Source organism: uncultured Porphyromonas sp., from assembly GCF_902489635.1.
In the GTDB taxonomy this organism is placed as follows: domain Bacteria; phylum Bacteroidota; class Bacteroidia; order Bacteroidales; family Porphyromonadaceae; genus Porphyromonas.
The window spans coordinates 1-57,671 of sequence record NZ_CABUAN010000009.1 but is presented as its reverse complement, the minus strand read 5'-3'; the positions used below and the strand labels follow the sequence as shown (position 1 = coordinate 57,671).

The following is a 57,671-nucleotide window of genomic DNA, read 5'->3' as shown; positions in this document are numbered from 1 at the left end:
GTAACGAGTCGGCGTTGAATTTACCCAGCCCTCTAACCTCTAATCTCTAACCTCTAATTTCTAAAGTCTAATCTCTCTCCTCACTAATTGCTATCTTTGTATGCATAACGACTGATGACACTATGGATACAAGAAGACAACAGAAGATAGCACGACTGATACAGAAGGAGATGGGAGAGATCTTTCGCCCACTGACGCAGCAGCTGCGGGGGGTGCTCGTGAGCGTCACCCTGGTGCGTGTCACCTCCGACCTGAGCAGAGCTCATATTTACCTGAGTATCTTCCCCTCGGAGCGTGCTGACGAACTTCTTAAGTACATACAGGACAACGCTGGTAGCTACCGCTACGAGCTGGGACAGCGCACGGGCAAGCAGCTACGAGTCATCCCCGAGATGGAGTACCATATAGATGACTCGCTAGACTATCTGGAGCGCATCGACAAGCTGCTTGAGCAATAGCTTACGCTCTCTAGCTCACTTTTTTCGCTAGCTCCACACGATGCGTCTGCCCTTCTTTATCGCTTGGCGATACCTCTTTGCCCACAAGAAGCTGGGTGCTATCAATATAGTCACCCGCGTGAGCGTGCTGGCCATCGCCGTGGTATCGATGACGATGATCTGCGTGCTATCCATCTACAATGGGTACGAGCAGATGATCCTCGACAAGGTGGTCGGACTAGATCCACAGCTACTGATCACGAAGGGGGACGAAGCGCCCCTGGACCAAGGCGTAGTGACCCAAGAGATTAGTTCGATAAAAGGGATCGAATCGATCGCTCCGCTGGTATGGGGTGAGGGTCTGGTAAGTCGTACGGAGGGCGAGAGCTTCTCCGCGGCGCATCTATATGGTGTAGATAGTGCCTATCTGCGCATCTCTAATATGGAGCGATACCTGTACAGTGGCGACATAGCGATACATCCTGGGCAATACAATCTGGGGGCCTCGATAGCCATCAACCTCAACGTGATAGCGCACGACACGGATCCGCTCGTCATCACGCTCCCCAAGCGCAAGGGATACATCAACCCGATCATGCCGATGACTTCGCTGAGACGCTCGCAGGGTGTACCCGTGTCGGTGCTTTTTACCGACAATGTGGTCTACGACAACTCGATCTTCATACCGCTCTCTGAGCTACGTTCGCTGCTGATGCTTGACGAAAACCAAGCGCACGGTCTAGCTCTAAAGCTGGATGAGGGAGCAGACGAGGGAGCTATCCAAAAAGCGATAGCGACGAAGCTAGGTGAGGAGTACCTCGTCCGCAACTGCGCTGAGCAGCAACCGCACTTGATGCGTCTCGTGGCTATCGAAAAGTGGATCACGTCGCTCATCTTTGCCTTTATCCTCTTACTAGCTGCTTACAATGTGATGGCTAGTATATCGATGCTTCTCATATCGAAGCAGGAGGATATAGCGATCCTGCACGCACTCGGCGAGACGCCACGGGAGATCAGACGCACCTTCCAGCTGGAGGGACTGATGGTGACACTCATCGGTGCCGTCGGTGGCATAGCTGTCGGGATTGTCCTCTGCTTGCTACAGATGCACTTTGGGTGGCTCACGATCGATCTAGCTTTGGAGTCGCAGCCTTATCCAGTAGCTGTACGACTGACGGATCTACTCGTGGTGCTTGTACTAGTCTTTGCCGTTGGGTACTTAGCGGCTGTCTATCCCGTACGCAAGTTGATCGCTCACCGCAACGCTTCACACTAATACTATGACAAACCAAGCTAATACTCCTGGGCTACTGCCTGACGTACCTGAGTACACGGCTCAGATCATACATCTATGGATCGCCGAGGAGAGCATACGCATCCTCACGCGACAGCAACAACCACTGGAGCTACTCCAGCAACATCTGATGCAGTCCGATCCTCTCAGACAAAGTCTGATGAAAGAGCTACTCAGCGAGGAGTCGGTCGCGCAGATCCTCAGCGGTCAGCACGCTCCCGTCACGAAGCAGCTGCTTGCGGAGTGCGAGGCGATACACAAGAAGGTGAGCCAAGATGAGCGCAACATCGTCTACCAAGGGTGCTACATACTAGTCCTACCGACGATCGTCGCCTTTAGAGCAAAAGATCCACACGCCAAGGAGATGGGCGAGATAGAGATCCTCTGCACGATCCTATACAACGCCACCATGCAGGGACTCATAGGGAGCAGCACGGCAGGAGCAGAGCACTCCCCTACCGACACGCGTGTCTACCAGCAGATCAGTGCCCTCTTTGCCCTACTTGATCAGGAGTACCATCGCAAGCATCACAAGGAGGAGTCGCAAGCGAAGCCACAGTCATGAGCAGAGGTCGTATCATCTTACTCGGTGCCTCGGGACAGCTAGGGCGCAGTATCACACGAGAGCTAGCAGAGCGGGGTAATCCCTACGAACTGGTCAGCTACACACATGAGCAGCTCGACTACACCGACACGGAGTCTCTATCCCGAGCGATCAAGCTCTGGGAAGAGCAATCTGTCGCTTACGACTGGACGATGGTGGTCAACTGCGCTGCTTTCACACAGGTAGACCTGGCCGAAGATCCGGTACACTATCGTGATCTCCTGGCACTCAATGCGCTACTGCCGGCACAGCTGGCAGAGAGCCGTCTGCCGATCATACAGATTAGCACAGACTATGTCTTCGATGGGAAGCAGGGTACACCCTATCACGAGGAGGATAGTACCAATCCACAGAGTCTCTACGGCCGCACCAAGCGTCAGGGAGAGCTGGCACTCCTGATGCACCCGACGCATCCCACTGAGCAGCATCTAGTCATTCGCACGCAGTGGCTCTGGGCTCCGTGGGGACACAACTTCGTTCGCACCATGCTACGGCTGGCTCGTGAGGGGAAGCCACTGCGTGTCGTCAACGATCAGATCGGTTCGCCCACGTCGGCTCCTTCGCTGGCACGAGCTATCTGCGAGATCGTCGCTTGCTACGATACGGAGCGCACCTTTCGCACGCCCCTACTCCACTATGCCGACCGAGGTATCTGCTCGTGGTACGACTTGGCCCATGAAGCGATTGCCACGCATCTGCCTGAGTACGACTTGTCACAACTGACTCCGATCCCTACGGCTGAGTACCCCACGGCTGCCGAGCGTCCCGCTTACAGCGTACTGGCGACCGATAGGATAACGGCTTGCTACGGCATCACGCCTCCTCAGTGGCAAGATGAACTACAGATAGCTATAGACTAAATGCGCGCTAAGGTAGAGGATCAACGGCTAAATCGTCACATTCTGCGGCTCACGATCCCCAACATCATCTCCAATATCACCGTCCCGCTGCTCTCGCTCATCGATGTAGGGCTGGCGGGGCACATGGCTCACCCCGAAGCTATCGGCTCAGTCACCGTAGCGGCTACCATCACCAACACGATCTACTGGCTCTTTGGCTTCATACGGCTAGGCACGACAGGACTCGTCGCTCAGGCTTATGGTCGGCAAGACAGCTCTGACATCAATCGTCAGCTGGCTCGCGGCATCACGATGGCACTCCTCTGCACGATCATCGTACTGATCATCTCCCCCTTTGCCACGCTCCTGAGCGGTGTCGTCACAGGCGGGGCTGCTGAGCGACTAGGCGCAGAAGCAGAGCAATATATCCAGATCATCTTCTCGGCAGCCCCTGCTGTCATGATGATCTATGCGCTGAATGGATGGTTCATAGGTATGCAAAACACCCGCATCCCCATGGTTGCCTCGATGAGCGCACTGGTGGTCAACTTCCTCGTCTCCTATACGCTCGTCGTCCACTATCAGATGGGTGTCAAGGGACTTGCTATCGGCACCTGTGTAGCGCAGTATAGCCAGGCACTCCTACTACTCACCACCCTACTCATTAGGTATCGCCATCTCGTGCGTCATCTGAGGCTCAGCCACTTCACCGATACGAAGGGTTACGGACGCTACCTCATCCTCGGACGCGATCTGATGCTCCGCTCCTTGCTACTCAGCAGTATCACGCTCTTCTTCACCTATGCCGGCGTCCGTGAGGGTGCGATCGCTGTGGGAGCGAATGCGCTACTGATGCAGTTCTTCAGTATCTTCAGTTACTTTATGGATGGCTTTGCTTATGCTGGTGAGTCGCTCTCAGGACGCTTCTACGGCGCGGGTCGTATAGACCTACTCAACGCAGTGATAAGTCGTCTCTTTGCCATAGGCATCGTCCTGTCACTCCTCGCTGCGCTCCTCTTTGCGCTCTATCCCGATGGCTTACTACGCTTCTTGAGTAGTCACGACGAGATCATCGCTTACGCCAGGCGGTACCATCTCTGGGCAGCACTGATCCCGCTGGTAGGCTTTGGTGCTTTCCTTTGGGATGGTATCTACGCAGGCACAACCCGATCGGCAGGTCTCAAGTGGTCTATGATCGGATCGAGTATTGTCTTCTTTGCGCTCTACTATCTGCTCTATACTTCACTCGGCATGACCGCCTTGTGGATCGCTTTCGACAGCTACCTACTGGTACGTACAGCGATCCTCACGGCGATCTGGTATAGGCGTCCGCTGAGGGTGTCAACAAGCTGTTCATAACCCCCACCATTCTGTTGAAAAAACTGTTCATAACTCATCAATAACTCAAGGCTAACTTATTTGCTTATCTCGGAAAGTTGTATAGCTACGAAAAGATTTCAATTATGCAAATAAGTTACCATTGAGTTATCAACCAGTTTTGATCAAGTTATCAACAGGTACAGATAGAGAGCGAGACGACCGTAACTGCTCACGATCGTCTCGCCTTTTTATACCCTCTAAGTAGCTACCAGAGCCGACTAGAGCGGATAGGATAGTAGTATCATTAGCTCCTGCACAGGGGGAGTTATGAACAGATTCGACGCACCATCATCATCATCATAAGTAGATATAGAAATAAGCTATACAGATATCATATATAGATGATGATGTATGAGCTGTCGGGAGCGTGACTAGAACTTGTACTGAGCTCCCACGGTCACCATGTGTAGCGGCTTGGCAGCGACGAATGCTTGCTGCTCGATCTGCTGACGCAGGAAGCAGTCGTACTGGAGTGACAGGCGCAGGTGATCCTGCTGGAAGAAGTAGTTGACCCCTGTCGAGAGCTGATGCGAGCGTCCCTCGGTCAGTGCGGTCAGATTGCTCAGCTTGAGATCTTGCTGAGCCTTCGGGTCGAAGTGCCTATTGCGATCATAGTATGCGTACCGACCGAAGAGCTCTAGATTAGCTGGTGTGATACGCTCCACGAGTTGTGCCATACCCGCAATGAAGTGACGCTGTACGAGGATATTGTTTTCAAAAGTAGCAGGCGCCTTGGGACCCACTGCTAGGTTAGCGTTTTGCCATCCAGGCTGCAAACCCATAATGCCCTCAGCTGTGAGCATCAGCTGTCCGCCTTGATGCTTGATCGTGCTGGTGAGGAAGGCACCGCCGTAAGCACGTAGCATGTGATCATTTTGGAGCGTAGCTGTCTCCTGGTCAAAGGCGTAGTAACCATCCGTCGCTGGTAGATATCCACCATATCCTGATAGTCCGAAGCTGACGTTGTGGTTACTACCTTGCTCGGTGAGAGCTAGGCGTAGAGCTAGGTCTGGGGTATTCTTCATCATTCCTTTGCCTCCATTGCCAGCTAGGATAGAGAGTGTCGACTCAAGCTGCCACCGCTTGCTCGGGTCTAGAGCTCCTTTGTATCCGACCATCAGTCCCATGTCGGTATCTCCAGGGAAGAGATCGGCCATATAGAGTGATCGCTCGAAGGCTGCTCGCTTGCTAGAGCTATAAGGTAGCTCATAGCCGAAATCTATCGTTGCTAGTCCTCCTTTGACGAAGGCACCCTCAGCCCAGTGGGGCTTGTACTCGGCATAGACGTTGAAGATAGAGAGCTTCTGGTCTGTAGCGTTGATCTCGATCTTGGCGCCCAGGTCACCATAAGTTGCTTGGGTAGCGAGTCGTCCACGACGTATTCCCATCCTCGTAGTGGAGTGGTCGTAGGGAGGTGTGACGTTGCCCACCTTGATGTAGTCGGCCTCAGATCCGTACTGTGCGATAGCCTGCACGTATCCGCTGAATGTGAAGCGTACCTGCTCCTGCGCATAACTTGATACGCTAAAGAGAAGTAAGAAGAGAGAGCTAATAGCGATGATTCGCATGTGCATCTTAGAAGTCATGAGTCTAGAGATTAGAAGTTTGAAGTTAAATCTTTATGCAAAGGTAGGGATATTCGGATGGACTGACCGCTACTTAACGAAAGCTTAATAGCTTGTTGGCGTTCAGGGCTGACGCATCATTAATAATGTATCACCCCTCTAATCTCTAACTTCTAACCCCTAATCTCCATTTACATATCTTTACGGGGAAATCAGTCCGATTCCCTCCTTTCTCGAATATCCACGTGGGGAATCTCAAATCTTCACGTGGATATTTTTTATCCCCCACGTGGGGACGAATCATTTCTTCCGAAGTTTCATTTCATTCCTCCGAAGTTTCATTTGATTCCTCCGAAGAATTTTTTATTCTCCACGTGGAGATTTTGAAATATCCACGTGGAAATCAGTTTTCCCCGACACAGCCCCATATCGATATGTAGCCTGTTCTAAATAATTGTAACGAGCTGACGTTGAATTTGCCCAGCCAGGGCCACTAGCACTACTAGCCAATAGCCAACAGCCAATAGCCAATAGCCAATCTCTAACCTCTAAATTCGTATCTTTGCATGAGGCTGATACAGGTCAGCCGAGGCTACGGATCTACAATGAAGACTCACTTTGACATTATCGTAATTGGTGCAGGGCATGCTGGCTGCGAGGCAGCGTGCGCTACTGCACGCATGGGTGCCTCGACGCTCCTCATCACGGGAGATATGAACAAAGTGGCGCAGCTGAGCTGCAATCCCGCCATGGGGGGAATCGCCAAGGGACAGATAGTGAGAGAGATAGATGCGCTCGGCGGCTACACGGGGCAACTGTCTGACGCCGCTACGATACAGTGGCGCATGCTCAACCGTAGCAAGGGACCAGCCATGTGGAGCCCACGAGCGCAGCTAGACCGTATGCGCTTTATGGAGCTATGGAGAGGCCAGCTAGATCGGACGGATCGCTTGGCACTCTGGCAAGACTTCGTCGTAGACATAAAGTTTGGCGCAGAGGGTGGCAAACATCTGGTAGTGACGCAGTTGGGCATGACCTTTACAGCGGCAAAGGTGATCCTCACTGCAGGGACTTTCCTCGGGGGGCTGATGCACTTCGGTAAGACGATGATCCCTGGCGGACGCATCTCAGAGCCGGCCAGCCACGGCATCACAGAGTGTCTCGTAGCGGCGGGGCATCACGCCGGTCGTATGAAGACGGGTACCCCTGCCCGCATTGATGGACGCTCCGTAGATTGGTCGCTCGTAGAGGAGCAACCAGGCGACGAGGAGGCGGGACAATTCAGCTTCCTCCCGATGCAGCGTAGTCATCTGCGACAGCGCTCCTGCTACATCCTCTATACCAACGAAGTTTGCCACGACATACTCCGCGCTTCGCTCAGCGACTCGCCACTTTACAACGGTCAGATACAGAGCATCGGCCCGCGCTACTGCCCCAGCATAGAGACGAAGATTGTCAACTTCGCCGACCGCACACGCCATCAGCTCTTCCTCGAGCCCGAGGGTGAGGAGACAAACGAGTATTACCTCAACGGCTTTAGTTCGTCGCTCCCTATCGATACGCAGATCCGAGCTTTACAGACGATCCCCGCACTGCGAGATGTACAGCTCTACCGCCCAGGCTATGCGATCGAGTACGACTTCTTTGACCCTCGCGATCTGCACCATACGCTGGAGAGTAAGCTGGTCCCTGGCCTTTACCTAGCTGGTCAGGTGAACGGCACCACCGGCTACGAAGAGGCGGCTGGACAAGGCCTCCTCGCAGGCATCAATGCTGCCCTAGCCCTACAAGAAAAGGCTCCGCTCATCCTAAGACGAGACGAAGCCTACATAGGCGTCCTCATTGACGATCTCGTAACCAAGGGGGTCGACGAGCCGTATCGCATGTTCACCTCACGCGCTGAGTACCGTATACTCCTGCGTCAAGACAATGCCGACCTGCGACTGACGCCCTATGCGGAGCAGCTAGGATTAGCGACCACAGAGCGACTGAACCGCCTCGAGCAGATCAAAAAGGGCATAGCAGCTCTAGACAATCTCTGTGCTAACTACTCAGTCAAGCCGGAGGAGGTCAACGGCTACCTCACCAGTCTAGGTGAGAAGCCGCTAGACTTCGGTACTAAGCTCACTACCCTACTCCTTCGCCCGCACGTTTCGCTCAGCGGCTTGATTGCCCAGCTAGACGATTTTGCCACGCAGGTGGCAACTTTGATCGGTGATGACAAGGAGGTCCTCACACGCACCGAGACCGCCATCAAGTATCGTGGCTACATCGAGCGGGAGGAGCAAGCCGCGCAGAAGCTTCACCGCCTGGAGTCGCTGACGCTAGGCGATAAGTTCGACTACCAGCAGATCACTGCACTCCCCATAGAGGCTCGTGAGAAGCTCTCTCGTATCCGCCCCGCCACTATCGCTCAGGCCGCCCGCATCCCAGGCATCTCCCCGAGCGATATCAATATACTCCTAGTTCTACTGGGACGATAGCTTACCGTTTCACGTGAAACAATCGAAATGAACCGAGACGAAATCAAAGCTATCCTTCCAACCATCCCGCAAGACCCAGGATGCTATCAGTACCGCAACAAGAACGGGACGATCATCTACGTGGGCAAAGCGAAGAATCTGCGCAATCGTGTCTCCTCTTACTTCAACAATTCGCCAAAAGATCCGAAGACAACAAGGCTGGTCAGTGAAATTCGCCAGCTAGAGTACTTCGTAGTTAATACCGAGGCGGAGGCTTTGGTCTTGGAGAACAATCTGATCAAGACCCACCTGCCGAAGTACAATATACTGCTCAAGGATGACAAGTCTTACCCACGCATTGTTATCACGAGCGAACCGTTTCCACGCATCTTCGCCACGAGAAAGGAGGAGGGCAAGGGAGACTATTATGGCCCCTACCCCAATGTGGCGATGGCGCACACCGTGATCGATCTAATTCATCGGGTGCTTCAGCTGCGTTCGTGTCGCTATGCTTTGACCCCCGAGGTGGTGCGTGAACGGCGGGTGGATCTTTGCCTGCAATACCATATTAAGAAGTGCGGCGGCCCTTGCCAAGGGTTGGTCTCGGCTGAGGAGTACGCCCATGCGGTGCAACTAGCCCGACGCATCCTCAAGGGAGAGATAAACGTCCTCATCGAGGAGGAGGTAGAAGAGATGAATCGTATGAGCGAGCGGCTGGAGTTCGAGCGAGCCGAGCAGCATCGTCAGAACATTGAGACGCTGCGTCGCTATTCGGGCAAGCATGTTGTCGCGCCCAACATTCGCGAGGCAGATGTCTTTGCATACGATGAGGACGACGTCAATGGTTTCGTCTGTATGATGCAGGTACGCCACGGGGCGGTCGTCTTAGCGCACAACTTAACCTTCAAGAAGACGGTCGACTCTTCGCGAAGTGACCTGCTCGCTTACCTGATAGAGGAACTAAGACAGCGCTTCGGCAGCACAGCTCGTGAGGTGATCCTAGCGGAGCCTGGCGAATGGGAAGGCGACAACTATCGAATTACGGTGCCACAGCGAGGTGAGAAGAAGCAGCTTCTCGAGCTGGCTCAGCTCAACGTGTCACGCTACCGCTGGGACTGCTACAAGCGTCAGGAGAAGCTCAACCCCGAGCAGCGAGCTACGCGTCTTCTCACTACGATGAAGAAGGATCTAGGCATCGATCGCCTACCCCGCCACATGGAGTGCTTTGACAATTCAAACATACAAGGTACCAATCCCGTGGCTGCGTGCGTGGTCTTTAAGAATGGTAAGCCGGCGAAGAGCGAGTACAGAAAGTTTCATGTGAAAACAGTCGTCGGGGCTGACGACTATCGGACGATGCGTGAGATCATCTACCGACGCTACCGGCGTATGCTGGACGAGGGACAGTCGCTCCCAGACCTGATCATCATAGATGGTGGCAAGGGGCAACTGCATGTCGCCTGCGAGACGCTCAAGGAGCTAGGCATTTACGACAAAGTGTGCGTCTTCGGTCTTGCGGAGCGTTTCGAAGAGCTCTATCGTCCTGGCGAGTCGGAGCCTTTGGTCTTGGATCGTCGGTCGGAAACGCTCAAAGTGGTCTGTCATATCCGTGACGAGGCGCACCGCTTTGGTATCACCTTCCATAGAGATAGTCGCTCGAAGCAGCAGACGAAGAGCATCCTCGACGAGATCCCGGGCATTGGAGCACGTAGTAAGGAGACTTTGCTGCAAGCTTTCAAGACACCCCAGCGAGTCGTCAAGGCTAGTCGTGCCGAACTGATCGCAACCCTCGGCACGAGTAAGGGCAACAAGCTGTACAATCACCTACACCCCGACGAATCTACAGAAACAACCTAGAGAAGAAACAGTATGAAAGCACTTTTACAGCGAGTCACCCACGCTTCTGTGTCGATCGACGGCAACTGCGTCGGGAGCATCCAGCAAGGCATCGTCCTACTCCTCGGCGTCGGCTACGAAGATGGCCCCGAGCAGATCGAGAAGCTCTGCCAGAAGGTGTGCAAGCTACGCATCTTCGACGATGAGGAGGGCGTGATGAATCGTTCACTGCTGGACATTGGTGGCGAAGCGCTTGTCGTGAGCCAGTTTACGCTCATGGCAAACTGCCGCAAAGGCAACCGTCCGAGCTATATCGAGGCTGCCAAGGGTGAGGTTTCGGAGCCGCTCTACGAGCAGTTTGTCGCTAAGATGCGTCTCATTATGGGCGTAGATTCAATTAAAACCGGTAAATTTGGAGCCGATATGCAGGTAGAGATACATAATGACGGACCTGTGACCATAATCTTAGACACCGACACGCTCTAATGGACGCTACAAACAAAGTAAAAGGGACGACGCTAGACGAGCTGCAGCAGCTGGTCGACAAGTGGATACGCACCTACGGTGTGCGCTACTTCGACCCGCTGACCAATATGGCGATCCTCACGGAGGAGACGGGCGAGGTGGCACGCGTTATGGCACGGCTCTATGGCGAGCAGAGTGCCAAAGCGTCCGATCATCTCGACCTTGCGGACGAGCTGGCAGACCTGCTCTGGGTACTCACCTGCATTGCCAACCAGTGCGAAGTCAACCTACAAGAGGCACTTGAAAAGAACCTCCAGAAGAAGACAAAGCGCGACGCAACCCGACATCTAAATAACGACAAGTTACGCTCTAAGCAAGCAGATACAACAGAATAATAAACCTTCAAACAATAGAAACTGATGCATCAGATAGACAAATACCATAAAGCAATCTCGCTCTACGAACCTATCGAGGGAGATGTTACCGCCAAGGTACAAGCGATCATCGACAAGCACTATAAGGAGTGCTACACACCAGAGGTCCTCAAGCTACTCTACAGCTGTATCGACCTAACCACACTGATGGGAGGTGATACAGATGAGAGCGTCACCAAGATGGTCGCTGGAGTCAACGACTTTGAGACAACCCATCCCGACATCCCCAACGTAGCCGCCATCTGCGTCTATCCCGCTCTGGTGCCTACTGTCAAGGCTACGCTCACCTGTCCCGATGTACGCATCGCATCGGTAGCTGCAGGCTTTCCCGCTAGCCAAACCTTCCCAGAGATCAAAGTCGCTGAGGTCTCTATGGCTGTCGCCGAGGGAGCCAACGAAGTAGACGTTGTCCTCAACCTAAACCGCTTCCTCTCAGAGGACTACGACGGCGTATGCACCGAGATCGAGGAGCTTAAGGATGCCGCTCGTGGAGCGCATCTCAAGGTGATCATCGAGTCCGGTCTGCTCGCTGATCCACGACAGATACAGATCGCATCGATCCTGTCGCTCTACTCAGGCGCAGACTTCATCAAGACCTCCACAGGCAAGGAGTATCCAGGCGCTTCACTCGAGGCCGCTTACGTTATGTGCCAGACGCTACGCAAGTATTACGAGCTACACGGCGAGCGTCGAGGCTTCAAGGCCAGCGGTGGTGTCCGCACGCCAGAGGACGTGGTCAAGTATTACTGCATCGTCAAGGAGATCCTTGGCGAGGAGTGGCTCACCCCTGAGCTCTTCCGTCTAGGTGCTAGCAGTCTTGGCAAAAATCTCCTCAAGGCGATCGAGGGATAAAGAGACAAATTAAAAAGCTATGCCCCGCCACACCGATGAAAGTGGAGAGGGGCATAGCTTTTTACCAAATCTCCTCAACGCAAAGCTAAAGAGAGCAACAAAAGAGCCAAACGGCCCGAAACTAGCCAAAACGAGAAACTATAGAAGATGCCTCCAATATCGACAGAACAGCTTAACTATCAGGGTGTTTACCCATCACAAGAGGCTATCAAAGCGCAAATTCCTGACGATTTTCTGACCGACTCGGGACTTTGTACGGGATTTGAGCAAGCATTGCGCCGTTTGTTGGGTGTCGAGCGCACCATCCATCTGACCTCTTCGCCACAAGTAGCACTTACCGCCGCACTCCGCATGTTACAGTTGCGAGAGGGCGAGTCTCTTTTTGTACCAGCTTACTGGCGCAAGGAGTATGTCGACTGTTTGCTCGCGATGCGGTTGCGTCCGATCTTTGTCGAGGTCACCTCCTTCAACATGGCGATGGATCCGCTCCTCCTCGGCAAGCATCTCGAGCGTATGACCAATGCGGGCACTCCCCTACCCCGTGCCATCATCGTGGCGCATGCTCACGGCATCCCCGCCAATATGGAGCTCCTCTGCGAAGTGGCGCAACGGTACAATATGACCATCATCGAGGACTGCTCGCAGGCGCTTGGGAGTTCTATCGATGAGCGAGCATGTGGTACCTGGGGGCAGCTCTCTTTCTTCTCCTTCTCCACGGGCGAGATCATACAGGCTGGCATGGCCGGCGCGCTTAGTTGGTCCGAAAACCGCAGTCTCTCCATCGATGCACCTTATCACAGTTGGAGTGCTCAGGAGAAGCTCTCGATCGAAGCTTGGTTACGCCCCTATCCGCTAGCCCCTCTGCAGGCGGCAGTCTTACTACCTCAGCTAGCACAACTTAAAGAGGCCATAGAGAAAAAGCGTCTCATGGCTAAGCTCTACCGCAAGTACCTCACGCAAGCCTTCGGCCTTCGCTATCTAAGCTGGCCAGATGACGCACCGCACAGCTATCGACCTAATTATAGTAGTCAGCCGATACATATCGAGCCCACGATGCTTCACTTCTCTCGTCACGAGCTCGGACGAGCGCTGCAGGAGGAGCAGTTCGTTCCGCTCCTACCGCCACTAGAGAGTCTCAGCGAGCTGCCCGCACTTCAGTCCTACAGCAGTGTAGTCAGCGGCGTAGCGCAGAGCATGGCACCCGATCTGCTCTACCTGCCCAACGATAGCACGCTGACAGGCGCCCGCACCCTAGAGGTTGTCGAGGTCATCCGTCAGCTCGTTTACAAGTACAATAGCTAATCATCTTACGATGTCCACCCCTTTAGAAAAAGAAATAAGCAGTCGTCGCACTTTTGCCGTCATAGCGCACCCAGATGCGGGTAAAACAACCCTCACCGAGAAGCTCCTCCTCTACGGAGGCGCCATCCACGTAGCTGGAGCCGTCAAGAGCAACAAGATCAAGAAGAGTGCTACTAGTGACTTTATGGAGATAGAGCGTCAGCGTGGTATCTCCGTGGCAACCAGTGTCATGGGCTTCAACTATAAGGACTACAAAGTCAACATCCTCGACACGCCAGGTCACCAAGACTTCGCCGAAGACACCTACCGCACACTCACCGCTGTGGATAGCGTCATCATCGTCATCGACCACGCCAAGGGTGTCGAGCAGCAGACGCGTCGCCTCATGGAGGTATGCCGTATGCGCCACACACCCGTCATCGTCTTCATCAACAAGCTCGACCGCGAGGGACTAGACCCCTTCGACCTGCTCGACGAGGTAGAGCGAGAGCTCGGCGTCGTGACTACACCGATGGTTTGGCCCATAGGCATGGGAGATCGCTTCAAGGGCGTGTACAACATCTTCGACCACGAGCTCAACCTCTTTACGCCCAATAAACAGCATGTTGTTGAGGACATCCACCATATCGAGAGTCTCGACTCGCCAGACCTCGTACAGCATATCGGCTCCGCAGCTGCCGAGCGGCTCGCCGAGGAGGTCGAGATGGTCGAGGGCGTCTACCCCACGTTCGACCACGACGCTTATCTTGCTGGTGAGCAGGCACCCGTCTTCTTCGGCTCAGCGCTCAATACCTTTGGCGTGCGTGAGCTACTAGACACCTTCGTACGTATCGCACCCTCACCCCAGCCCGTACAGGCCGAGGAGAGAGAGGTAAGTCCTTACGAAGAGAGCTTTACTGGCTTCGTCTTCAAGATCCACGCTAATATGGATCCTAACCACCGCAGCTGTATCGCCTTCGTCAAGGTCTGCTCAGGGCGCTTCGAGCGCAACGCTTACTACCGTCACACACGCCTCGACAAGCAGGTCCGCTTCTCCTCTCCTACCGCCTTTATGGCCAATAAGAAAGAGGTCATCGATGACGCTTATGCCGGCGACATCGTAGGACTCCCCGACACGGGTCTATTTCGCATCGGAGATACCCTCACGTCAGGCGAAATGCTCCACTTCAAGGGGCTTCCCAGCTTTAGTCCTGAGTTCTTTAAGTATATCGAAAATGCGGATCCAATGAAGCAGAAGCAGCTCATCAAGGGTACCGACCAACTGATGGGCGAAGGCGTAGCACAGCTCTTTGTCAATCAGTTCAACGGCAGACGCATCATCGGTACCGTCGGTCAACTTCAGTTCGAGGTGATCCAGTATCGACTGCTCCACGAGTATGGCGCCGAGTGTCGCTGGGAGCCGCTGCACCTCTACAAAGCATGCTGGATCGAGAGCGACGATGCTGAGGAGCTGGCCAACTTCAAGCGTCGCAAAGCTCAGTATATGGCTCTAGATAGTGCTGGTCGAGACGTCTACCTAGCGGAGAGCAGCTACATCCTGCAGATGGCTCAACAAGACTTCCCGCACATCCGCTTCCACTTCACCAGCGAGTTCTAATGCATCTCTGCTCGCGACCCGCTGCCTAATCAGGGTCAAAAAAAGGTCTCGTTCATAGACCAGGCAAAGATACTATCGCAGGCTACAGACTCATGTTGAGCTCGGCACTCTAGAGCTCCCGACATTAGTCTGTAGCCTGCAAACATTTCAGCGGGTCCTAGACTCCGCAAATCTCACGAGCGACCCTTTGTAAAAACGGACAGATCGCGACGATTACCCATCATTAGGTATTGGAAACGAGGAGAATAGCTAATACCTTTGCGTGTAGATAAAGTTTTGTTTACAACACGCATGAGTATCTATTCGCATCATCGCGTTTGGCTAGGTCGCACGGTATATAGCCTAATATTAGTCGCACTATCATCGACCTTCTGCACGCTCGTTGCTCAGAGCAATCCCGGGCGACGCACCTACAGCGGTGTGGTGCTAGACGCTACGTCACAGGAGCCACTCATCGGTGCCTCACTGTGGGTTGAGGAGCTACATCAAGGGGTAGCTACGGATACTACTGGTGCCTTCACCTTGTCTCTACCGACTAAGGGGGAATATCATATCAAGGTAAGCTATGTAGGTTACAAAGACTACATCCTCCGCTATAGTAGCAAGCGGGCGAGCCAAGCTCCTCAGCGTATCCTCCTCTCGAGCTCTACGGCGGAGCTAGGCACAGTCTTCGTTCACGGTAAGGGGGAGGCACAGCGACTGCGTGAGATCCCCTCGTCCATCACCGTCATCGACACACGAGAGCTGCACGGTACGGTCTCTTCGCTCAATGAGGTCCTCAACCGCTCTATGGGTGTCAAGGTGACCAGCACGGGCGGCATCGGTAGCACTTCCCGTATGATCATACAAGGTCTAGACGGCAAGCGCATTGCTATCTTTGTCAATGGGGTACCTATCGGGAGCTCTGATCAAACTAGTCTTGATGCCTTTGCTGTAGACCAGATAGATCATGTAGAGGTGTACAAGGGGATCATCCCCTCGTGGCTCGGTGGCGAGGGTCTAGGCGGAGCGATCAATATAATCTTGCGTCACGATGAGCAACAAGACCATCTGACCGCCTCCTATGAGGTAGGCTCCTTCCATACGCACAAGGGGAGCTTGCGCGCCAATAAGTACTTGCCCGCTCTCGGACTGAACCTTTCCCTTGCTCTCCAAGGGCTTTACACGGACAATGACTATACCTTTGACTCCCCCTTTGAGCAAGGACTGGTGGTACGACGAGATCATGACACCTATGCGAGCTATGGAGGCTCTCTGTCCCTGTCCCTGCACAAGCCGTGGATAGACCATCTGTCGCTCTCGCTAGGTGCTGATCGCACCTATCAGGAGATACAGGGAGGTGTCCTCAATCTGCAAAACAACATCCAGCATGCCCACACCCACACGACGAGCCTACAGGGTGCGCTATCAGTCGCAAAGAGCATACTAGACGACAAGCTCTATCTAAGCTCGACAAGTATCGTCGCGTACCAATTGCTGAACCACGTGGACACCTCGCACTACTGCTACGACTTCGCTGGGCGCATCTTCCCCAGTGGCTCCGGTCAAGGCGAGATAGGTAGCACACCCAATGACTCACATGACCAGCTCATCAACATACAGGAGCAGCTAAACCTGCGCTACCAGCTGTCGCCCGCTCATCGTCTCCTAGGCAATATCTCCTACCGCTTCGCCCGACGTGATCCCCACGATGAGCTAGCTAGCAAGTATACCAAGCTCGCTGTGAGTGGCTACCCTGGGTATATACACTCTCTCATATCAGGTTTGACACACGAGTGGAAGCTATGGGACGAGCGCATTACCAATGAGCTGGGCGCCAAGCATGTCTACTTCTACTCCTCAGTATCTCCCCTAGGCTTCACCATCTACGAGCAGGATCACGCTCCACTCACCAGCTCACGCTCCGTATGGGGCGGTAGCGAGGCTATCTCTGTCAAGGCTCTCCCCAATCTTACGCTCAAAGGCTCTACGCAATACACCATGCGTACCCCTCGTGCCGAGGAGATCATCGGTGACGGCGTACTCATCTACCCCTCGCCTAAGCTAGCCCCCGAGCGAAGCCTTAACTTCAACCTAGGCGTCAACTGGCTCTGCAACCCTGACGACTACCCCAACTGCCGCATTGACCTCAACGGATACTATATGAATGTGAGGGATATGATCAAGCTAGCCATGGAGAGCCTTATCATGAAGTACACAAACTTCGGCCAGGTTCGCATAGCTGGGGTAGAGGCGGAGCTCTATGCCAACCTCTTCCCCTGGCTGACCATTCGCTCCAACATCACCTATCAAGATGCACGTGACAAGATGAGGACAGCGATTGGGGGCGGTCAAAACTTCCACTACAACTATCGTGTACCCAACATGCCTTACCTCTTTGGCAATGCGGAGATCCGTCTACAGGGCGACCAGCTACTCCTTTCCGATGATCATGGCGAGGGCTTTATAGCGTGCGAGTACACGGCACCCTTTAGCTATGGGTGGGAGGCGAGCAAGGTGAGCCGACTACAGGTACCTCGCCGATGGAACTTCAACGTAGGAGTGCAGTACACGCTCTTCCAGCATTACCATCTAGCACTTGAGGTCAATAACCTCTTCAACACAAGACAATGGGCAGAGTATCAGTACCCGCTCCCGACACGCTCACTACGTGCCAAGCTCCAGGTCACATTCTAACTACTCAAGATGATTATAAACCTAATAAATAATAGAACGATGAAGCATCTTAGCTTACTAATCCTGACAGCCCTCTTAGGGCTAGTCACACTCAGCTCTTGCCAAAAGGAGGAAAACACTCCGCAGACGCAGGAAGCCAAGTTTATCTACGCCTCTCAGGTGGAGAATGCCTTCCAGATCACCCCCCTAGCAGACCTCGCAGAGGGCGTGCAGACCTCATTTGACAATTCGCAGACCCTCCCCGTGGGGCACCTCTTCCTAGAGAAGTACGGCGACTACATCTACGCCATGTCGGGTAGTATGTTCGGCTACGGTGGCGAGCAGACGCTGCGCAAGTATCAGATGAGCGAGGGCAAGCTCAAGGAGGTCGCCACACTCTCCTTCAAGGGCTCTCCCAACGTCATCGAGGTCATCTTCGCCAGCGATACGAAGGCTTACGGCGTGACCTGCGCTAGCCGTGGTCAGCTCATCATCTTTAACCCCTCCACCATGCAAGAGACGGGCGAGATAGACCTCTCTCCCTATGCTGCTACAGATCCCAAGGCTGAGGCTCCTGACAAAGATCCCGACGCTGGGACTGGTATCGTGCGAGATGGCAAGCTCTTCCTCTGTCTCAATCAGACAAAGTCTATGATGGAGCTATACGATGAGCCTGCCACAGTCGCCGTCATAGACGTTGCCACGGACAAGGTCGAGAAGGTCATCAAGGACGCTCGCGTACAGAGCCTTGGTATGGTCGGACACACCAGTGCCATTCTCGACGAAGCAGGTAACATATACTTCTATTCAGGACCTCGCAGTGCCATGTTTGGCAAGCCTGAGGGTATCTTACGGATCAAAAAGGGCGAGACCGACTTTGACAAGGAGTACTACGTCTCCGTGACCAAAGCTGATGGCGCAGAGCCCACCTCTTACGGTATGAAGATGACTTACTATCAGGGCAAGGTCTACTTCTTCCTGGAGAAGCCTTCGCTCGTTGTCGATCCCAACGACAAGACCTTTACCAAAAACAAAGACTTCGTCCCCTACGAGCTAGACCTCAAGAGTGGCAAGGGCAAGATACTCCCACTGCCTGGATCTAGTGGCTGGAGTGCTCTTGCCTCCATCGCCTACAACGGCAAGATCTACTTCGGCATACACGCTAAAGACGGTCTGGGCTTCTACAGCTACGACCCAGCTACAGGGCAGGGTAGTAGCAAGCCCGTAGTGACTACACCTGCTGGCATCTATAAAATCATAAAGCTCTAAACGACCTATGAATAGACAGACTCGTACCGCCCTCCTATGGGCTTTCATCCCGATGGGATACATCTTCCACACGCTCTGTGAGCTGATGCCACTCTTTGCTGGTCTCAGCATAGCAACGGAGGAGATGACCACAGAGATGCTTCCTGCCATGACCGCCTTTACGGGGTGGATGCTTTACCTAGTACCACTCGTCGGACTGCTCTGTAGCTGCTACGGCAAGCGACGCTGGAGCACTATCGTCAGTTTCGTACTCGCTTGTCTCACCCTGCTGCTCAATGTAGGGCACCTCTGCTCGGATCTCCTACCCCACTTCTCGTGGGGACAGGCAGCTATACTACCATTTGTCTGCGTCGTCGCCGTCCTACTCGTCATAGATCTCTGGAAAGAGCTACGCACGAGCAAGGCGCAATGAGCGCAACGCTTTGATGGTTAGATAGAAGTTAGACAACAAGAACGAGAGGAGGCTGTCACATTAGTTGATAGCCTCCTTTTGTATGCGCTTATTATCCTAGAGGACGACGAGGCCCGCGAGGAGCAGCTGCAGCGTCGTGACGAGGATCACGAGGAGTGGCAGTAGGTAGCGCCACGCATAGCGGGAGAGCTGACTCGCCCAGGGGGTGATCGGTATGATGACCAGCGGTACGGCTAGTAGGAGCGTGGAGCGCATCGTCTCTGCCTGTACCAGTGCCAGCAGGAGGACGAAGGTCGTCATCAGTAGCAGCGCTCTCTGTCGGTACCAGGTGACGACGTGAGAGCCTCCACGAATGCTTTCCAGCCCGATACGCGCCATAATGAGCGTCAGGGCTATAACGCCCCACCCTATCCACTCGAAGGGCGTAGCGGGGCTTAGAAGCGTCTCTACGCTGATCTGTAGCTGTGCGTAGAGGTTTAGCAGTGGCGTAGCACCTTGCCAGAGGTAGAGCGTAGGCAGTACGAGCCAGAGTATCGCTATGAAGCCACAGAGATAGGCGAGGTAGGCGCGCAGGCGACGCACCTTCATCAAGGCGAGGAGCGACAAGCTCAGCGGTACGATCAGAAGCAACGGAGGGTAGAGCAGTACGGCAATGCCCATCATGAGTCCGGCGAGGGTGAGCACCTGGCGCCGGTCAGGACGACTGTAGCAGAGCATCTGCAGGTATAGCGAGATGAGCAGCGCGGGGAGTGCCCAGACGGACCAGCTGAGCGTAAAGAATGTAGTGAGCGGCACCAAGAGCAATGCCTGCAGGAGCAGTAAGAGCGCTCGCTGACGGGGCGTGATGAGGAGGAGCTGTATGGCTATGCGGTCTGACAGTCCGAGCGTAGCTACCAGTGCCAGTACGTGAGAGACAAAGCCCACAAGCAGTGCTGTACTATCAAGCTGTGGAGCGAGCAAGTACCACTGTATGACGACACAGAGTGCCCAGACGATTACGATCGTAAGGAGTGCCAGTGACGCTGGGAGCGAACTCTTATATCGTTGTATCATGACTTATAGCGCTCAGCGATCAAACTATCTAGATAGCCATCTAGCTGCAACATATATTGGTCGAAAGTATAGGGCAGTAGCGACTGTCTGGTGATCCCACCACAGCGCTCCCCTATCAAGTCATAGAGATGCCGCAAAGCTCGTGCTATATCCTCTGTATCTAGCGGGTTCAGTCGGTAACCCTCCCGCTCAGAGCGAACGAGTGTGCAGGAGCCCGCTACCTCGCTCACCGCTACGGGCATGCCTAGGGCGAGCGCCTCAGCAACCGTCGCACCAAAGAGCTCGTCAGTACTCGGCAGTATCAGCGCATCTCCGAGTCCGTAATGCGCATAGAGATCACTCCCCTGCTGCTTGCCCGCAAAGGTAATCCGCTCCTCTAGCTTGAGCATCGTAGCTTGCTGACGTAGCTCCGCGTCCATCGGTCCATCACCCACCATCAGCAGCTGGAGGTCTAGCCCTTCGTCGATAACTAATCTGAAAGCGTCTAGGAGGCGTGGCAAGTTCTTTACCTTATCGAGCCGCCCCACGTAGAGGATTATCGCCCGCCCGTCAGGGATAGCATAGCGGGAGCGTAGCACTGTGGTCTGCGCCTCTGCTAGTGCGACCTGTTGCTGCAAGTATTGCTCATCTTGTACGATCGGTAGGTAGTGCCACTTCGATAGTTCTCCACGGTATAGATCTCGATAGCGATCCTTCACCTGCTCGTTGCATAGGATCACCCCATCGAGGCGATCTAGTAGCCAGCGCTTAGACCAGTAGGAAGAGTCAGCGATAGTTGCCTCGGCCGTCACCAAGTTGTCATCGCACATAGAAACGAGACGGGGTAGGGGACGTGCCGAGCGTCTACGCAGTAGGTAGAGCATCCCTGTCAGGAGGTTAAACTCGCTACAGAGGATCAAGTCATACGGCTTGCGCAAGATACGCAGTATCTCGGGACGCAGATTAGGTAGGAGACGCCCCCCAGGGGCTAATAGCTTATAGTCAAACTGTATGCGCTCCCCCTGCTGTGCTAAGTTAAAGTCTTGCTCCAGTGGCTGACCATACTCTAAGTATAGCTCCACATCGTACCGCTTCGCCAAGTGAGAGAAGAGGTCTATCCGATAGGGAGCCAGCGCTCTATGGATGATCAGTATGCGAGGCGTGTACTGCATGTCGTCAGCAGTTGCTTACCAGTTGTCCCAGTCGAGGAGATTGGATGAGGGACTGTCTTGCTCCTCATCGTAGTCGAGTGGCTCATCATAGTCGAGAGGCTCATCGTCCCACTCCTCTAGAGGTGCCTCCACGACTGGTGCCTGGAGGAATTGCTCTAGGTCCCGTCGCTCACGCTTGGTCGGTCTGCCAAGGCCCTGTGCACGATCCACATAGCCCGACATACGCTTCATCTCTAGTAGCTCGTACTGCTCAGGAGGCGTTACATTGAGTATATACTCAGGGACGAGCTTAGCACCCATACGATTGGTTGTGGTCTGCAGCACCTTAAAGGATAGCGTCACGGGTGGCTTGCGCACCGATATGATGTCGCCCGCCATCACCATTTTAGCCGGTTTGGCAGTCACATCATTGATCGCCACCCTACCCTTCCGGCAAGCATCCTGCGCTATGGAGCGTGTCTTGAAGATACGCACCGCCCAGAGGAAACTATCGATCCGTACAGGTCTGCTCATGGCTTGACTAGTTAAAGCTATTCATCGTCCGCTCCACACCTATCAGGCAGAAGCTCTCGATCATCTCATCGGTACGCTCTAGGAGCCGCGGCATGTCGGCCAGCTCCCCCTCGGGAAACTGCGCCAGCACATACTCTATCTGCTTACCCCTCGGGTAGTCATGCCCTATGCCAAAGCGTAGTCGCGGATAGCGATCTGTGCCGAGTAGCTCCGTGATATGCTTCAAACCATTGTGCCCGCCTGCACTACCGCCCGGCTTCATACGAAGCGTGCCGAAGGGGAGCGCCAAGTCATCGAGACAGATGAGTATGTTTTCTATCGGCAGCTTCAATTCCCGCATCCAGTAGCGCACGGCTGTGCCACTCAGGTTCATATAGGTAGATGGCTTGAGGAGCGTCAGCTGGACATTCTTAATGCGTCCTGAGGTGATCTCCCCGTGTCGAGCCGTAGACCATGTCCATCCCTGCTTGTCAGCAAGGTGGTTCACCATACGAAAGCCTATGTTGTGTCTCGTGCCACGATACTCCTCCGTAGGATTACCGAGCCCGACGATTAGATATTGATTCATATTGCGATAGATGACAAGGGTAGCGAGACCGCATCGCTCAGTCTCACAGAGAGCCTATCTACGCCACTGCTTAGGCGCAGCGATAGGTATCTCTGGTAGGAGGTTCTCACGATCTATATCTATCGGATTAATCTGGTGATTAGGTGCGATAGGCGAGAGCTTTGGCTCGGGCACCATCATCGTTCCCTCCTCGATCAGCTTATTCATCTCAGGCACACGCCCAGCACTCAGATAGCGACTGGAGAAGTATGCGCTACGGCCGAGGCGCTCGATGATGATACCACGGCTATTGGTGCTGTGCATCATGACAGGATCGCCATCAATGACATCGATGACCATCGCCACATGTCCCACACGACCACTACTGCGATTACGCCCCGTAAAGAAGAGCAAGTCTCCTGGTAGTACATCCTCCTTCTTAACTGGTTTGACATATCTAGCTTGTGTAGCGGATCCACGGGGTACCGTGATACCATATTGTGAGTAGACGTATGATATGAAGCCCGAGCAGTCCATACGCCAGGGCAGATTACCTCTATATCCGTACGGCTTGCCTAGTAGCTCCTTGCCTGTATCGATCAGGTCAGCGACCAGTTCGTCGTGAGCCGTCTGAGCCTTGCTCCCCACCACACGCTGTATGGGGGGGCGCTTTAGTACGGGACGCTTAGAGGTCATACCGCTGGGACTCTTGGCTGCACATTGACTTAGGAGCAATGTGAGCAGGAAGGTGCTTAGGAGCAGTCTGATAGATCTAGGTTTATAACTCATCTAGTATGTTGTTGTAGCTATGGGTAGCTGTACATTTGGAGCAAAGGTACTAATTTCTCCCTGCAAAAACAAACGACCTACCTCGACACCATGCCGCGTACATGGCTATTACTCGCTAAGCTTAACTGCAAATAAAAGAGCGTAGCACTACTTGTCTTACGCCTAGTGTCTATTGCGGCTACCTATAGGCGCATAGGAAGTATTTATCAAAAGAGCAACGTCTGCGCATATCTCTGGCCCAGGGAGTCCTCTACGACGAAGAGGTAGCTCTCTCCCTTTGTGAGGAAGTCTAGTCCAGCTGACGAGACTCCGCCTGCTATCGTTACTCTGCGGATGAGTGTGGCAGACATATCGTAGACGGAGATCGCTTGAGGTGTCACTTCGCTCCATAAGAGCTTGTCGCCTTCGATCCAAAGCCTTGGCGTAGCACTTTGCACCAGCTCTATAGCCACTGGATAAGAGACATAGTCGCAATCATGTCCATACTTTGCCTTGTACTCAAATGATGGGCTATGGAAGCATCTAAACTTCTCATTAGGACTATCGAAGAGCTTCGTATCTCCCGTAGGATCATACCAAAGAGGGAAGATCCCCTGCAGATTATCTCTCTCCTCACAGCCTATAAGCTGTGTGAAGCTCCTGCGCAGGGTGTCTACGACCGACCCTTCAGCTGTCTTATAGCACACATCTATCTTGTAGAGCTGTCGTATCAGCTGATGACCATCTATATCGATTAGCTCACGCTTCTCTACGATAGCCTTAGTGCCTAAGATGCTGTGTCTCTGGGGATCCATCTGCTGATAGTTAAACCCGATGGGCACCTCCTCTCCCTCCTGAGCATCAAGGTCATACTTGAGGTACTTCTTACCATCGCATAGGTCGTACGCCTTAGCACCTTCATAAAGCACCAACCCTGTCTTGCGATCGAACAAATGTCCCCGCTCGTTATAAAACTCCGTGACAGTCTTAAGACAGGGGATCTCATCTACGATTGTATCCTGGACGATAGCCACCTTGATGTATCCATACTCATATCCGTAGGGAACTCTTAAGGAGGCAATGTCGTAATACCACTCCGACCCTACGCCTGGATGTAGTGGCAGTGTCTCCTGAGCTAACAAGCTTGCTCCAAACGACATCATCATAATAAGTGATGCGATCATCATTCTACTATTCATAATCACTTTATTTTTCAATGTTAACAACAAAGTATCCTCCTTTCTGTACGCTGAAGTCTCCTTGAATCGAAACTTCAGAGCTGTTTAATATCATTGACTCCCCTTCTTCAATTTCCATCTGAGATGTGGGAACGATATCTATACGTTTTGAGGTAAATGAGTTATCAGATCTTTTCATACTAGATATAGTCAGTTTGTCTATCTCGTAGTTGGATATTGTCACATCTTTGAGAGAGTGAGAGAGGGTATAGTGAATCTTTCCAAGCTGTTGAGGTGTTATTGCCCAATTGCCATAATCCATTAGATTGTTGCTCTTCGTCAAGTAGGCATCTTTGGTTATCTCCTCTCTTGTCTTCTTGTCGTAAACGGGTTCCCAAGAATTGCCACAATCCGTGTCGTCCCTTCCTAAACTATCCGCATATGCTGTTATTTCAGCTACAGATGGGGTGTCATCGCAATCATCACTTTCTCCCCATACTACTGTATGGTATAGGCTCATACAATGTCCTAGCTCATGATTTAAAGTCCAAGCGTGAACTTCTAAACCACAAGTTGGTGTATTTGCTTTCATACGTTTTAGATCTGTAAGATAGCGTAGCCAACCTCCTCTAACAGCCAAATACTTTGCTGGAATCCCACCAGCTACACCTCCACTATCATTGACTTTGTCTGTATTGTATACATAGACATCTATACAACCTTTTGTCGGATCTAAATTACGAAATCCTTCGTCTTTAGCATAAGGATGTAGTTTGAAAAAACGGCGGTATTCACCATCGTCATAAATATATGATACACCCGAAAGTTGAAGTTGTACTTTAGGCTCTAGGACAGAAGTATTGTTATTGGGCATCAATCTCATCTTTTCGTTGTTTACCCAAATTATATTAGCCATATTGACAAGCTTTTCTGCATATTCATAACCATTAAGCAAGCCATCCCTTCTTATCGGCTCAAAATTACGAAGAGAGTCTATTTCATCTTTTTGAGGCAAAATGTAATGCAAGGCAACCCGAACTGTCTTAATATGGGTCTTCTCATTTGGTATATAATCATCATGCCTCAGATTGTTCCAAGTATTTAGAGCTATTTGTGACGTAGGTGTAAGACATTCAAAAGTTTCTTGAGATAGTAAACTGCCACAAAACAAGAAGCATATCAGTACTACAATAAAGTGTTTCATAGCTATAAAGCTCTGTTTTTTTGTTCTATTTCTTGACAACTAGTTTGCGCATTGCAACTTCTACGCCATCTACGATGAGAGCATATAGATAGAGCCCACTAGCAAGCCCATCCGAAGAGATTAAAACATTAGCTTTATAACCTCTTTCGGTACAAGGATAACTTTCCAACATTTCTCCTTGCAGGTTTAATAAAGCGATGTAAGCATCCGTCACTTCACTTGGCACATAGTATGCGATTGAGGTTTGATCTGAAAATGGATTAGGAACAGCCTCCCAAAGCTTTGGAGTGTAAGATGCTATATCATTTGGAGTAGAAATATCTGTTGCTGTTCGCAATGGTTGGTATTTACTTTCGGTAGATCGACCAATATGCTCTTTGAGGATCTCGATTTCTTGTTGCTGCCTTTGTAGTGTTACAATCAAGATAGGAATAAGCTCCATATAGCGAATCCCATATTGTTTAGAGACTGTGTCATACTCAACGATGTCTGGAAAGATCTCTAAAACTTCTTGAGCAATCAAACCGTAGTTGTGATGGTTTTGAGCCTTGAAGTTAGACTTGTCAAGTGATACTAGGTCTGAAGCATTTGCATTATCTTCTTTGAGCGTATATGTAACTGGGCGTAACTTTAATAGTGCTCGACTTGCTTCATCCTCGTCAATTTCTTCCACATTTTCTTTAGCAGATTGATCGGAAGTAATAATAGGAAATTTTTTGAAGTGAGATTGTGTTATATAAGCTTCTGTCCAATAGTTTTTTGAACTTCCCAAAGAGAAGATTCGTGCATAACCCATAGGCTCAAAAAACAAGCGATACTGTGCATCATAACGCATATCTAGTCCTGAACCATTTCTACGCATCATAAACTCGTCTATATCATCAGAATGGGATAAAGTGTCTAATGAAGATGGAGCGACATCATTTATTAATGGCATGGGCTGAAACCCTGGGGATACTTGAAACCTAAAAACAATTCGACCATCATCATAATCTTTCAAGACAAGAGCTGCGTTATGACAAAAATTCATAGACAACTCTTTGAGTTTAGATTCTCTCAAAAACTCTATTCGACCCAATGGGTTTTCCTTTTGGTCTAGCTTGAAGCCGATGGAAGAAGCCGATTTCCCTGGCTCAGATACGACAAGTAATGCATCTTTTTCAAGCGAAGATGCTGTTATTGATGTTGTCCCCATATGGACACTGCCATCAGGACGCACCCTAAGCTGAGCTTTGGCAGTCACAACTAATGAGAGTAGCGTGAGTAGTAAGAGAGTTAGTTTTCGTGTCATAATATTGTTGGTTTTAGTTAGTATTGTTGTCTATTAGTATCTTCTAACGCAAATGTAGTAATAAAAAATGACTTCACACACTCTTAGTGTATATTGCCATTACTTGCTAAGCTTAACTGCAAGCAACAGAGCCCAGCAAGATAGCAAGCATAAAAGAAAGTAATCTGTGTCTAGACATAGGATTTATCGTTTTTGAAGTATGGGCTTGCTGAGCCAGTAGACTCAGCAAGCCCTATTTATTACTAGAGAAGTGTGGTCCTAGATCGTCTTAGTATCGTGATCCTACGATCTGTACGAGGCAACGAATGATCCCGTCAAACTCACGCAAGAATACTTGACACATATCACCCTGTGCGTTGTAGACCTTGACCATATTAGTCTCGGTATCATAGGTGTAGTCCTGGTCGAAGCCGTTGGTCTTAAGATACTTTTTGAAGGCATCGGACTGGAGATCCTTATTATCTTTGATGCAGAGTAGCTGGATGTTGATAAAGGGAGCTCCGCCATCAGGTGTGAAGACGTAGTAAGCCCAGTCGATATTGGTTTTCTCCTCAGCATCTCTCTTGACACTATACCAGAGATTGCCACCCTCTGATAGGTCAGGATCTAGTGTGCGCAGAGCAAGCCGCTCCTCAAAGGCTTTGACAGCATCAGCATCTTTAGCCTTAAAATCGGAGATTGTGGGAAAATCCTTTATATCAGGGAGTATCTCGTGAGCCACATAAGGAGGCTGTGCGCCTCGTTCCTGGATGAACTCTAGATAGGATTTGGCTCGTAGCTCAGGGTAGTCCTCTTTCACCACGTATACAGTGAGCTTGCTGTTTCTGCTATGGACTGACTTGAGAGCGGGGGCCGTGTTGCCCTTGTCATCTACGGGGATTTGGATCTCCTCGATAGTCGTAAAGCCCAGCTTTTGGAGCATCTCTCTCGTCTTAGGGCACTCCTCCACAGGCTCTGTACTATAAGCCCCAATGGTCTGTGCTAGATCTCCGACGGAAATGCCATAGATTGTTCCAGTAATCGTGGAAAGCTCTGGATTGGCAAAGCCTACATAGTCCATATCAGGAGTGTAGTGTATCGTCATGGGCTTACGTCCTAGCTTAGCCTCATAAGCTATAATCTCAGGGTCAGTCACGCGTCCCTCATCATCTAGCTCAGCACCGAACTTGAGTAGAGGCATCTGCTGGTCATCCTTTATAGGAGCAGCCGTCACGGAGACTGCGACGGTGTGTGTTTCGGCGCCGGCCTTTACAGAGATGGTACACTGCCCCTCGGCCACACCAGATACGACCCCTTGGTCACTGACACTGGCTATCTCTGGGTGGTCAGAGACAAAGGTCACGACACTGCACTCAGACTGTACACTGTACTCTATCGTGGCCTGCTCACCGACAGTAATAGAGAGCGTGCTTGTTTTGACCATGAGCACTACAGACTCTGGCTCCTTCTCACAGGATGCCAAAAGAGATAGGAGGACTAAGAGTCCTAAGACCTGGGATAGAAGTTTGCAGTTCATAGTATTTATAAGTTGATGTTTGTCTGCTTGATTATCTTCTCTCCATTGATGATATAGATCCCATCAGGGAGCTGCTGGAGATCTGTAGGCAGTTGCTGTCCACTAAGGTCATATACGACTGTCGTATCTGGCTGGGTAGGCGTTACGATCTCAATGCCCTGAGGCTCGAACTCCTCCATCTCTGAGAAGTCTTGCCACTGCTCGCTCTGCTGATATAGCTCTTTGGTGCCTTTAGGTACGCGGAGCTTGCATGGGACGGCTCCAAATCCTCTGAAGAAGACCATAAGGCCTAGCGTCACTTGGCTGGGGTCAGTCATCTGTACCGTGATCTCACTGAGACTCTTGTCAAAGCCAAAAGTTAAATCTCCGATGTAGCTCAAGCCACTGGGTAGCTCTACACTCTCAATAAACTGATTGTCGAAGAGTCCGAACTCCTTGATATTTTGTACGCTCTTGGGGAGACTATAAGAGGTATCCTGCTTGCCCGCGGGGTATTGGATTAGTGTCACTTGTGACTTGTCGTAGAGGACTCCATCGTGAGAGGTGTAGTTTATGTTTTCTGGAGAGACCTCTATCGTTGCTAGACTGAGGCAGTCGTGAAATGGTGCGTTACCAATCTCTGCTACGCCTGCAGGAATAGCTATTGTCTTTAGCTCATCACATCGTGCGAAGCCATAGTCTTCGATGATTTTGAGACCATCATGTAGCGTCACGCTGGTCAGTGCTACAGTGCCAGCGAAGGCTAGCGAACCTACTTTATTAACGGATGTAGGTATTGCGAAGCTGCCCCCCTCCTTACCTGCTGGGTACTGCACAATGGTCTGCTTATCTGCTGTATATAGGACGCCATCGACTGTTGTGTAGGCTTTGTTTTGAGGGTTTATGTCGATCTTCTTGAGCTTGAAGCAATCTGCAAAAACTCCTCCTCCGATCTCCTGTACAGACGCCGGGATGAGTACACTTGGCAGGTTTTCGCAGGCACTAAATGCGGCCTCCTCGATGGTCTCTAACCCCTCTGATAGCGTTAGCTCCTGGAGTGCCGTATTGCTGCTGAAGGCGTTGTCGCCTATCGATCGTACACTAGACGGGATAACAATCTTGGGGATAGAGGTGCATCCGCTGAAAGCCCAGCGACCGATGGTTGTGACAGTCTTGGGAATTTCCAGATTCGCTAGGGCACCACACTCAGTGAATGCAAATGGCTCAATGATCTCTAGCCCGCTTGCAGGGAGAGAGACTGTCTCAAGCTTTTCGCAGCTCTCAAAAGCGCCGTCACCGATCTCCCTAAGGCTGGGAGGCAGTATAATACTCGGTAGACTGATACATGCGAGGAACGAACTCTCGCCAATGCGTCTAAGACCATCAGGAACGTTGATGTTGGTCAGTCGGACGCAGTTGCTGAAGGCATTGTTACCGATCGTTGTAATCCCGGATGAGATCGTGATCGTCTCGATTTGCTCCAGAAACTCTCCCCATGGAGCTGTTCCTAGCTCATAGTTGGGCATATCGCCAGTTCCAGAGAGCGTCAGAGTAGCTGTCTCTGCGTTGTAATCCCACGAGAGGGATCCTGTCTTGCCACTGGTCTGTGTCCACGCAAATGTCGCAGACAAGAGTAGCGTGGTGGCCAAAAAGAGTAACTGTCTTACCATAACTAGTTGTATTTAGATTGATTAGTCTACATGATGGTTGTCTTATAGCCCTGTCACATCGCCACAAAACGGTATCTCCTCTCATTGCAACAAGATAATACGGTATGTAGCCTACGGAGCTGCACGCCTCAGCGTCGAACTCATCCAGAGCCATGTGTAACACATCTACAAATATAGGAAAAACTTTATGAAGACTATTGCAAAAGTCAATAGTCTCACAATCTTGCAAGCAAGATTGTCCTGACTTTGCAGAAAGGATGAAGCGCAAGGCGCTGAGGGTGAGGTCTGAAGGGAGCATACCTCCGTATGTGACCGAAGCCGAACCCCGAAAGCAACACTGCGATTCGCCTTTATGCAACAGTCTCTTATGGATATTTTGTGACTCGAGATAGCCTTGACTCAGAAGTCGTTAGGGCTGACGCATTATACTCGCTCTGTCAGGAGCTACAGACAAAGACAATCGAGGCATAGATGAGGGCACTATACATAATAATGTGTCAGCCATGGATTGGCTGTTGGCTGTTAGCTATCGGAACCATAGGAGCTATCAGAGTGATCGGATCTCTAATCTCTAATCTCTAACTTCTAACCTCTAGTCTCCATTTACATATCTTTACGGGGAAATTCGTCCGATTCCCTCCTTTCTCGAATATCCACGTGGAAAATCTCAAATCTCCACGTGGATATTTTTTATTTTCCACGTGGGCGTCATTCATTTCCTCCGAAGTTTCATTTCATTCCTCCGAAGAATTTTTTATTCCCTACCTGGGAAATAAAAAATCTCCACGTGGATATTTCAAAATCTCCACGTGGAAATCAGTTTTCCCCGACGCGGCGCCGTTTTGATATGTAGTCAATTCTAAATTATTGTAGCGATCAGGCGTCGAATTTTCCCTAATCGTTATGATCTCCATGTGGATATTCTCAAATCCCTAGGGAGGAATTTAGAAATCCCCACGGAGGGACGAAATAAAACTTCGGAGGAATGAAATAAAACTTCGGAAGAATGAAATGAAACTTCGGAAGAATTTTTTCGCGCCTACGTGGAGAATAAAAAATATCCACGTGGGGATTTGAGACTTCCCACGTGGATATCTGTGGAGGCTGTCACTTCTTGTGACGCTCTCCTGATGCCTATGCCATGATTTGGGCTATAGGCGGTGAGGGCTTGCTACCTCTTGACAAACTTGTAGGTGGCGTCTCCTACCTGTACGATGTAGGCTCCTTGTGGTAGGTAGCCTACGTAGATAGAGCTATCGTCCTGGTCGTACACTTCGCTCAGGAGCTCCTCGCCAGAGGCTGCATAGACCTTCAGTAGGGTAGCGGGCATGTCCTCAGCGAGACGTACGTAGAGACGCTCGTCTGCGGCATTATAGTAGATAGCTGTCTCGGCCGTAGTGAGTTGTGTCACGGAGACGGTGCTTCTACCAGGGTATGGCTGTGGATCACCAGCATTACCATTCATGAGCACCCAGCCCTTGTCGGTAGCGACCTTGACTTGTCTATCGGTGATGTCATTTTTCTCCTCTGCCTCTGCGATGTCGATGGCGATGAATCGGCCAGCAGCAAGGAACGTCGGATCCAGTAGCTTGAACTTAGGGATAGACTCCACAATTACCTGCATAGCATGCTCATCGATCGCATTGACGGAGATGTCGGCGTACTGAAGCTGCTTACAAGCTGAGAAGTCTAGCTTGGTAAGTTTGTTCTCAAAGGCGATGAGGTCTACTAGCTTAGGTGTCTTCGTCAGGTCTAGCTCGGTGAGCTCATTCCTCTCGCAGAAGAGTTTACTTATCATCGGATTGTGCGAGAGATCGACCTTCTTAAATCCACAATTAGCCATATTAATGTACTCCAGCTTGGTGTTCTTAGAGAAGTCTGGATCGATGGTAAGGTTGATTTTCTTGATCGCAAGCATCTTGAGCTCGGGCAGATCAGAGAGGAAGTCGAGTGAGGTGAGCTTCTTGTTGAGATTGAGGTTCAGCTCCTCTAGTAGCGGATTCTTTGATAGATCTAGCGTAGTCAGATTATTACCCCCGAGGTGTAGCTGCTTGAGCTTGGGGTTGTGAGAGACGTCTAGTGACTTCATACCTATTAGGTCAGCCTTGAAGACCTCTAGCTTGGGTAGCATAGAGAGATCTACGGTCTTGAGATCATAATTCATACTGCACTGTATGAAGGTGAGGTCAGGACACTTAGAGAGGTCTAGTGAGGTGAGCTCGGTCTTTTCGCAGTAGAGTATCCTTAGCTTAGGGTTGTGTGTTAGATCTACTGAGCTGATTTTATTACCACTGAGCACAGCCACCTCAAGCTCTGGCAGCTTAGAGAGGTCTATCGCCGTGAGCATAGAATTCTGCACACCGAGCTCTCTGAGCTTAGGATTCTTCGAGAGGTCTAGCTTCTTAATCATATTTGAGTGGCAAAAGAGCTTCTCAAGATCAGTCTGCCCAGTGACGTCGAGCTCCATAATCCCTGTCTGGTAGCACCATAGCTCCTTAAGGGTATTGATCTTGGAGAGATCGATAGCGGTGAGTGCAGTCTTATTGAGATTGAGGTAGGTGATCGGACCATAGATAGTCGTGTGGGTCAGATCTTTGGGAAGGTCGATAGCTCTCTTTTCTTTTCCCTTTAGGATCTTCTCATTGTCCTGGCACTGACCGTCACCATTGAGGTCTATCCAGCACCCGTCGACGGGTGCGACGACGCCTATGAGGAGCGAGGCGTTTTCGTCATCGGTGATGAAGGTTAGATCGATGCTGGGCTCCATGAGCGGTGCCTGAGCCTTCGTCTGTGTAGCTACTCCTAGCAGAGTCATAGCCAGGAGTAGGAGTAAGGTGTATTGTCTTTTCATAAGATAATAGTGTGTGTTTAGTGAATAGCGCTGATCTACAAAATGAGCGATAGCCCATGGATCAGGCAAATCATCTCCAAAGGTACGAAAAAAATGGGGAGAGGAGTGGCTCAACCCCTTGTCGCTAAGCGCGCTTACGATAGGTGAGGATGGCGGCTGTACCGTTGACCACGGCAAAGACAGAGAGTGCCGTCAGCTCGCGCCATAGCTCGGTGAAGGCTACTGGCTTGAGGTAGTAAGTGCGCATCAAGATGCTATAGTGCGTGAAGGGGTGCGACACGGCTAGGGCACGTGCCCACGACGGCATACCCTCGATCGGGGTGAAGAGCCCACCGAGGAGGATGAAAAACATCAAGACGAAGAAGAAGGAGAACATCGCCTGCTGCTGCGTATGCGCAAAGTTGGTGATGAGCAGTCCCAGTCCGCTCATAGCGAGGACGTAGAGCATGGTGCCGACGATCATCATCCCGACATTGCCTTGGGGCCATAAGCCGTACAGCAGCCCGACGATAGGATGTGCCAGAAAGACCATGAATATCGATATGACGATATAGGGGAGTGCCTTGGAGAGCATGAAGACGAGCGGGTGGATCGGCGTGACGTTCATCTGCTCGATGGTGCCGACCTCCTTCTCCTGCACCATATTGAGTGCTGGGAGGATGAATGCGGTCATCGTAATGAGCATGGCGACAAGGCCGGGGATGATATAGTTCTTGTAGTTTACCTGAGGATTGTAGCGATTGACCTCGACGATGCGGATCGGTATGGTGGCTAGCTCCTCTATTCCGGTGGACTCGTTGAGCTGAGCGACAAACTGCTGTACGATCTGCTGTGTGTAGCCCCCGGCGACGGCACCTTTTGTAGCGTTAAAAGCGTTGATTCGTGCTTCGATCTGAGCCTTCTGATAACGCATGAGCTGCTCCTCAAAGCGTGGCGGGATCGTTATGATGAGATCGGCCTGACCATCCTCTATGAGCTCCATACCTTCCTGAAGGGTGGGGGGGAGCTGCCCCTGCCAAGCGTTGACAAAGTAGCCTGAGCTAAAGAACTGCTGCTGTAGTCTCTGTGAGAGCGACGTATGGTCGTGATCGATGACGACAGTCTGCAGATTCTTGATATCCGTAGTCGTAGCAAAGGGGAGGAGCATCAAGACGACGATAGGGTACATGACGACCATCCCAAGTAGCAACCTATTGCGGAGCAGGTTGTATATCTCTTTGCGTATGAGAGCTAGTAGCATAGGATATCAGGGAGGGTTTACTCTAGTTTCTTCTTAAAGTTGAGCAGCGCTAGGATGACTAGTACGACGCTCATACCCGTCATGATGAGCGACTCCCAGAGGATCGAGGACCAGCCGAGACCCTGTATCATCAACTTTTTGACCGCTATGGAGTACCATGTGGCGGGGATCGCACGGGCGAAGTATTGTAGCACTATCGGCATACTCTCGATCGGAAAGAACATGCCCGAGAGCATCGCTACGGGGAGTAGTAGTCCGGCACCACTGATGAGCATGGCGGCGGTCTGATTGTCTGTGATGGTGCTGATGAGCATGCCGAGGAGGAGCGACACGAGGATGAAGAGGAGCGACACGAAGAAGATAGCACTCACCGACCCTAGTAGCGGCACTCCCAGCACGAAGCGTGACAAGAGTAAGATAGTGACCACGTTAAAGATGCTCAGCGTGAAGTAGGGGACGGTCTTAGAGAGCAGTATGGTGATCGGATTGACGGGCGAGGTGAGTAGGACCTCCATAGAGCCAAACTCCTTCTCCCGAACGATCGAGACAGAGGTCATCAGGGCGCAGATGATCATCAGGACCAAGCTCATGACGCCTGGCACGAAGTAGTAAGGTGCCCGCATCTCGGGGTTGTAGAGTAGCGTCGTGAAAGTCTCTATCTGATAAGGTTTCATGGTCGCCATACGCATCGCCATGAGTGCGCCAAACTGCTCTAGGTACTCCTGCACGGTCGTGTAGATGAGTCCCTGTATCTGTGCGCTGATGAGTGCTGAGGTATTAGGATCGCTCGCATCAAGACGGAGCTGCACGGTAGGCTCGGTACCTGCGAGCAGCTCTTTGTCTATTTCGTTGGGGAGGACGATGATGACGTGCGCTGCGCCTGTGCGTAGTGCCTCGTCCATATCTTCATACGGTGTGATCAAGCTGACGGAGCCTACTGCGTCGCTCTGGTCAAGGTGTGTAAAGAGTCTCTCGACAAAAGGGGTGCGCGTCGGTGTCGCCACGACCACATCGATCTGCTTTACCTCAGAGGTGAGCGCAAAGCCAAAGGCTAGCACCAAGACGATGGGCATGCCTATCAAGAGCATCAGCGTAAGCGGATCCCTGAAGATGTGGATGAACTCCTTGCGAACGAACTTGAAGAAGACGCGCATGATTGGCTGTTGGCTGTTAGCTGTTGGCCGTTAGCTGTTGGCTAGTGCTCCTAGTAACACTAGGGACTCTAGGAGACTAGATAACTATAGTTTGTAGAGGAAGCCCGCGGCGACCTGCTCGGCGGTCTTACGACCCGCTACCTCCTCGAGTAGTCTGAAGGCAAAGGGTAGTGCCAGCGCCGGACCACGTCCCGTGACGATATGTCCGCACACCTCTACATCAGCACCTGTCAAGACGAAGCCTGGCACCTGCTCCTCAATGCCTGGGTAGCAGGTCGCACGCATCTTGCCGTCGCCGATATCAGCTGCGCCCAGTACTCGTGGAGAGGCACAGATAGCAGCGATCGTACCGCCCGCCTCGTGCTGACGACGTATCAGCTCGAGGAGCGGCTTACACTCGTTGAGCTTGGTCATCCCGCCAGGTAGTGCGATAGCCTTGGGGAGAACTCCACTATGTAGCTCCTCGAGGAGCATATCTGCTTGGATAGTCACATCATGCGAGCCTCTTACAGCGAGAGAGCCTGTGATGGATACTGTGGTAACAGGTTGATTGCCACGTCTGAGTACGTCAACGATGGCGAGTGCCTCGACCTCTTCAAAGCCTTCTGCGAGGAAGACTAGTATGTTGTTCATATTACTCATGCTATTTGTTGTGAAGTTGTTAGGTAATTAAGAGTCTCTTGTCAAGGTTGGTCAGCAAGCTAGCCCTTGACATCAAAGTGATAGGTGATCGTGCCCTTTTGATCAGGCACACCACCCAAAGCATTAAAGCGAGTCTTGCGAGCCGCCTTGACAGCCGCCTCTCGGAGTGCACTGTCCACCACGTTGGTACCACGCAGGCGCACCTTAGCGTCAATCACCTGCCCAGCAGCATTCACCGTGATCTCGACGACGACCGTACCACGTATGTCGGGGACGCGTGTCGGCATGACAGGTCGTCCGCCATTGCCCACAATCGAGCGACCATCGAGCGACCATCCAGCAGAGGAACCAGCCCTCCCCTTGTCAGCGACACCGCTACCTGCATCGCTCTTGCCCGTACCAGACTCAGCGCCTGTCGGCTTCTTACGATCGAAGAGTCCAGCCACCTTGTTATCCACATCACGCTCAGAGGGAGCAGTAGGCTTCTGCACGGCTTTGGGCTTTTCTTTCGTTGGCGTAGCTCGTGCAGGCGTAGGCGTAGGATGTGGGGTAGGGGTAGCCTCAGGAGCCTTAGGTGCTGGTTGCTGAGGAGGCGCAGCCTGTGCGCTCTCAGAGGCAGCAGAGGCAGGACGAGCAGAGGTAGATGCGGCAGCCACCAAGTCTCCTTGATGCTCGATCTTGTCGCCAAAGTCTGGGTCTACACCGACGGAGATCCATATCTCCTTATCTCTCGTGTGCTTTTGCTCAGAGGCATCCATACTGAGCCAAAAGAGCAAGCCCACGACGAGTAGATGTAGCAGTAAGGCTACACCTCCAGCGATCCATCTATCATAGCGAACCTTAGACATCTGTCTCCGTACTATTATCTTGTAAAGCTTCTGTCGCCAAGATCATACGTAGTCCAGCGGTAGCCGAGGCGTTGAGTACCTTGACGATCTCACCATACGACACCGATTTGTCGGCGTAGAGGACTACGTAAGGATCCTCCTCCTCGTCGTGTGCAGCTCCTATCTCGTAGAGTCTAGCCTCTAGCTCCTCGACAGGTAGCATCGTCACTTCAGGTGCACTCTCTGTGGATATGTAGTAGTAGCCCTCGGCATCGATGGTGATGCGTGCCACCGGCTCTTGCGTCGTGGCGGTCGACTGCGAGGAGGGTAGATTGACCTTGATCGCATTCGGTACCACCAGCGTACTGACCACCATAAAGAAGATCAGCAGCAGGAAGATGACATCGGTCATCGATGCCATGCTAAATACAGATATATGCTTACTGCGTCTCTTGATACTCATGAGCTTAGCATTAAGGGGTGTAGCACGATCGCTTACAGTTCGTTGATCACATCCATAAAGTCTAGCGTATTAGCCTCTAGACGATTGACGATGCGGTTGATCTGTCCGACCAAGTAGTTGTAGAGAAAGAGCGTCACGATACCGACGATCAGACCGCCCACAGTCGTAACCAGCGCTTGGTAGATACCGCTCGAGAGAAGCGATACATCAATACCGCCAGGCGCATTGGCTAGGTCAAAGAACGCCTGCACCATACCGGTCACCGTACCTAGGAAACCAATCATCGGAGCACCCGCAGCGATGGTCGCTAGTAGGGGTAGTCCACGCTCGAGACGTCCTACCTCGTAGGAGCCTACGTTTTCGATAGCGGGGAGTACCTCAGAGGCAGGCTGGCCGAGACGCTTGAGTCCCTTTTCGATCATGCGCGCTTCGGGGGTGTTCTTTTCTTTGCAGAGAGCTATCGCACTATCTTTGCGCCCCATCTGGAGGTAGTCTTTGATGCGTGCGATAAAGGAGTCGTCAGGACGATTGACCTTGCGCAGCTCGATATACTTAGCTACAAAAACGTAGATAGCAACGAGCGAAAGGAGCAGAAGGACGATCATAATCCATCCGCCAGCGCACGCCAGCTCCCATAGAGACATCGTAGCGGGTTCGGTAGCTGTCTGCTCAGCTACTGTATTGGCAATCTGAAGTATAGGATACATAAGTTATTCTTGCAAGGGTATGTTTATGAGTTAGAGTGAGCTTGTTGGAGATACTGTGCGATGGTCTCCTCGAGACCTAGGTAAAGGGCATCGCTGATGAGTGCATGTCCTATGGAGACCTCATCTAGTGGTGTCACATGCTGGACGAAGTAGGCGAGGTTGTCACGACTTAGATCATGACCCGCATTGACCCCTAGACCGACGCGGTGAGCCACCTGGGCAGCCTCCGCAAAGGGAGCAACGATCACCTTCGGATCACCACTCTGCGCCATCTGCGACGCATAAGGCTCCGTGTAGAGCTCCACACGATCAGCACCGATCTCTGCGGCGGCCTCGATGTGTCGTGGGTCGGTACCAACGAAGAGCGAGACACGTATGCCCGCCTGCTTCAGACGCTCGATGATCGGCTTGAGCAGGTCACGACAATCATCCACCGCCCAGCCACTATCGGAGGTGAGTGCATCAGGTTTGTCAGGCACGAGCGTCACCTGCTCAGGACGTACCGAGCAGACGAGGTCTAGGAAAGAGTCAGAGGGGTAGCCCTCGATGTTGAACTCCGTGGTGACTACCTCCCTGAGGTCTCTCACATCTTGATAAGTGATGTGTCGCTCGTCAGGCCTCGGGTGTACCGTGATCCCCTCGGCACCAAACTCTTGGCAGCGACGTGCTGCCAGTACTACATTAGGCGTGTCTCCGCCACGTGCGTTGCGGAGGGTCGCTATCTTGTTGATGTTAACGCTTAGTCTCGTCATCTATAAATGTCAATCTACACTTTCAATGCTACAAATATATAGCTTTCTGACGAAACGGTCGCTTTAGACCAAACGCCAGCCAGGACTGACGCATTACAATAATTTAGAGTCGACTACATATCGATACGGTGCTGTGTCGGGGAAAAGTGATTTCCACGTGGATATTTCAAAATCTCCACGTGGAGAATAAAAAATTCTTCGGAGGAATCAAATGAAACTTCGGAGGAATGAAATGAAACTTCGGAAGAAATGATTCGCACCCACGTGGGGAATAAAAAATATCCACGTGGAGATTTGAGATTCCCCACGTGGATATTCGAGAAAGGAGGGAATCGGACGAATTTCCCCGTAAAGATGTGTAAATGGAGACTAGAGGTTAGAAGTTAGAGATTAGAAATTAGGGATCGGAGAGTTCGGAGAGGGAGAGATTAGAGGGCAGGGCTGCCACCCTAACCTCTAACCTCTGATCTCCTAAAGTCGGAAGCGGTAGATGAAGTGTAGCATGGCGTAGCGCCCGAGACTATTGGACCAGGTATCGCTAATCTCCGTAGCGGTGACCTGACGCCAGATGCTCTGCTGCTGGTTGAGTAGATCATACACCTTGATGCGTAGGGTCGCTGCTTGATCCTTCAGGAAGGAGTAAGAGAGCCCAGCACTCCACAGTACGGAGGCGACATTGTACGGCTCTTGGTATCCGACCCCTTGTGTGTAGATCGCCTCGCTCTCCAGCTTGAAGCCTAGCGGGAGCGTCACCGACGCATCGCCTCCAGCATTCCAGTCGTAAGTGTGTGGCGAGGTGGCGATCTGTAGACTTTGGCTACCGTAGTGGTATCTGACGCCTCCCTTAGCGCGTAGGTAGAGCCAGCTATTTGAGTAGGCTAAGGAGAAGTTCGGAGAGAACGTCCATGAGTGCGATCCATTGGTCACGCCATTGATGCGCCCTAAGCGGTAGTTGTACGCCGAGCCTAGCGAGACCGCCAGCGCCAGCGACTTGGTAAAGAAGGGCGTCGTAAAGGAGCCGTTACCATGTACCATATACTCTCCCCCATCGGCATTGATGTAGGTGATCTGTCGGCGCTGTGTCTTGGCATCGACCATCTGGTCGCTGATCACAGCGTGGTGGGTATAAGCCCCGAAGAAGCGTAGATTGATCGCTTGGCTCGTACTAGGAATGAAAGTGCGAAACATACCAAACAGCTGATGCTGGTAGCTGGGGCGTAGGTCCGGATTACCTACGATCGACTCCCGCAGATTGGTCGCATCGGGGAGCGTGTACATCTGCCCTGCAGAAGGCATCTCCGAGCGTCCCCAATAGCCTAGGCGAAGCATCGTCTGCTTATTAGGTGTGTAGCGAAAGTTGAGCGACGGAGCCCATATCGTCTCACGACGCACGAGAGGCTCTTGGCTCGCAAGTTGCGACTGCTTCGTCGTCATCCAGGTAGGGCGGATGCGTAGTCCTACGGTCAGATCGATCAGCTTGTTGGCCACCTTGAGATCTAGCCCTCCACTGAGCGAGCTCAGGCGAGTATTCATCTTCGTATCCATCGTGGCGTCTAGCTGCGTCCAGGCACCCGTAGCGTCGGGCTGCTTGTAGTCACGCTCACTGCTGCGTATGCGGTCGCCCCACTCTAGTTGCGCTTGTAGCGAGAGCAGCTCTGTGAGTGGCTCTACGTAGCCTGTGCGTATGCGGTAGTTGAAGGTCTGACTGCGATCCTCCAAGAGTGTCTGCTGAGACTGATCTCCCTCGACCGAGTGAAGCATCGAGTGGCTCTCGGTGCTAGCGTTGTCGCCGAGGAAGCCTCCGTTGAGCTGTAGGCTCAGGGTGCGTCCCTCATCGTTGAGCTTATGCCCTAGGAGGAGCATGTTGAAGAGGCGTAACCCACGATGCTCTCGAAGATTCTCCTGACTGCCTCGATGCAACTCGCTATCCTCGCTATCCGCAGTGCGGTAGTTACGCGCCTCCTGATCCATGCCCCAGCTGTAATGTATAGCGGGGCGGTAGATCAGCTCCGTACGGTCTGTCGCTTGCCACTTGATATAGGCATCGCCCCCTAGATTGTGCCCTCGGCTGAGTGCCTCGGTCGTCTCATTGGTAAATGTACTGGGGCTGTCGGGTAAGAGGTTTTCCGTTTCAGTGCGTGCCGAGAGATCGTTTTGGGAGTAACCATAGCGTGCATTCGCATTGATCTCCAGCCGATCATTAGGCGTGTAAGTCTCATTAGCCGCGATCTGTGCAGAGGTGGTGATACCTTGTGGTCTGAAGCCACCGCCACGTCTATCGCCTCCACGCCCCCATCCACCATAGCCACCGCCTAGGTCTAGGTCCGAGAGTCCCTGCCCATTTGTATTATTACTGCCAGCGATGAGTGTCGTCTGGTGCTGCTTGGAGAAGTAGTTGAGCATCCCGTTGAGCTCATAGCGATTGCCCAAGCCGTAACCCGCCAGAGCGTGTCCGAAAGTACCCTGTTGCATATCAGGCTTCGTGCGGATGTTGAGTACCGTCTGCTCCTCATCGTCGTCAAAGCCCGTGACGCGCGCCTCGTCGCTCTGCTGGTTTAGCACCTCCAGCTGATTGACCACCTCAGCCGGCAGATTGCGCATAGCGACCTTCGTATCCCCGCTAAAGAACTCCTTACCATCGAGCATGATCTTCGACACCTGCTGTCCGCCGATGGTGATCTGACCATTTTCGTCGATCTCTGCTCCTGGGAGACGCTTGACTAGATCCTCCAGCATAGCACCCTGTGGCACCTTGTAGGCATCAGCGTTGAAGGAGATCGTATCGCCTCGCACCGTCATATCGGTCGCCTTACCCTCTACGACCACCACTTCGAGCAGGTGCGCATCCTCCTCGAGCTGTATGACGCCTAGGTCTATCCCGGCCGTGATCGTCAGGTTCTTTTGGTAGTTCAGATAGCCTATGTAAGAGACCTCTAGAGAGAGTTGCTCCTGAGGCACTTGAGCTATTGCAAAGCGCCCCTTGCTATCGCTCGTACCACCCGCCACGAGCTGCTTATCGCCAGAGGGCGTGACCCGATAGAATGCCACGTTGGCACCCACCAGAGGAGCCTTGGCGCCGTCCCGTACGGCACCTCGTACGGTCGTCACCACTTGGGCGGGTAATGTAAGGGATAAAGCGTGAAATATCAGGAGTAGGCAGAGACTCCGTAACGGTATCTGTCGCATAGCGTGTCGTGTGTGTCCGTATGTCTGTGTGTCTCCGTCTTAGAGGGCCTCAACTGTCGAAAGATTAAAAAAAGCCACCCGCTCTGACGAACGGGTGGCTTGCTTTGTTGTTGATGATCGGCGCCTTTAGAAGTGGAAGGAGAGGTCAGCACCGAAGGTGCGTGGCTGCGCCTGCTGGAGGAAGGAGTTGCCAAACGACTGGAAGTAGAAGGTCGCATAGCGCGTGTCCGTCAGGTTGCGCCCCCAGATGGCTACGGTGACGTAGGGGAGACGTACGCCGAGGCGTGCTCCAAGCGTCATGTAGGGGTCTTGGCGATGCTGATTCTCTGAGTCCCAGTAGATAGGGCCATTGCCACGTAGCTCTACCGAGGCCAGTACGCCCTTGAGCCAGGAAGTCTGGATAGGCTCATTCAGCTGGAGCATCGTGGCGTAGGTATGCGCTGGGACGTAGGGGATGTAGTTACCCTCATAGTTCACCTCTATTGGCGCACCGCCCTTAGGATTAGCACGGCTCGTGAGATAGTCTTGGAAGGTAGCGTGCGTATAGCCATACTGCGCAGAGATCGTGAGCGAACGCCAGATGCGTGCCTTGACACTCGCCTCAGCACCGAGCGAGAGTGCCTTGCCGGCATTAACCGTCGTGCGTCCCGTACCGGTGGTCACGAAGCGTGCCACCTGCAGGTCTCGTATCCATGAGCCGAAGAGCGTAGCCGACACGAAGAGGCGATCTTGTAGCGTCAGGAGACGTCCGCCCAGCTCTAGGTTGTAAGCGTGCTCAGGCTTAAAGGCGGCTAGGTTAGCATCGCCCGTCTGTACCTGTGGCTGCTGCTTGCCCTGTGACATGACGAGTGCCATCATCTCGTGCTGCGCCTGCTGCATCAGCACCTCGGTCATCATCTGCTCATTGTATCCACCTGTCTTGTAGCTCTTAGAGGCTGCGACAAAAAGGTAGCTACCAGCCGTGGGGCGATAGCTCAGAGAGAGCTTAGGTAGGATCTGAAAGAAGTCTTGATAGGCTCCCTCACCCACCAAGCGGCTGGTCACGTCGAAGTGCCGCTTTGCCTCAGGCTTAGCCTTTGGAGCCACCTCTAGCCCTAGGCTAAAGTCGCTGTCGAAGTCCATCGCCTGGCGCTCAGCGTCGATACGCAGACCTAGGTTAAGGTCGAAGCCTGTCCAGCCAAACGGCTCGTGCAGATTGCTCTCGTGATAAAGGGCTACGCCATAGCTGCTCTTGTCAAAGAGGTTGTGATTGACGCGCTCCTTAGAGGCGTCGACCATCATCTGTACAGGTACCTTGTCATTCTTATTTGCCTTATTTAGTCCAGGCTGTATCATAGCCATCAGACCCTCGGGGCGTATCGCTACGGGGACCTCTAGGTGGTTCATCTGGTAGATACCATTGAGCCCCAGTGTCCAGTTGTAGGTCATCTGCTCCTTATTGCGCAGGGTGAGGTCAGCCGTGACAGCATCTTGACGTTGCTTTTGATTGATCGTAAAGATATCTCGAGCCGTGTAGTCCTGATCCATCATCATGTTGTCTCGTAGTGCTTGGTAGCTGGCGGTGAAGTCTAGTCGCGCCTCGTTCCAGCTCTTGTCATAAGCTAGACGCGCCTCCCCGACGGTGCGATCGTAGGATCCCGGGGCGTTGTAGTTGATCGGCATCGTCTCGCCACTCTTGGGGTTGATCATCGCATAGGGGAAAGCACCCTGCCGTACACCATCCCATACACCCGCAAGGCGCAACCTCTGCGAAGCATCAGGACGCCACTCGAAGTGCATGTTGGCACCATACGCCTCCTCAGCATCAGCTGGCGTGCCATCGAAAGCATTGGTATAGAAGCCGTTATTTCTATTGTAATACCCCCCAAGGGCGAGACCCACCTTGGAGTTAAAGGCGTGTGCTAGTCGCGCAGCGCCCTCGACGATCCCATGATTACCCGCTCTAGCACGTACATCCAGTGCGGGATCGTCAATAGGAGAGCGAGAGGTCAGGAGGATCGTTCCCGCCATAGCGTTACGCCCGTAGATGTTGCTCAGTGCACCGCTCATCACCTCTACAGACTCGATACCAAGGAGGTAACGATTGATCGAGCTATTGAGCACGGGGACGCCATCGATAAAGAATGCGGTGGACTGCCCGCCACTACGCGTGCCGATACCACGCATGTAGATCGGCGAGGTGAGACGCGAGCCGTAGTCCGGCATGTAGAGATTAGGAACTACCGCGGTCAAGTCAGACAGATGCTTGATGTCGTACTCACGAAGCATCGTCGGAGTCACGAGACTCATCGCGCCAGGAGTACTCATCAGGAGACCTGCCTGGCGCAGTAGCGGACGACGGGTTAGGACCCTCACTTCGTCCAGTTCGTAGGTCATCGTCGAGTCTGCAACAGTAGGCATCTCGTCGATAGCCCCTTGTAGTGGCAAGAAGAGTAGACTCGCCAAGGGGAGAAAAAGTAGTTGTCGTAGGTTCATCATGTACTTACACTTTGCATTTTGCGTGCAAATGTAAGCAACCGTCATCGAATAAAGGGTCAATTAGTGCGGAGTCGTACCATAGATCGCAACTAAATCAAAATTGCCCGCCACTTAGTTGAGAAACGTATCTTTTGGCACCATATATCGGCAGGTTTGCGAGAGATTTCCCCTTTGAGCCCCTCTTATTAAAAAGAGATCAGGTCGCAGAGCACTTAGACTCCACGACCTGATCTCACTATATATTATAAAGGTCTCTAGATGCTATAACCTCCAGAAAGGGCAGCCAATGAAGTGCTAAAAAAGATAGCCCAGATAGTGTAAACTATGCCGACAACAAAGCCGACGCAGGCCGAGACGATGATCCATATACGAGCCTGACGACTAGCATATTCAGCACCCTCGTAGTCACCCGCAATATATCGAGAGGATACTTGCGAAGAGTAGACGATCGCCACGATACCGCCGACGAGGCAGCAGAGGAGTGTCACAGCGATACTCCATGCGAGGTAGGTCTGGGGCATAGGAGGACGCTCGGCTGGTGTACTATACTGCGGGGGACGATAGTACTGCGGCGCGCTATGATACTGCGGAGCCGATGGTGCTCCATAGTTAGGGGTGCTGTAGCTGGGCGGTGTCTGCGCACTCCTTGTAAAGAGCGAGTTCAGCTCGCTCACCTGACGGGCAGGCGTCCAGTCGGTCATACCCTCCGTCCAGACTATCGTGTCGGGCGTGATACCCATCGCGGCTAGCTCATCTAGCGTGTAGGGGCCAGCTTGCTGGTCATTGCGAATGATATAGTATTGCTTCATCGAAGATTGATTAGTTTATTACACCACAAAGGTAGCATTTTCGAAGTTGTTAGCAAATAGCTGAAAGAGTTGTTTGCGTCTCTATCTGTTTCGCCCCATTGATTCACCCGTTAGTGATCCATCTAATTACTTCTCCAATGAGAAATGCTAGGAGAAACGCAAGATAGATGAAAACTGGGACTCTAACCCACCAGCGAGCTTGACGGCTAGCATAGGCGGCTCCCTCATAGTTGCCAGCGTGGTAGTAAGAGGAGACCTGTGTAGAGTAGACAATCGCAACAATTCCTGCTATGCGACAGAGAAAGATGGTCACAAGGATACTCCAGACGAGATAGGTCGGTGGCATAGGAGGACGAGCCGATGGCCAATCCACTAGGCCTGCAGTGTCGTAGCGAGGAGCTTCAGTCGCCCGACTAGATGGCTCCTGATAAGGAGGAGGCGTCTGTGCCGTCGTGGAAGCAAAGAGCGAGTTCAGCTCGCTCACCTGATAAGCGGGTATCCAGTCAACGATATCCTCAGCCCAGACCATCGTGTCGGGTGTGATCTCCATTGCGGCAAGCTCCTCTATCGTATAGGGTCCAGCTGGCTGATCATTCTGAATGATGTAGTATTGCTTCATGAGATTTGTTTAGCACACAGCCAAAGGTACTAAATGTTTGTAGACAAGAGATCTACTCAGGCACCGCACCTCTCACCATGGAGACCGACAGCTCATCTCGAGAAAGTGCCATCGCTACTCGACCGAGTTGAGGTGCGAAAGTTTTCCTCCGTTGGAAAACAAAGTTTCCAGCGTTGGAAAACAAAATTTCCAGCGTTGGAAATTTTATTTTCCAAGGCTGGAAAGCTTTTTTGGAAAACAGCTGTGACACTGAGGCATATAGATAAATAGAACGCTCCCGACGAGGAGCGATGCCTCATCGGGAGCGTTGCATTAGGAGACTGTTGCATAAAGGCGAATCGCTGTGTTGCTTTCGGGATTCGGCTTCGGTCACATACGGAGGTATGCTCCCTTCAGACCTCACCCTCAGCGCCTTGCGCTTCATCCTTTCTGCAAAGTCAGGACAATCTTGCAAGCAAGATTGTGAGCCTGTTGACTTTTGCAACAGTCTCATTAAGTGCACTCTAAGTCGTAGCGGGCGCAGAGCGTCTGCGCTAGCACACTTAGTTCATCGCCCAGATCTCCTCGTCGGTCGGCACGTGAACGTGTGGCGACATACGAGCGATGCGAGAGATGTTGAGTAGGTGCTTGTAGGTAAGGTTCTCCGAGATAGAGTTATTGCCCCAGCTACCACATCCTAGAGTTGTGGTCACGGAGAGACCGTTTTGGATCGATCCACCAGCCGTAATCGAGCAGGGAGCGTTGACGATGAGACGCGAGATGGTGATCTCGTCACCAGCCTTGATGATGTTGCCCTGATTGTTCGAGTGGATGCCTGCCGTGTGGCCGCTACCCTCCATCTTGAGGTTGGTATTGGCAATCTCGATAGCCTCGTCAAAGTGCTTGTAGGGCAGACAGGTCATCACGGGGCACATCTTCTCCTTGCAAATAGGATCGGCCGTGCCGACGCCCTTGGCAGGAACGATGAGCATTCGAGTGCCCTCGGGTACGGAGATGCCGGCGAGCTGAGCAATGTGCTGTACGCTCTTGCCGACGACGTCGCGGCTGATGGAGCCATTGACAAAGAGCGTATTGACTAGCTTGTCATGCTCCTCAGCTGGTACGAAGTAAGCTCCGTGATCCTTAAAGGCCTGGAAGATCTCCTCCCGGTGCTGCTCAGGATAGATGAAGCACTGCTCACCAGAGCAGATGATGCCGTTGTCGAAGATACGTCCGCGAATGATGGTCTCGGCAGCCTCGTTGTAGTCGATATGCTCGTCGAGGATGACCTGCACGTTGCCAGCACCTACGCCAAAGGAGGGCTTGCCCGAAGAGTAAGCAGAGTGTACCATACCCATACCTCCGGTAGCGACTACGACGTCGACAGCCGCCATAAGGTCTTGCGTGGCTTGGATAGAGGGCTCGGTGACGCACTGGATGAGGTGCTCGGGAACGTTGAAGTCCTTGAGACGCTCCAGTATGAGCTGGATGGTATGTGCGGAGCAGTTCTTAGAGCGTGGGTGTGGCGATACGATGATAGCGTTGCGCGTCTTGAGGGCGAAGGCGATGTTTGCCATCGGTGTGACGATCGGATTGGTCGTCGGGGTGATAGCAGCGACGACACCTACGGGCTTAGCGATCTTGATGAGACCGGTCTTCTCGTCGATGTCTAGTACGCCCATACTCTTCTTGCCCTGGAGGTTGCTCCATACGCCTTTTGACTTGTTGCGGCACTTAGCTACTTTGTCCTCATAGACGCCCATCTCGGTCTCGTCGACCGCTTCACGAGCGAGCATCTCAGCATTGTCATAGACGACACGACAGAGAGCCTTGACGACCTGGTCTACAGCGTCCTGGTCGAAGCGTGCTTGGTAATCCTTCTGTGCCTCTCGTGCTAGAGAGACCATTTCTTTGATATCCATGATATGGTTGTTTATAGATTGAATTGTGTGATGAGACTTTTGCAACAGTCTCATGATAGCTTTATTAGTAGAGAGCCTTGTAGATGTCTCTGATCTCGTCCCGTGTGAGGGGTGTGTAATTGTTTGCAAGGAGGCGCTGCTGCGTAGCGATGACCGCATCGGCAAAGCCTTCGATCTCCTCCTCCTTCATACCGTAGGTGCGAAGCGAATTCTTGGCGATCAAAGCTGAGAGTAGTGCGTCGATCTCGTCAAAGAGCGTGGCGGGCGTACAACCCATCAGCTTGGCGAGCTTCTCCTTGAGGAGCTGCATCTGACCAGCTGGAGCTTTGCGCTCGTAAGCCTTAAAGACCTCGGTGAAGAACTGATAGTTTGCCTCTCCGTGCGGTACGTGATAGGTGCCACCGAGCGGATAAGAGAGCGCATGGACAGCACCAACACCCGCATTGCCAAAGGCGATGCCCGCGAAGTTGCTCGCCATAATCATCTCGCCCATACAGTCGAAGCGGTAGTCGGGACCCTTGTCTCGTATCTTCTGGAAGACCGGGATGATGATCTGCCAAGCAGCTTCGCTAAAGATAGCGGTGTAGGGATTGCACTTGGGCGAGAGGAAGGACTCCACAGCATGTATCAGCGCATCGATGGCGCTGCAAGCGTAAAACTTGAAGGGCAGCCCCCTCAGCAGCTCAGGTATGATGACCGCATTGTCAGCTACGATGGCATCATCGGCGAGTCCCATCTTCGTCTGGCGGCTCTTGATCTCAGCGATGGAGATATTGGTCACCTCGCTACCAGTACCGCAGGTCGTGGGGATGATGATGAGCTGCTTCTCCTTGACGAGCGGGATCTTCTTGTCAAAAGCGTCCATCACGTCTGTCAAGCCACGCAGCACAAAGAGCTTGGAGATGTCGATGACCGTGCCACCGCCTACGGCTATGACACGATCGTAGTCTGTGCCCTGGAGGTCGTGGAGGATCTGATTCATCATCTCCTCCGAGGGCTCTCCCATGCCGTAGTGCTCCTGCATGACGAAGTGGCAGGGTAGCTGGGAGGCTTTCATAAAGGGCTCGTAGAGGAAGTCATTGGTGATGACTAGATCACGCTCCCCGAGTGCAAAGGCTTTGGCAAAGTCTGCAAAGGTATCGAACTGGTCGATGACCGTCTTGAGCTTGAATAGTTGCATAGTAAGAATGTATTGTTATAGTTTGAATCTTCTCTTGCACTCCGCCTCTAGCTCGGGGCGGAAATTGGGATGAGCGATAGCTGTCAGTGCCAAGGCTCGCTCACGGAGCGACTTGCCCTTGAGGTGCGCTACGCCATACTCGGTGACGATGTAGTCCACGTCGTTGCGAGAGGTAGTGATGGCAGCACCCTCCGTGAGTAGGGGTACGATGCGGGAGGCGGTGCCTCGGCGTGCCGTGGAGGGGATAGCAATGATGCTGCGCCCGCCCTTAGACCAAGCGGCACCACGCACGAAGTCTACCTGTCCGCCTGGACCGCTGAACTGTCGCAAGCCCATAGCCTCCGAGACCACCTGCCCCATGAGGTCTACCTCGATACAGCTATTGATGCTCACGAGGTGATCGTTTTGGGCGATGATGCGCGGATCGTTGACATAGTTGACGGGACGCATCTCGATGGCTGGGTTGTTGTGCGCAAAGTCATAGAGCTCTTGCGTACCCATGAGGAAGGTAGCGACCACCTTGTTGGGGAGGAGCGTCTTGCACCGGCCCGTGATGGTATTAGCCTTGATGAGCTTGACCACACCGTCAGAGACCATCTCGGAGTGTATGCCGAGATCCTTCTTATCCTTGAGGAAGAGCAAGACAGCATCGGGGATCGCTCCGATGCCGAGCTGGAGCGTATCTCCATCCTGTATGAGCTCTGCGCAGTTGCGTCCGATAGCCTCCTCGACCTCTCCGATGCGTGGCAGGTCAAGCGCGTAGAGTGGGTAGTCGGCCTCGACGATATGTGTGAGCTGAGAGATATGTATGAGGTTGTCTCCGCCTACGAATGGCATCTGCTTATTGAGCTCTCCGATGACGATTCGCGCCTGCTCAGCGGCGGGCTTGCTATAGTCACAGGAGGTGCCGAAGCTACAGTAGCCCTCCTCGTTAGGATAAGAGAGCTGCACGATAGCCACGTCGGGGTGAAAGACTCCCCCGGGCTGCATCATCGATGGCACCTCGTAGAAGTAGGAGGGGACGAAGTCCGCGCGCTGCTCATCGACAGCGGGACGCGTGTTGGCACCAACGAAGTTGGTCACGAGTCTGAAGTGTCCCTCCATCTCGGGTGCTGTGTAGGGGCTTTCGCCCAAGGTGACCATGTGGAAGATGCGGACGTTGTGAAAGTGCTCATAGTTTCGAGCTAAGGCAGCGACGCACGCTTGCGGTACAGCGGCCGCATGAGATAGTACGACGAAGTCACCGTCCTGTATATGGGAGACCGCTTCGTCTGGAGAGATACTACTAAATGGGATAGACATATAGAGAGATTAGAGGTTAGAGGTTAGAGATTGGCTGTTAGCTAGAGCTATCGGAGCCATCGGAGTGCTAGTGCCAACAGCCAACAGCTAAGAGCTAAGAGCCCTTATTTTCGTATGATCCGGAGCGCCTCGGCGATGAGTTCATCGCTGACGCTGTCGTCTACGGTGACCGTTAGGGTGGGGAGCCCCAGCTCGCTGCGTAGCGTCTCCTGCACCACCTCTTGGATCGTGCTACTGAGCGAGGGGCATGCCTGACAACTCCCCGAGACCTTGACGAAGACCTCTTCGCCAGCGACCCTCAGCAGTGCTATGTCGCCCCCGTGTGCTTGGAGCTGGGGACGCACACAGCTACTGATGATGGTCGTGATCTCGTCTACCCTAGAGGATAGATCTGTCATAAGAGATAGGGACTACTTGCCCTGAGGCTTATCTAGAGAGGTGTCGATATGAGCTATCTGACGAGCCAGCTCCTTCTTTGCCTCCATATTACACTGACGCGAGATCATAATGCGCTGAGCCTGTGGTGAGCCAGCACCATGTAGACTCTCCGTGCGGTAACCTACGGCTGCGGTACCGAGCGTGAGGTTCTCGATCAGACGTAGGATGCGCATACGATTCACCGTGTCCGTGCCCTTAGCGCCAGCGAGGTACTTACGTACGAGTGGCCCAACCTCCTCGTGCTGCAGGTCAGCTTGGCTAGGCATCGTAACCATCAGACCGCCTGCTATGTCCTCAGCGAGACGTGTGATCTCGTAAGGATAGCGAGTTACATTCTGCTTACAGACGTTGGCTAGAAGCATATCGATCAGGTAGTTGCCCGACTTAGTCTTCTTGCCCTCAGCCGAGCAAGCGATACCGCAAGCGTAGAGCGTCTCATTGAGGTGAACCATCTCGATCAGCTTGTCCTTGATGTGCGAAGCCCGAGGCACGCCGTTGTAGTCAGCAGCCAGAGCTGCAGCACCGATCAGGACGTCGCCCACACCAACCTTACAGCCACCATAGGACTGACGGTGATAGCCAGCGAAGCGCTCGACAAGCATATTGGAGAACTGATACTCACGGCACATGAAGACACGCTCCATAGGTACGAAGACATGATCCATGATGAAGAGCGTCTCATGACCTCCGAAGGTGGAGTTACCCAGGTCAATGTCTGCGCCCTCCTCCATCTTACGCGTGTCGCAAGACTGGCGACCGTAGATGATCGTAACGCCCTCGGCATCACTGGGGATGGCAAAAGAGACAGCGTAATCAGCATCCTCCTCACGCATCGAGCAGGTAGGCATGATCAGGTGCTCGTGCGAATTGACCGAGCCAGTCTGGTGAGCCTTGGCCCCCGTGACGACGATACCGTCAGGGCGTATCTCGTTGATATGGACGTAAAGGTCGGGGTCCTCCTGCTGTGAGGGTGAGAGACTGCGGTCGCCCTTTGGGTCAGTCATAGCACCGTCTACGACGAGGTCGTTGTCCTGGCAGTACTGTACATAGTCTCTGAAGCGCTGGTGATAGTTAGTGCCACACGCCTCGTCCATCTCATAGGTGGTAGACCAGATAGCGTTGAAGGCATCCATACCGACACAGCGCTGGAAGCAGCTAGCGGTCTTCTGGCCGAGGAGACGCTGCATCTTGACCTTCTTGACGAGGTCCTCAGCACTCTGGTGAATGTGGCAGAAGCGATTGATCGTCTTGCCCGTAATGTTGGAGGTAGCGGTCATCAGATCCTTGTACTCCTCCTGCTGCGCCAGCTCATAGGTCATCGCTAGCGAATTGAGCGATGGACGGATCATGGGGTGGTCGACAGGGTTGTCGATCTTCTTGCCCATGAAGTAGACATTGAGATGGAGAGCTCTAAGGCTCTCGATGTACTCTTCGCGTGTTTTCATAACTTCTTTTCTGTATAAAGTGAATAGAATCGTCGTGCGTCAGAGTAGGACGATCGAGATACAGAGCAGAAGTTACGGGCAGCGTCACACGCCTACAGGGCGAAGCCTGCCAAGACCTCCCGGCTGGCAGTAGAGTGTGACTGATGCGTGTAGACACAACGAGAGGGAGCCGCATAGCCAGTCTCACTGCTATGGACTCGATCATACGCACTATGTGAAGCCATATATGTCCCGCTGTCATTCTTTTTATTTCCTAGCTCTGAAAACAAAAGTCCTATGGCACAGGCAGGTCTTCTGACTTCTCCCTAGTTCGTATAGCTCACATCGAGTCGTACAAAACGGGCGATACCCTGAGTCTTCCCATAGCTACCTACGGTACCTTCACGCGAAGGCTAGTAGGGGTCGTGCTACAGTGACATCATAATGCAGGGGCACACTTCAGGAGTTACAGCTGAGAGTACAGTCTTGGCTTCGCACCAAGTTCCCTATTCAGACGGGGTGACAAGATTGGTTGTTCCTCGTACACCTATGCACCGCAAAGGTACATAATATATTCTAATCCAACCACAAGAAGCTGTTAGCCGTTGGCTAGAGTCACTAGTTCCACTAGAGTCCCTAGAGCCACTAGCCAACATCTAATTTCTAATCTCTAACTCCTAATCTCTTTTTTTGATATCTTTGCCTAGAGCTGACGCAACTCAGTAGATGCTACGAGTTTAGTACGATGACTCACCTTGACAATTGCTATCTCGTGTAGCAGAAGACACTAAGCATAGGAGAAAACATAAATCCATAATACGAACAAACATGAAAAGGATTAGATTACTACTAGGATGCGTCCTAATTATTTGCCTGTCACTATCGCAAAGCATGCTTCTGACAGCACAAGAAGACCTTGTCGCAGAGATGAATGGTGCCTATGCGACTGGGACAGAGTTCAATCTATGGGTATCATCCCGCTCTGGCTCCATACGAGTCGACTATGGCAGCGGCTCACTCACTGAGCTACAGGTCTCTACAGACCCTAGCTTGCCGACGAAGATCAACAGCTACACCACAGAAGGCAAGTCAGTCAAAGTATACGGCCGCGACCTAACAGCTCTACGATGCTTCTGGAACAAACTTACGTCTCTCACGCTCCACGCTCCAGAGCTAGAGGTACTCATCTGCCACACAAACAGCATACCCTCTCTCGACCTGACCGGTAGCCCTAAGCTGCGCATACTCGATGCTACAGAGGCGGGGTTGACGACCCTTCAGATGAACGGTCTGACCCTCATCGATACGCTCGTATGTGATGGCAACGAGTTAACACAGCTAGATCTGAGTGGCATGACACGACTCAAGCTCTTGGAGTGCTACAAGAATAAACTGTCGCAGCTGGATCTCTCCTCTTGTACAAATCTCATCAAGGTGTCAGCTTACAAGAACCAGCTCACGGCACTCAACGTGTCTGGACTGACTAAGCTAGAGGAGGTCTCTTGCTGGAGAAATAAAATAGCCGAGCTAGATCTCTCCTCAGCAGCTGCACTCAACGCTCTAGACTGTAGTGAAAACAGTCTGACCAAGCTCCTAGTCAGTCCATCGGCTCCTATTAAGAAGATCGAACTCTATGACAACCAGCTCTCAGAGGAAGCTTTTAATAGCTTTATCAAGAGCCTGCCTGATCTATCTGGACAAGAGTCAGGGACCCTCAAGGCGGTCAAAACAAGTACGACAACTCCCGAAGGAAATCAAGTATCTCCGCAAGCCCTCCGAGAGGCTCAAAGCAAGAACTGGCGCATCTACAAGGGATATGAAGAGATACCCGTACCTATGCCCCATGCGACCCTGACGACTAGTGGTGTCTCGCAGTGGACTATCTCTGCGCAGCTAGTTGATGAGTCTCAGAAAGACAAAGCATGGATCGACTGGAACAACGATGGCATCTGTCAAGACAATGAGAAAGGGCTCCCTGAGGGCAAGCATGCCGTAGAGACTAACACTATCACGATATATGGCGATCTAGAGGGCCTCTTCTGCTATGAAAACGCCCTGACAGATATAGACGTATCCTCTCTCCAGAGCTTGAAGCGCTTGAACATTAGTGACAATAGCTTGACTCAGATAGACCTCTCTCACAATCCGCTCCTCGAGGAGCTGTGGATGCAAAACAATCAGTTCACAACGATCGATCTATCACACCAGCCAGCACTCGATAATCTCAATGCCTCGAATAATAAGCTCACAGAGATAACATTCGCTCCTGAGTCAGCAACGAACCGTATCGATCTGTCTAACAATAAACTGACGAATATAGACCTATCAAATACGCCTCACCTAGCCTTGCTCAACTGCAATGATAACCAGCTGACTGCTTTCGACTGTAAGCCTGTCGGAAACTTGAGCTTCCTATATCTAGCAAACAACCAGCTTACGGCTCTCGACCCCACTACCCTACCTGAGCTTATAGAGTTAAATCTAAACGGCAACCATCTCTCCACCATCAATCTAGAAGGTCTCGAGTGGTTGACCAAGCTACTCCTAGCTGGCAATAACATATCCACTATCGATCTCACCGGCTGTCCAGATCTAGCGCAGCTTAACCTAGCAGAGACCCCCCTGACCGGCTTAGACCTAACCCCCTGCGGCAGCATCTTCTGGCTCAATCTATCTGCATGCGGGCTGAGCAGTGTAGATGTCACCTCTCTATCTAACCTATCTAACCTATATCTCCCCTACAATAAGCTGACCGAGCTAACCCTGCCTACGGAGTGCGAGGAGCTAGTAGCACTAGACATAGAGGGCAATCAGATCAGAGGTGATAAGATGCAGGCTCTCATCGACCAGCTTCCTAACAAAGAGTATGGTGTGGGCGAGTTTTATGTAGTAGCTCAGGATAGTCTCTACGGCAATGCTATCTCTAGAAATCAGGTAGAGATGGTTCTTCAAAAGTCTTGGAAAGTATTCCAAAGCACCAAGTCCGAGCCAAAGTATATCGAATTTGAAGGCTACACGATGTGTCCTGTACACCTCACAGTAGGAGAGCATGGCTCTGCCTCTATTGTGAACTATCAACCCTACAGTGAAGTTCCCATGGGTGTCCGGCTACAGCTCTCTGTAACGCCTGAAGCAGGCTACAAGATTCAGTCGATACTCGTCAATGGAAAGCCCCTAGAGGGCATGGAGTTCGAAGTGCTCCAGGAGACTAACGTAGAGATCCTCTTCCAAAAAGAGACAGCTCTGCAAGCTCCAACTGATGCCTCTGTCGCACTCTATCCGAACCCCGCAACAGACTATATCACCATCCGCACGACTATCGGCAGCACTATCGAGCTCTTCGCTAGCGATGGCTCGCTTGTAGCCACAACGCAGACCAACATGCCAGAAACTACTCTCTCCGTAGCAGAGCTGCCAGCAGGACGTTACGTAGCACGGATTACCGAGCGTGACGGCAAGATGGTACTAACGCCTGTGATCATCCGATAAGCTTCGTCGTCTACCAGACTGCGGACTAACACACGCAGTCTCCATACATGAGACTGTTGCAAAAGTCAACAGTCTCACAATCTTGCTAGCAAGATTGTTCAGACTTTGCAGAAAGGATGAAGCGCAAGGCGCTGAGGGTGAGGTCTGAGGGAAGCATACCTCCGTATGTGACCGAAGCCGAATCCCGAAAGCAACACAGCGATTCGCCTTTATGCAACAGTCTCCATACATAGAGCGACCCCTGTAGGAGTGCATACTAAAGCATTCCTGCAGGGGTCACTACATTCATTGTATGTCGCTACGCTAGCTGGATGATTGTCGGAGCGAGCACAGAGCACGCGGAGTCGCTCACAGCGCGACCTCGACCACGTAGTCGATGAGACCTGCGGGGCGACGGATGGTCAGCTGCAGCGCGCCACTATCAGTACGCGTATAGGCTATCGGCTCACGTGTGATATAGTCCACCACTGCCGTTGGGGTCTGTGGCAGAGAGATCTGGATCTGCTCCACATCTTCAAAGATATGGAGGTAGAGTTTCGCCCCCTTTGTTGTGGAGACGCCCCAAGGTTGCTCGGCAATGAGCCCCGCCTGGCTCCCGTAGATCGTCTCTCCATAGCGCTCCATCCAGTCCCCGATTCCGTTGAGCCGCTCGATGGCCTGCTCTGGTAGCTCGCCATTGGGCTGTGGCCCCACATTGAGTAGTAGATTGCTTCCCTTGGCAGCGGCGCGGACTAGTAGCTCGACCAGTTCGGCAGTACTCTTATAGTTTGTATCAGCAACTTTATAACCCCACATGCCATTCATCGTTTGGCACATTTCCAGAGGCAAGTGGCTGATCTGCTGCCCCGAGAGACCCGCTTTGTTTTCGCCTGGCAGGTCACGCTCGAACATCTGAAAGTCTTCGCCCTCAAGTGGCGAGATATGGTGGTTATTGCCTATCAGACAGCAGGGCTGAAGCTTATGGATGTATGCGTATAGCTCCTCCATCCTCCAGTCAAACGGGATCGAGTCGCTGTCGTGATCCCAATAACCATCTAACCAGATAGCCCCCACCTCGCCATATCGGGTCAACAGCTCATGGAGCTGCGCCTTCATAAAGGCAAAGTAGGAGTCATAGTCAGACGCCATGACCCGCCCCGTGTGTAGCCCCGTCCTACCTAGAGGATAGTCTGGGCGGATCCAGTCGAGGATCGAGTAGTAGAGATGTAGCTTGAGCCCCTCAGCCCTACACGCCTCGGCAAGCTCGCTCAGCACATCCCGCCCGAAGGGGGTAGCGTCGACAATGTTGTAGTCGCTCGTCTCCGTATGATACATCGAGAAGCCATCATGATGCCGCGTCGTAAAGGTCACATAGCGTGCGCCTGACCGCTTGATAGCCTTAGCCCACGCCGTAGCATCAAAGCGTATCGGGTAGAAGCATGAAGCAGCCTTAGCATACTCATCTTTGTTGAGCTTGCCAGAGTTGAGATACCACTCCCCCTGAGCATACATACTATACAGCCCCCAGTGAATGAAGATACCTAGTCGGCTCTCCTCAAAAGCCTCTCGCGCCTGCAGATTGCATGGCGATGGTGTGTAGCTACGCTGAGCAAAGAGGGCTCCGCACCCTACCAGCAGCATAACTATCCATAGTAAGCGTCGTCTCATAGTTTGTTATTCGTTGCCTATATCGATTGACTCCGCAAACTTACGAAAATGATTCGTGACGCACCCCACCCCAGCTAGCAAGACAAGAGCACTTCTAATCTCTGACGCCTTATAATCGCTCTGTCAGGAGCTACACATAGCGACAAACGAGGCTTGGATGAGTTCACTATATATAATAATGTGTCACCCCTGCCCTCTAACCTCTAACTTCTAAGCTCTAACCTCTAATCCCTGTTTACATATCTTTACGGGGAAATTCGTCCGATTCCCTCCTTTCTCGAATATCCAC

General features: G+C 52.4%; 46 protein-coding genes and 1 riboswitch. Of the genes, 16 read left to right on the top strand and 30 right to left on the bottom strand.

The features are described 5' to 3' along the window. Positions 1 to 122 precede the first annotated feature (122 nt). From rbfA to RDM37_RS03260, 5 genes are read left to right on the top strand one after another with little or no spacing between them, the layout of a single operon-like run. Positions 123 to 458 (top strand): 30S ribosome-binding factor RbfA, encoded by a 336-nt coding sequence (gene rbfA, locus RDM37_RS03280; protein WP_025883509.1) that lies wholly within the window; start codon positions 123 to 125, stop codon positions 456 to 458. A gap of 40 nt (positions 459 to 498) precedes the next feature. Then, positions 499 to 1,713, top strand: a complete 1,215-nt coding sequence (locus tag RDM37_RS03275) for an FtsX-like permease family protein (RefSeq protein WP_308554963.1) — start codon at positions 499 to 501, stop codon at positions 1,711 to 1,713. 4 nt (positions 1,714 to 1,717) lie between these two features. Next, a complete protein-coding gene (locus tag RDM37_RS03270) occupies positions 1,718 to 2,296 on the top strand; it encodes a DUF4924 family protein (protein ID WP_308554961.1) in 579 nt (192 codons plus the stop codon). Beyond that, positions 2,293 to 3,195, top strand: a complete 903-nt coding sequence (gene rfbD / locus RDM37_RS03265; RefSeq protein WP_308554959.1) for a dTDP-4-dehydrorhamnose reductase — start codon at positions 2,293 to 2,295, stop codon at positions 3,193 to 3,195. Before RDM37_RS03270 ends, rfbD begins: the two co-directional genes overlap by 4 nt. Continuing rightward, positions 3,196 to 4,533, top strand: coding sequence for an MATE family efflux transporter (locus tag RDM37_RS03260; RefSeq protein ID WP_308554957.1), 1,338 nt, complete (start codon positions 3,196 to 3,198; stop codon positions 4,531 to 4,533). It begins immediately after the preceding gene. 392 nt (positions 4,534 to 4,925) lie between these two features. Here RDM37_RS03260 and RDM37_RS03255 read toward each other — a convergent pair whose 3' ends face one another. Then, entirely contained in the window at positions 4,926 to 6,140 is a 1,215-nt protein-coding gene (locus RDM37_RS03255) for a porin (RefSeq protein WP_308554955.1), read from the bottom strand. A 584-nt stretch (positions 6,141 to 6,724) separates the two neighbouring features. On the opposite strand from RDM37_RS03255, the gene mnmG reads away from it, so the two are divergent. The 10 genes from mnmG to RDM37_RS03205 all read left to right on the top strand — a co-directional run bounded on the left by mnmG (position 6,725) and on the right by RDM37_RS03205 (position 19,403). Beyond that, positions 6,725 to 8,602, top strand: a complete 1,878-nt coding sequence (gene mnmG, locus RDM37_RS03250; protein WP_308554953.1) for a tRNA uridine-5-carboxymethylaminomethyl(34) synthesis enzyme MnmG — start codon at positions 6,725 to 6,727, stop codon at positions 8,600 to 8,602. 27 nt (positions 8,603 to 8,629) lie between these two features. Next, the gene (uvrC, locus tag RDM37_RS03245) at positions 8,630 to 10,438 is read left to right on the top strand and encodes an excinuclease ABC subunit UvrC (protein WP_308554952.1); all 1,809 of its coding nucleotides are present in this window, start codon (positions 8,630 to 8,632) and stop codon (positions 10,436 to 10,438) included. 12 nt (positions 10,439 to 10,450) lie between these two features. Beyond that, positions 10,451 to 10,903 (top strand): D-aminoacyl-tRNA deacylase, encoded by a 453-nt coding sequence (gene dtd, locus RDM37_RS03240; protein WP_308554950.1) that lies wholly within the window; start codon positions 10,451 to 10,453, stop codon positions 10,901 to 10,903. Then, positions 10,903 to 11,277 (top strand): nucleotide pyrophosphohydrolase, encoded by a 375-nt coding sequence (locus tag RDM37_RS03235; RefSeq protein ID WP_299366391.1) that lies wholly within the window; start codon positions 10,903 to 10,905, stop codon positions 11,275 to 11,277. Before dtd ends, RDM37_RS03235 begins: the two co-directional genes overlap by 1 nt. Before the next feature lie 24 nt (positions 11,278 to 11,301). Next, positions 11,302 to 12,168, top strand: a complete 867-nt coding sequence (deoC, locus tag RDM37_RS03230) for a deoxyribose-phosphate aldolase (RefSeq protein WP_308554948.1) — start codon at positions 11,302 to 11,304, stop codon at positions 12,166 to 12,168. 147 nt (positions 12,169 to 12,315) lie between these two features. Next, positions 12,316 to 13,470: a DegT/DnrJ/EryC1/StrS family aminotransferase gene (locus RDM37_RS03225; protein WP_308554946.1), complete on the top strand. Its 1,155-nt coding sequence runs from the start codon at positions 12,316 to 12,318 to the stop codon at positions 13,468 to 13,470. A 10-nt stretch (positions 13,471 to 13,480) separates the two neighbouring features. Beyond that, positions 13,481 to 15,067, top strand: a complete 1,587-nt coding sequence (locus tag RDM37_RS03220; protein ID WP_308554944.1) for a peptide chain release factor 3 — start codon at positions 13,481 to 13,483, stop codon at positions 15,065 to 15,067. A 291-nt stretch (positions 15,068 to 15,358) separates the two neighbouring features. Continuing rightward, positions 15,359 to 17,743, top strand: coding sequence for a TonB-dependent receptor (locus RDM37_RS03215; protein WP_308554942.1), 2,385 nt, complete (start codon positions 15,359 to 15,361; stop codon positions 17,741 to 17,743). 39 nt (positions 17,744 to 17,782) lie between these two features. Continuing rightward, the gene (locus RDM37_RS03210) at positions 17,783 to 18,991 is read left to right on the top strand and encodes a DUF4374 domain-containing protein (protein WP_298889301.1); all 1,209 of its coding nucleotides are present in this window, start codon (positions 17,783 to 17,785) and stop codon (positions 18,989 to 18,991) included. A 7-nt stretch (positions 18,992 to 18,998) separates the two neighbouring features. Next, positions 18,999 to 19,403, top strand: a complete 405-nt coding sequence (locus tag RDM37_RS03205) for a hypothetical protein (RefSeq protein WP_298889299.1) — start codon at positions 18,999 to 19,001, stop codon at positions 19,401 to 19,403. Positions 19,404 to 19,499: 96 nt separating this feature from the next. Here the strand turns inward: RDM37_RS03205 and RDM37_RS03200 are convergent, their stop codons facing one another. The 28 genes from RDM37_RS03200 to RDM37_RS03065 form a co-directional block, all read right to left on the bottom strand. After that, on the bottom strand, positions 19,500 to 20,456 hold the full coding sequence (locus RDM37_RS03200) for a hypothetical protein (protein ID WP_308554939.1): 957 nt from the start codon (positions 20,454 to 20,456) through the stop codon (positions 19,500 to 19,502). Continuing rightward, the gene (locus tag RDM37_RS03195; RefSeq protein WP_308554937.1) at positions 20,453 to 21,607 is read right to left on the bottom strand and encodes a glycosyltransferase family 4 protein; all 1,155 of its coding nucleotides are present in this window, start codon (positions 21,605 to 21,607) and stop codon (positions 20,453 to 20,455) included. Before RDM37_RS03195 ends, RDM37_RS03200 begins: the two co-directional genes overlap by 4 nt. A 15-nt stretch (positions 21,608 to 21,622) precedes the next feature. Beyond that, entirely contained in the window at positions 21,623 to 22,120 is a 498-nt protein-coding gene (locus tag RDM37_RS03190; protein WP_308554935.1) for an RNA-binding S4 domain-containing protein, read from the bottom strand. A gap of 7 nt (positions 22,121 to 22,127) precedes the next feature. Then, positions 22,128 to 22,688 (bottom strand): aminoacyl-tRNA hydrolase, encoded by a 561-nt coding sequence (pth, locus tag RDM37_RS03185; RefSeq protein WP_308554933.1) that lies wholly within the window; start codon positions 22,686 to 22,688, stop codon positions 22,128 to 22,130. A 54-nt stretch (positions 22,689 to 22,742) separates the two neighbouring features. Next, positions 22,743 to 23,363, bottom strand: coding sequence for a C40 family peptidase (locus tag RDM37_RS03180; protein ID WP_308554931.1), 621 nt, complete (start codon positions 23,361 to 23,363; stop codon positions 22,743 to 22,745). Between the two features lie 299 nt (positions 23,364 to 23,662). Then, positions 23,663 to 24,634 (bottom strand): hypothetical protein, encoded by a 972-nt coding sequence (locus tag RDM37_RS03175; protein ID WP_308554929.1) that lies wholly within the window; start codon positions 24,632 to 24,634, stop codon positions 23,663 to 23,665. A gap of 7 nt (positions 24,635 to 24,641) precedes the next feature. Then, complete coding sequence (locus RDM37_RS03170) at positions 24,642 to 25,817, bottom strand: hypothetical protein (RefSeq protein WP_308554927.1); 1,176 nt, start codon at positions 25,815 to 25,817, stop codon at positions 24,642 to 24,644. 25 nt (positions 25,818 to 25,842) lie between these two features. Continuing rightward, positions 25,843 to 27,108: a tail fiber domain-containing protein gene (locus RDM37_RS03165; RefSeq protein ID WP_308554924.1), complete on the bottom strand. Its 1,266-nt coding sequence runs from the start codon at positions 27,106 to 27,108 to the stop codon at positions 25,843 to 25,845. A 268-nt stretch (positions 27,109 to 27,376) separates the two neighbouring features. Next, positions 27,377 to 28,624, bottom strand: a complete 1,248-nt coding sequence (locus tag RDM37_RS03160; RefSeq protein ID WP_308554922.1) for an Ig-like domain-containing protein — start codon at positions 28,622 to 28,624, stop codon at positions 27,377 to 27,379. Positions 28,625 to 28,629: 5 nt separating this feature from the next. Continuing rightward, a complete protein-coding gene (locus RDM37_RS03155) occupies positions 28,630 to 30,273 on the bottom strand; it encodes a leucine-rich repeat domain-containing protein (RefSeq protein ID WP_308554920.1) in 1,644 nt (547 codons plus the stop codon). 1,171 nt (positions 30,274 to 31,444) lie between these two features. Continuing rightward, positions 31,445 to 33,124 (bottom strand): hypothetical protein, encoded by a 1,680-nt coding sequence (locus RDM37_RS03150; RefSeq protein WP_308554918.1) that lies wholly within the window; start codon positions 33,122 to 33,124, stop codon positions 31,445 to 31,447. A gap of 124 nt (positions 33,125 to 33,248) precedes the next feature. After that, positions 33,249 to 34,364 (bottom strand): ABC transporter permease, encoded by a 1,116-nt coding sequence (locus tag RDM37_RS03145; RefSeq protein ID WP_308554916.1) that lies wholly within the window; start codon positions 34,362 to 34,364, stop codon positions 33,249 to 33,251. A gap of 17 nt (positions 34,365 to 34,381) precedes the next feature. Beyond that, positions 34,382 to 35,518 (bottom strand): ABC transporter permease, encoded by a 1,137-nt coding sequence (locus RDM37_RS03140; protein WP_308554914.1) that lies wholly within the window; start codon positions 35,516 to 35,518, stop codon positions 34,382 to 34,384. A gap of 84 nt (positions 35,519 to 35,602) precedes the next feature. Next, the gene (locus RDM37_RS03135; RefSeq protein WP_308554912.1) at positions 35,603 to 36,151 is read right to left on the bottom strand and encodes a DJ-1 family glyoxalase III; all 549 of its coding nucleotides are present in this window, start codon (positions 36,149 to 36,151) and stop codon (positions 35,603 to 35,605) included. A gap of 68 nt (positions 36,152 to 36,219) precedes the next feature. Next, a complete protein-coding gene (locus RDM37_RS03130; protein WP_308554910.1) occupies positions 36,220 to 37,008 on the bottom strand; it encodes a TonB family protein in 789 nt (262 codons plus the stop codon). Further along, on the bottom strand, positions 37,001 to 37,450 hold the full coding sequence (locus RDM37_RS03125) for a biopolymer transporter ExbD (RefSeq protein WP_299366362.1): 450 nt from the start codon (positions 37,448 to 37,450) through the stop codon (positions 37,001 to 37,003). Before RDM37_RS03125 ends, RDM37_RS03130 begins: the two co-directional genes overlap by 8 nt. Positions 37,451 to 37,482: 32 nt before the next feature. Further along, positions 37,483 to 38,157: a MotA/TolQ/ExbB proton channel family protein gene (locus RDM37_RS03120; protein WP_297113251.1), complete on the bottom strand. Its 675-nt coding sequence runs from the start codon at positions 38,155 to 38,157 to the stop codon at positions 37,483 to 37,485. A 23-nt stretch (positions 38,158 to 38,180) separates the two neighbouring features. After that, entirely contained in the window at positions 38,181 to 38,909 is a 729-nt protein-coding gene (locus RDM37_RS03115) for a pyridoxine 5'-phosphate synthase (RefSeq protein ID WP_299366358.1), read from the bottom strand. 471 nt (positions 38,910 to 39,380) lie between these two features. After that, entirely contained in the window at positions 39,381 to 42,095 is a 2,715-nt protein-coding gene (locus tag RDM37_RS03110) for a TonB-dependent receptor (protein WP_308554908.1), read from the bottom strand. Positions 42,096 to 42,221: 126 nt separating this feature from the next. Continuing rightward, positions 42,222 to 44,573 (bottom strand): TonB-dependent receptor domain-containing protein, encoded by a 2,352-nt coding sequence (locus tag RDM37_RS03105; RefSeq protein ID WP_308554907.1) that lies wholly within the window; start codon positions 44,571 to 44,573, stop codon positions 42,222 to 42,224. Positions 44,574 to 44,827: 254 nt separating this feature from the next. Continuing rightward, positions 44,828 to 45,382 carry a CD225/dispanin family protein gene (locus tag RDM37_RS03100; protein WP_308554905.1) on the bottom strand — a complete coding sequence of 185 codons (555 nt, stop codon included), beginning with the start codon at positions 45,380 to 45,382 and terminating at the stop codon, positions 44,828 to 44,830. A gap of 103 nt (positions 45,383 to 45,485) precedes the next feature. Further along, positions 45,486 to 46,001, bottom strand: a complete 516-nt coding sequence (locus RDM37_RS03095; protein ID WP_308554903.1) for a CD225/dispanin family protein — start codon at positions 45,999 to 46,001, stop codon at positions 45,486 to 45,488. A gap of 542 nt (positions 46,002 to 46,543) precedes the next feature. Continuing rightward, on the bottom strand, positions 46,544 to 47,902 hold the full coding sequence (locus tag RDM37_RS03090; RefSeq protein ID WP_308554901.1) for an aldehyde dehydrogenase family protein: 1,359 nt from the start codon (positions 47,900 to 47,902) through the stop codon (positions 46,544 to 46,546). Between the two features lie 64 nt (positions 47,903 to 47,966). Then, positions 47,967 to 49,082 (bottom strand): 4-hydroxybutyrate dehydrogenase, encoded by a 1,116-nt coding sequence (locus RDM37_RS03085; RefSeq protein WP_308554900.1) that lies wholly within the window; start codon positions 49,080 to 49,082, stop codon positions 47,967 to 47,969. 15 nt (positions 49,083 to 49,097) lie between these two features. Continuing rightward, positions 49,098 to 50,384 (bottom strand): acetyl-CoA hydrolase/transferase C-terminal domain-containing protein, encoded by a 1,287-nt coding sequence (locus RDM37_RS03080; protein WP_308554898.1) that lies wholly within the window; start codon positions 50,382 to 50,384, stop codon positions 49,098 to 49,100. A gap of 104 nt (positions 50,385 to 50,488) precedes the next feature. Next, on the bottom strand, positions 50,489 to 50,782 hold the full coding sequence (locus RDM37_RS03075; RefSeq protein WP_297113302.1) for a NifU family protein: 294 nt from the start codon (positions 50,780 to 50,782) through the stop codon (positions 50,489 to 50,491). Between the two features lie 12 nt (positions 50,783 to 50,794). Further along, positions 50,795 to 52,267, bottom strand: a complete 1,473-nt coding sequence (locus RDM37_RS03070; RefSeq protein ID WP_308554896.1) for a 4-hydroxyphenylacetate 3-hydroxylase family protein — start codon at positions 52,265 to 52,267, stop codon at positions 50,795 to 50,797. Positions 52,268 to 52,359: 92 nt separating this feature from the next. Then, positions 52,360 to 52,491: a hypothetical protein gene (locus RDM37_RS03065; RefSeq protein ID WP_308554894.1), complete on the bottom strand. Its 132-nt coding sequence runs from the start codon at positions 52,489 to 52,491 to the stop codon at positions 52,360 to 52,362. 42 nt (positions 52,492 to 52,533) lie between these two features. Continuing rightward, positions 52,534 to 52,812: riboswitch (cobalamin riboswitch) on the bottom strand. Positions 52,813 to 53,137: 325 nt separating this feature from the next. Here RDM37_RS03065 and RDM37_RS03060 point away from each other — a divergent pair. Further along, positions 53,138 to 55,735: a T9SS type A sorting domain-containing protein gene (locus RDM37_RS03060; protein ID WP_308554892.1), complete on the top strand. Its 2,598-nt coding sequence runs from the start codon at positions 53,138 to 53,140 to the stop codon at positions 55,733 to 55,735. Positions 55,736 to 56,083: 348 nt separating this feature from the next. Here RDM37_RS03060 and RDM37_RS03055 read toward each other — a convergent pair whose 3' ends face one another. After that, on the bottom strand, positions 56,084 to 57,382 hold the full coding sequence (locus RDM37_RS03055) for an alpha-L-fucosidase (protein WP_374043021.1): 1,299 nt from the start codon (positions 57,380 to 57,382) through the stop codon (positions 56,084 to 56,086). Between the last annotated feature and the right edge of the window lie 289 nt (positions 57,383 to 57,671).

Coding starts and splice junctions, on each gene's coding strand:
- RDM37_RS03120 (WP_297113251.1), bottom strand. CDS start 38,157: ATGTATCCTATACTTCAGATTGCCAATACAGTAGCTGAGCAGACAGCT.
- deoC (WP_308554948.1), top strand. CDS start 11,302: ATGCATCAGATAGACAAATACCATAAAGCAATCTCGCTCTACGAACCT.
- RDM37_RS03105 (WP_308554907.1), bottom strand. CDS start 44,573: ATGATGAACCTACGACAACTACTTTTTCTCCCCTTGGCGAGTCTACTC.
- RDM37_RS03085 (WP_308554900.1), bottom strand. CDS start 49,082: ATGCAACTATTCAAGCTCAAGACGGTCATCGACCAGTTCGATACCTTT.
- RDM37_RS03180 (WP_308554931.1), bottom strand. CDS start 23,363: ATGACCTCTAAGCGTCCCGTACTAAAGCGCCCCCCCATACAGCGTGTG.
- RDM37_RS03055 (WP_374043021.1), bottom strand. CDS start 57,382: ATGAGACGACGCTTACTATGGATAGTTATGCTGCTGGTAGGGTGCGGA.
- RDM37_RS03260 (WP_308554957.1), top strand. CDS start 3,196: ATGCGCGCTAAGGTAGAGGATCAACGGCTAAATCGTCACATTCTGCGG.
- RDM37_RS03090 (WP_308554901.1), bottom strand. CDS start 47,902: ATGGATATCAAAGAAATGGTCTCTCTAGCACGAGAGGCACAGAAGGAT.
- RDM37_RS03160 (WP_308554922.1), bottom strand. CDS start 28,624: ATGAACTGCAAACTTCTATCCCAGGTCTTAGGACTCTTAGTCCTCCTA.
- RDM37_RS03210 (WP_298889301.1), top strand. CDS start 17,783: ATGAAGCATCTTAGCTTACTAATCCTGACAGCCCTCTTAGGGCTAGTC.
- RDM37_RS03080 (WP_308554898.1), bottom strand. CDS start 50,384: ATGTCTATCCCATTTAGTAGTATCTCTCCAGACGAAGCGGTCTCCCAT.
- RDM37_RS03075 (WP_297113302.1), bottom strand. CDS start 50,782: ATGACAGATCTATCCTCTAGGGTAGACGAGATCACGACCATCATCAGT.
- mnmG (WP_308554953.1), top strand. CDS start 6,725: ATGAAGACTCACTTTGACATTATCGTAATTGGTGCAGGGCATGCTGGC.
- RDM37_RS03270 (WP_308554961.1), top strand. CDS start 1,718: ATGACAAACCAAGCTAATACTCCTGGGCTACTGCCTGACGTACCTGAG.
- RDM37_RS03195 (WP_308554937.1), bottom strand. CDS start 21,607: ATGCAGTACACGCCTCGCATACTGATCATCCATAGAGCGCTGGCTCCC.
- RDM37_RS03060 (WP_308554892.1), top strand. CDS start 53,138: ATGCTTCTGACAGCACAAGAAGACCTTGTCGCAGAGATGAATGGTGCC.
- RDM37_RS03145 (WP_308554916.1), bottom strand. CDS start 34,364: ATGCTACTAGCTCTCATACGCAAAGAGATATACAACCTGCTCCGCAAT.
- RDM37_RS03110 (WP_308554908.1), bottom strand. CDS start 42,095: ATGCGACAGATACCGTTACGGAGTCTCTGCCTACTCCTGATATTTCAC.
- uvrC (WP_308554952.1), top strand. CDS start 8,630: ATGAACCGAGACGAAATCAAAGCTATCCTTCCAACCATCCCGCAAGAC.
- RDM37_RS03150 (WP_308554918.1), bottom strand. CDS start 33,124: ATGAAAAGACAATACACCTTACTCCTACTCCTGGCTATGACTCTGCTA.
- RDM37_RS03140 (WP_308554914.1), bottom strand. CDS start 35,518: ATGCGCGTCTTCTTCAAGTTCGTTCGCAAGGAGTTCATCCACATCTTC.
- RDM37_RS03220 (WP_308554944.1), top strand. CDS start 13,481: ATGTCCACCCCTTTAGAAAAAGAAATAAGCAGTCGTCGCACTTTTGCC.
- rbfA (WP_025883509.1), top strand. CDS start 123: ATGGATACAAGAAGACAACAGAAGATAGCACGACTGATACAGAAGGAG.
- RDM37_RS03175 (WP_308554929.1), bottom strand. CDS start 24,634: ATGAATAGTAGAATGATGATCGCATCACTTATTATGATGATGTCGTTT.
- rfbD (WP_308554959.1), top strand. CDS start 2,293: ATGAGCAGAGGTCGTATCATCTTACTCGGTGCCTCGGGACAGCTAGGG.
- RDM37_RS03190 (WP_308554935.1), bottom strand. CDS start 22,120: ATGAGCAGACCTGTACGGATCGATAGTTTCCTCTGGGCGGTGCGTATC.
- RDM37_RS03255 (WP_308554955.1), bottom strand. CDS start 6,140: ATGACTTCTAAGATGCACATGCGAATCATCGCTATTAGCTCTCTCTTC.
- RDM37_RS03095 (WP_308554903.1), bottom strand. CDS start 46,001: ATGAAGCAATACTACATCATTCAGAATGATCAGCCAGCTGGACCCTAT.
- RDM37_RS03155 (WP_308554920.1), bottom strand. CDS start 30,273: ATGGTAAGACAGTTACTCTTTTTGGCCACCACGCTACTCTTGTCTGCG.
- RDM37_RS03225 (WP_308554946.1), top strand. CDS start 12,316: ATGCCTCCAATATCGACAGAACAGCTTAACTATCAGGGTGTTTACCCA.
- RDM37_RS03215 (WP_308554942.1), top strand. CDS start 15,359: ATGAGTATCTATTCGCATCATCGCGTTTGGCTAGGTCGCACGGTATAT.
- RDM37_RS03130 (WP_308554910.1), bottom strand. CDS start 37,008: ATGTCTAAGGTTCGCTATGATAGATGGATCGCTGGAGGTGTAGCCTTA.
- RDM37_RS03115 (WP_299366358.1), bottom strand. CDS start 38,909: ATGACGAGACTAAGCGTTAACATCAACAAGATAGCGACCCTCCGCAAC.
- RDM37_RS03165 (WP_308554924.1), bottom strand. CDS start 27,108: ATGACACGAAAACTAACTCTCTTACTACTCACGCTACTCTCATTAGTT.
- pth (WP_308554933.1), bottom strand. CDS start 22,688: ATGAATCAATATCTAATCGTCGGGCTCGGTAATCCTACGGAGGAGTAT.
- RDM37_RS03235 (WP_299366391.1), top strand. CDS start 10,903: ATGGACGCTACAAACAAAGTAAAAGGGACGACGCTAGACGAGCTGCAG.
- RDM37_RS03065 (WP_308554894.1), bottom strand. CDS start 52,491: ATGGCTTCACATAGTGCGTATGATCGAGTCCATAGCAGTGAGACTGGC.
- RDM37_RS03135 (WP_308554912.1), bottom strand. CDS start 36,151: ATGAACAACATACTAGTCTTCCTCGCAGAAGGCTTTGAAGAGGTCGAG.
- dtd (WP_308554950.1), top strand. CDS start 10,451: ATGAAAGCACTTTTACAGCGAGTCACCCACGCTTCTGTGTCGATCGAC.
- RDM37_RS03200 (WP_308554939.1), bottom strand. CDS start 20,456: ATGATACAACGATATAAGAGTTCGCTCCCAGCGTCACTGGCACTCCTT.
- RDM37_RS03070 (WP_308554896.1), bottom strand. CDS start 52,267: ATGAAAACACGCGAAGAGTACATCGAGAGCCTTAGAGCTCTCCATCTC.
- RDM37_RS03170 (WP_308554927.1), bottom strand. CDS start 25,817: ATGAAACACTTTATTGTAGTACTGATATGCTTCTTGTTTTGTGGCAGT.
- RDM37_RS03205 (WP_298889299.1), top strand. CDS start 18,999: ATGAATAGACAGACTCGTACCGCCCTCCTATGGGCTTTCATCCCGATG.
- RDM37_RS03125 (WP_299366362.1), bottom strand. CDS start 37,450: ATGAGTATCAAGAGACGCAGTAAGCATATATCTGTATTTAGCATGGCA.
- RDM37_RS03275 (WP_308554963.1), top strand. CDS start 499: ATGCGTCTGCCCTTCTTTATCGCTTGGCGATACCTCTTTGCCCACAAG.
- RDM37_RS03100 (WP_308554905.1), bottom strand. CDS start 45,382: ATGAAGCAATACTATATCATTCGCAATGACCAGCAAGCTGGCCCCTAC.